The organism is Sphingobium sp. D43FB (assembly GCF_002312805.1).
In the GTDB taxonomy this organism is placed as follows: domain Bacteria; phylum Pseudomonadota; class Alphaproteobacteria; order Sphingomonadales; family Sphingomonadaceae; genus Sphingobium.
This window is the reverse complement of the sequence record NZ_NMUA01000027.1, coordinates 1-57538: the sequence shown is the minus strand read 5'-3', so window position 1 is coordinate 57538 and position 57538 is coordinate 1. Positions and strand designations below refer to the sequence as shown.

General features: G+C 62.3%; 50 protein-coding genes and 1 tRNA gene (1 of these 51 cut by a window edge). 18 read left to right on the top strand and 33 right to left on the bottom strand.

The features are described 5' to 3' along the window. Positions 1–211, top strand: the 3' portion of a protein-coding gene (locus tag SxD43FB_RS18730; RefSeq protein WP_141249543.1) for a hypothetical protein. Its footprint begins 173 nt before the window's first position; only the last 211 of its 384 coding nucleotides appear in the window; the start codon falls outside the window, past its left edge; it ends in the stop codon at positions 209–211. Between the two features lie 122 nt (positions 212–333). Here SxD43FB_RS18730 and mutL read toward each other — a convergent pair whose 3' ends face one another. Further along, positions 334–2118, bottom strand: coding sequence for a DNA mismatch repair endonuclease MutL (gene mutL / locus SxD43FB_RS18725; protein WP_096063482.1), 1785 nt, complete (start codon positions 2116–2118; stop codon positions 334–336). A 173-nt stretch (positions 2119–2291) separates the two neighbouring features. On the opposite strand from mutL, the gene SxD43FB_RS18720 reads away from it, so the two are divergent. The 6 genes from SxD43FB_RS18720 to SxD43FB_RS18695 all read left to right on the top strand — a co-directional run bounded on the left by SxD43FB_RS18720 (position 2292) and on the right by SxD43FB_RS18695 (position 8166). Beyond that, positions 2292–3338: a rod shape-determining protein gene (locus SxD43FB_RS18720; protein WP_037472083.1), complete on the top strand. Its 1047-nt coding sequence runs from the start codon at positions 2292–2294 to the stop codon at positions 3336–3338. A gap of 31 nt (positions 3339–3369) precedes the next feature. Further along, positions 3370–4287 (top strand): rod shape-determining protein MreC, encoded by a 918-nt coding sequence (mreC, locus tag SxD43FB_RS18715; protein ID WP_096063481.1) that lies wholly within the window; start codon positions 3370–3372, stop codon positions 4285–4287. Beyond that, a complete protein-coding gene (mreD, locus tag SxD43FB_RS18710; RefSeq protein ID WP_096063480.1) occupies positions 4284–4811 on the top strand; it encodes a rod shape-determining protein MreD in 528 nt (175 codons plus the stop codon). Before mreC ends, mreD begins: the two co-directional genes overlap by 4 nt. Further along, on the top strand, positions 4808–6847 hold the full coding sequence (gene mrdA / locus SxD43FB_RS18705) for a penicillin-binding protein 2 (RefSeq protein ID WP_096063489.1): 2040 nt from the start codon (positions 4808–4810) through the stop codon (positions 6845–6847). The genes mreD and mrdA overlap by 4 nt, the downstream gene beginning before the upstream one ends. Further along, on the top strand, positions 6844–7956 hold the full coding sequence (gene rodA, locus SxD43FB_RS18700) for a rod shape-determining protein RodA (RefSeq protein WP_096063479.1): 1113 nt from the start codon (positions 6844–6846) through the stop codon (positions 7954–7956). The genes mrdA and rodA overlap by 4 nt, the downstream gene beginning before the upstream one ends. A gap of 134 nt (positions 7957–8090) precedes the next feature. Then, positions 8091–8166: transfer RNA gene (locus SxD43FB_RS18695), tRNA-Lys, on the top strand. A 17-nt stretch (positions 8167–8183) separates the two neighbouring features. Here SxD43FB_RS18695 and SxD43FB_RS18690 read toward each other — a convergent pair. From SxD43FB_RS18690 to SxD43FB_RS18665, 5 genes are all read right to left on the bottom strand, one after another. Next, complete coding sequence (locus SxD43FB_RS18690) at positions 8184–9275, bottom strand: site-specific integrase (protein ID WP_096063478.1); 1092 nt, start codon at positions 9273–9275, stop codon at positions 8184–8186. Positions 9276–9652: 377 nt separating this feature from the next. Continuing rightward, a complete protein-coding gene (locus SxD43FB_RS18680) occupies positions 9653–10027 on the bottom strand; it encodes a lytic transglycosylase domain-containing protein (protein WP_343228853.1) in 375 nt (124 codons plus the stop codon). A gap of 148 nt (positions 10028–10175) precedes the next feature. Further along, complete coding sequence (gene mobF / locus SxD43FB_RS18675) at positions 10176–13109, bottom strand: MobF family relaxase (protein WP_096063477.1); 2934 nt, start codon at positions 13107–13109, stop codon at positions 10176–10178. After that, positions 13106–15100, bottom strand: a complete 1995-nt coding sequence (locus tag SxD43FB_RS18670) for a type IV secretion system DNA-binding domain-containing protein (protein ID WP_096063476.1) — start codon at positions 15098–15100, stop codon at positions 13106–13108. Before SxD43FB_RS18670 ends, mobF begins: the two co-directional genes overlap by 4 nt. Continuing rightward, positions 15097–15399, bottom strand: coding sequence for a hypothetical protein (locus tag SxD43FB_RS18665; RefSeq protein WP_096063475.1), 303 nt, complete (start codon positions 15397–15399; stop codon positions 15097–15099). The genes SxD43FB_RS18670 and SxD43FB_RS18665 overlap by 4 nt, the downstream gene beginning before the upstream one ends. Positions 15400–15873: 474 nt before the next feature. Between SxD43FB_RS18665 and SxD43FB_RS18660 the strand changes: the two genes are divergently transcribed. Beyond that, positions 15874–16236: a hypothetical protein gene (locus tag SxD43FB_RS18660; protein ID WP_096063474.1), complete on the top strand. Its 363-nt coding sequence runs from the start codon at positions 15874–15876 to the stop codon at positions 16234–16236. 81 nt (positions 16237–16317) lie between these two features. On the opposite strand, the gene SxD43FB_RS18655 is transcribed toward SxD43FB_RS18660, so the two are convergent. The 17 genes from SxD43FB_RS18655 to SxD43FB_RS18575 all read right to left on the bottom strand — a co-directional run bounded on the left by SxD43FB_RS18655 (position 16318) and on the right by SxD43FB_RS18575 (position 33016). Then, a complete protein-coding gene (locus SxD43FB_RS18655) occupies positions 16318–17295 on the bottom strand; it encodes a DUF2493 domain-containing protein (protein WP_096063473.1) in 978 nt (325 codons plus the stop codon). A gap of 339 nt (positions 17296–17634) precedes the next feature. Then, entirely contained in the window at positions 17635–17883 is a 249-nt protein-coding gene (locus SxD43FB_RS18650; RefSeq protein ID WP_255245804.1) for a hypothetical protein, read from the bottom strand. A 79-nt stretch (positions 17884–17962) separates the two neighbouring features. Next, positions 17963–18178: a DUF6117 family protein gene (locus tag SxD43FB_RS18645; protein WP_096063471.1), complete on the bottom strand. Its 216-nt coding sequence runs from the start codon at positions 18176–18178 to the stop codon at positions 17963–17965. Between the two features lie 10 nt (positions 18179–18188). Beyond that, positions 18189–19184 carry an SLOG family protein gene (locus tag SxD43FB_RS18640; protein WP_096063470.1) on the bottom strand — a complete coding sequence of 332 codons (996 nt, stop codon included), beginning with the start codon at positions 19182–19184 and terminating at the stop codon, positions 18189–18191. Between the two features lie 67 nt (positions 19185–19251). Then, positions 19252–19722, bottom strand: a complete 471-nt coding sequence (locus SxD43FB_RS18635; protein ID WP_096063469.1) for a DUF736 domain-containing protein — start codon at positions 19720–19722, stop codon at positions 19252–19254. Positions 19723–20140: 418 nt separating this feature from the next. Further along, the gene (locus tag SxD43FB_RS24890; protein ID WP_176482840.1) at positions 20141–20554 is read right to left on the bottom strand and encodes a hypothetical protein; all 414 of its coding nucleotides are present in this window, start codon (positions 20552–20554) and stop codon (positions 20141–20143) included. A 14-nt stretch (positions 20555–20568) separates the two neighbouring features. Then, positions 20569–20862 (bottom strand): type II toxin-antitoxin system RelE/ParE family toxin, encoded by a 294-nt coding sequence (locus SxD43FB_RS18630; RefSeq protein ID WP_176482839.1) that lies wholly within the window; start codon positions 20860–20862, stop codon positions 20569–20571. After that, positions 20862–21131 carry a type II toxin-antitoxin system ParD family antitoxin gene (locus SxD43FB_RS18625; protein WP_096063486.1) on the bottom strand — a complete coding sequence of 90 codons (270 nt, stop codon included), beginning with the start codon at positions 21129–21131 and terminating at the stop codon, positions 20862–20864. Before SxD43FB_RS18625 ends, SxD43FB_RS18630 begins: the two co-directional genes overlap by 1 nt. A 353-nt stretch (positions 21132–21484) precedes the next feature. Further along, positions 21485–21700, bottom strand: coding sequence for a hypothetical protein (locus SxD43FB_RS18615; protein WP_096063466.1), 216 nt, complete (start codon positions 21698–21700; stop codon positions 21485–21487). 63 nt (positions 21701–21763) lie between these two features. Further along, positions 21764–22363: a hypothetical protein gene (locus SxD43FB_RS26005; protein WP_255245803.1), complete on the bottom strand. Its 600-nt coding sequence runs from the start codon at positions 22361–22363 to the stop codon at positions 21764–21766. A gap of 71 nt (positions 22364–22434) precedes the next feature. Then, positions 22435–23625, bottom strand: a complete 1191-nt coding sequence (locus tag SxD43FB_RS18605) for a DUF932 domain-containing protein (RefSeq protein ID WP_096063465.1) — start codon at positions 23623–23625, stop codon at positions 22435–22437. An 86-nt stretch (positions 23626–23711) separates the two neighbouring features. Next, complete coding sequence (locus tag SxD43FB_RS18600; RefSeq protein WP_096063464.1) at positions 23712–24299, bottom strand: RES family NAD+ phosphorylase; 588 nt, start codon at positions 24297–24299, stop codon at positions 23712–23714. A 2-nt stretch (positions 24300–24301) separates the two neighbouring features. Beyond that, on the bottom strand, positions 24302–24883 hold the full coding sequence (locus SxD43FB_RS18595) for a hypothetical protein (RefSeq protein ID WP_096063463.1): 582 nt from the start codon (positions 24881–24883) through the stop codon (positions 24302–24304). A 105-nt stretch (positions 24884–24988) separates the two neighbouring features. Beyond that, positions 24989–25459, bottom strand: coding sequence for a hypothetical protein (locus SxD43FB_RS18590; RefSeq protein WP_141249541.1), 471 nt, complete (start codon positions 25457–25459; stop codon positions 24989–24991). A gap of 84 nt (positions 25460–25543) precedes the next feature. Further along, positions 25544–29854, bottom strand: coding sequence for a strawberry notch-like NTP hydrolase domain-containing protein (locus SxD43FB_RS18585; RefSeq protein WP_096063461.1), 4311 nt, complete (start codon positions 29852–29854; stop codon positions 25544–25546). Positions 29855–30009: 155 nt separating this feature from the next. Beyond that, entirely contained in the window at positions 30010–32082 is a 2073-nt protein-coding gene (locus tag SxD43FB_RS18580) for a ParB/Srx family N-terminal domain-containing protein (RefSeq protein ID WP_096063460.1), read from the bottom strand. Positions 32083–32116: 34 nt separating this feature from the next. Further along, positions 32117–33016, bottom strand: a complete 900-nt coding sequence (locus tag SxD43FB_RS18575; protein WP_096063459.1) for a toprim domain-containing protein — start codon at positions 33014–33016, stop codon at positions 32117–32119. Positions 33017–33238: 222 nt separating this feature from the next. Between SxD43FB_RS18575 and SxD43FB_RS25345 the strand changes: the two genes are divergently transcribed. From SxD43FB_RS25345 to SxD43FB_RS18555, 4 genes are all read left to right on the top strand, one after another. Further along, positions 33239–33379, top strand: coding sequence for a hypothetical protein (locus SxD43FB_RS25345; RefSeq protein WP_169574587.1), 141 nt, complete (start codon positions 33239–33241; stop codon positions 33377–33379). A gap of 49 nt (positions 33380–33428) precedes the next feature. Next, the gene (locus SxD43FB_RS18565; protein WP_141249540.1) at positions 33429–33824 is read left to right on the top strand and encodes a hypothetical protein; all 396 of its coding nucleotides are present in this window, start codon (positions 33429–33431) and stop codon (positions 33822–33824) included. A gap of 9 nt (positions 33825–33833) precedes the next feature. Then, entirely contained in the window at positions 33834–34088 is a 255-nt protein-coding gene (locus tag SxD43FB_RS18560) for a lasso peptide biosynthesis B2 protein (protein ID WP_096063456.1), read from the top strand. A gap of 367 nt (positions 34089–34455) precedes the next feature. After that, positions 34456–35817: an asparagine synthetase B family protein gene (locus SxD43FB_RS18555; protein WP_176482837.1), complete on the top strand. Its 1362-nt coding sequence runs from the start codon at positions 34456–34458 to the stop codon at positions 35815–35817. On the opposite strand, the gene SxD43FB_RS18550 is transcribed toward SxD43FB_RS18555, so the two are convergent. The 5 genes from SxD43FB_RS18550 to SxD43FB_RS18530 form a co-directional block, all read right to left on the bottom strand. Next, entirely contained in the window at positions 35805–37850 is a 2046-nt protein-coding gene (locus tag SxD43FB_RS18550; protein ID WP_096063454.1) for an Atxe2 family lasso peptide isopeptidase, read from the bottom strand. The two genes, SxD43FB_RS18555 and SxD43FB_RS18550, sit on opposite strands and share 13 nt — an antisense overlap. A 2-nt stretch (positions 37851–37852) precedes the next feature. Next, the gene (locus SxD43FB_RS18545) at positions 37853–40405 is read right to left on the bottom strand and encodes a TonB-dependent receptor (RefSeq protein WP_176482836.1); all 2553 of its coding nucleotides are present in this window, start codon (positions 40403–40405) and stop codon (positions 37853–37855) included. 94 nt (positions 40406–40499) lie between these two features. Then, positions 40500–41492, bottom strand: a complete 993-nt coding sequence (locus SxD43FB_RS18540; protein ID WP_176482835.1) for a FecR domain-containing protein — start codon at positions 41490–41492, stop codon at positions 40500–40502. A 44-nt stretch (positions 41493–41536) separates the two neighbouring features. Continuing rightward, positions 41537–42196, bottom strand: a complete 660-nt coding sequence (locus tag SxD43FB_RS18535) for a sigma-70 family RNA polymerase sigma factor (protein ID WP_176482834.1) — start codon at positions 42194–42196, stop codon at positions 41537–41539. A 127-nt stretch (positions 42197–42323) separates the two neighbouring features. Beyond that, positions 42324–44054 (bottom strand): ABC transporter ATP-binding protein, encoded by a 1731-nt coding sequence (locus tag SxD43FB_RS18530; RefSeq protein ID WP_176482833.1) that lies wholly within the window; start codon positions 44052–44054, stop codon positions 42324–42326. Positions 44055–44359: 305 nt separating this feature from the next. Between SxD43FB_RS18530 and SxD43FB_RS18525 the strand changes: the two genes are divergently transcribed. Beyond that, entirely contained in the window at positions 44360–44635 is a 276-nt protein-coding gene (locus SxD43FB_RS18525) for an HU family DNA-binding protein (protein WP_096063449.1), read from the top strand. A 191-nt stretch (positions 44636–44826) separates the two neighbouring features. Here the strand turns inward: SxD43FB_RS18525 and SxD43FB_RS18520 are convergent, their stop codons facing one another. Continuing rightward, entirely contained in the window at positions 44827–46278 is a 1452-nt protein-coding gene (locus SxD43FB_RS18520; protein ID WP_096063448.1) for an efflux transporter outer membrane subunit, read from the bottom strand. A gap of 92 nt (positions 46279–46370) precedes the next feature. Here SxD43FB_RS18520 and SxD43FB_RS18515 point away from each other — a divergent pair, with 92 nt between their 5' ends. From SxD43FB_RS18515 to SxD43FB_RS18500, 4 genes are all read left to right on the top strand, one after another. Continuing rightward, positions 46371–46988 (top strand): TetR/AcrR family transcriptional regulator, encoded by a 618-nt coding sequence (locus tag SxD43FB_RS18515; protein ID WP_096063447.1) that lies wholly within the window; start codon positions 46371–46373, stop codon positions 46986–46988. Between the two features lie 84 nt (positions 46989–47072). Beyond that, positions 47073–48164 carry an efflux RND transporter periplasmic adaptor subunit gene (locus tag SxD43FB_RS18510; RefSeq protein WP_096063446.1) on the top strand — a complete coding sequence of 364 codons (1092 nt, stop codon included), beginning with the start codon at positions 47073–47075 and terminating at the stop codon, positions 48162–48164. Further along, on the top strand, positions 48161–51310 hold the full coding sequence (locus tag SxD43FB_RS18505) for an efflux RND transporter permease subunit (RefSeq protein ID WP_096063445.1): 3150 nt from the start codon (positions 48161–48163) through the stop codon (positions 51308–51310). Before SxD43FB_RS18510 ends, SxD43FB_RS18505 begins: the two co-directional genes overlap by 4 nt. A gap of 335 nt (positions 51311–51645) precedes the next feature. Further along, positions 51646–51969: a hypothetical protein gene (locus SxD43FB_RS18500; RefSeq protein WP_096063444.1), complete on the top strand. Its 324-nt coding sequence runs from the start codon at positions 51646–51648 to the stop codon at positions 51967–51969. A 318-nt stretch (positions 51970–52287) separates the two neighbouring features. On the opposite strand, the gene SxD43FB_RS18495 is transcribed toward SxD43FB_RS18500, so the two are convergent. Further along, positions 52288–53172, bottom strand: coding sequence for an SMP-30/gluconolactonase/LRE family protein (locus tag SxD43FB_RS18495; RefSeq protein ID WP_176482832.1), 885 nt, complete (start codon positions 53170–53172; stop codon positions 52288–52290). A 390-nt stretch (positions 53173–53562) separates the two neighbouring features. Here SxD43FB_RS18495 and SxD43FB_RS18490 point away from each other — a divergent pair, with 390 nt between their 5' ends. Further along, on the top strand, positions 53563–54399 hold the full coding sequence (locus SxD43FB_RS18490) for an SDR family NAD(P)-dependent oxidoreductase (RefSeq protein WP_096063442.1): 837 nt from the start codon (positions 53563–53565) through the stop codon (positions 54397–54399). A 47-nt stretch (positions 54400–54446) separates the two neighbouring features. On the opposite strand, the gene SxD43FB_RS18485 is transcribed toward SxD43FB_RS18490, so the two are convergent. The 3 genes from SxD43FB_RS18485 to SxD43FB_RS18475 all read right to left on the bottom strand — a co-directional run bounded on the left by SxD43FB_RS18485 (position 54447) and on the right by SxD43FB_RS18475 (position 57339). Continuing rightward, complete coding sequence (locus tag SxD43FB_RS18485; protein WP_096063441.1) at positions 54447–55685, bottom strand: FAD-dependent oxidoreductase; 1239 nt, start codon at positions 55683–55685, stop codon at positions 54447–54449. An 80-nt stretch (positions 55686–55765) separates the two neighbouring features. Continuing rightward, positions 55766–56083: a 2Fe-2S iron-sulfur cluster-binding protein gene (locus SxD43FB_RS18480; protein ID WP_096063484.1), complete on the bottom strand. Its 318-nt coding sequence runs from the start codon at positions 56081–56083 to the stop codon at positions 55766–55768. Between the two features lie 71 nt (positions 56084–56154). Then, entirely contained in the window at positions 56155–57339 is a 1185-nt protein-coding gene (locus SxD43FB_RS18475) for a cytochrome P450 (protein ID WP_096063440.1), read from the bottom strand. Positions 57340–57538: the final 199 nt, after the last annotated feature.

The following is a 57538-nucleotide window of genomic DNA, read 5'->3' as shown; positions in this document are numbered from 1 at the left end:
CACAAATCGCCGCTCTGTGATGCAATTTGGAATTGGCGGATTGCTTATGACCGCCATCCCCGCCGCTCCATATCTGGCTTGGGCAACGGCGAAGCATCCGGCCTCTACGGCGAACGTATTGTTCGTGTTCGCCTTGTGGTCAGCGCTCGGTGCTATGACAGGGCTTTGCTACCGGGTTCTAGCCGAGCGGCACAGCGGCAGACCTTACTGAACGTCCGCTAGCAGAAATCTTATATTGGTCCCGGAGTGGCAACAAATGGTCGATAGCGGAAATGCCCAATCATGGTTGCTCAAGTTCCAAACATCAAACCCCTAAAAATGCCCTAAGCTATTCTATTTCCTTCCAAAAAGCTTCTCGATTTCAGGATGTGATAGCTTCACCCAAGTCGGTCGCCCATGGTTGCACTGGCCCGATCGCGGCGTCACTTCCATCTCTCTGAGTAGTGCGTTCATTTCCGCGACGCTCAGCACGCGGCCTGCGCGGACCGATCCGTGGCAGGCCATGGTCGCGGCGACGAGGTCGAGCCGTTCCTTCAGCGACAAGGCGCTGTCATAGGCGGCAAGGTCGTCGGCGAGGTCCGTCACCAGCCCCTGCACGTCTGACTGGCCGAGCATCGCAGGAAGCGCACGGACCAGCATGGCCGATGGCCCAAAGCGTTCCAATTCCAGCCCGAAATCGCGCAGTTCCGGCGCGCGGGCTTCCAGACGGTCGCAGGCGGGCTCTTCCAGTTCGACCACTTCGGGCAGCAACAGCGCTTGGCTGGCAACCCCCTGCCCCTCCATCGCCCGGCGCATCCGTTCCAGCGTCAGCCGTTCATGCGCGGCATGCTGATCGACGATGACGAGGCCATCCTCCGCCTCCGCTACGATATAGGTGCGCGCTACCTGCCCGCGCGCGACGCCCAGCGGGAAGCTCTGCCCTTCCGGTGCCGGAGCAGCGGCGGGGTCAGCGCGGGCCTGGGGCGGCGGAGTCAGGAAATTCGACCGGCGGTCGCCGAAAGACGACGAGGCCAAAGGATTATAGCTGACCGATACGGCGTCGAAAATCGGCATCGCGCCGATCGGCGTTGGCGAGACCGGCTCGGCACGCCAAGCGGACAGAGCGGCGGGATCGGCATTCTGGACGGCGCGAAAACCCTCCGCATCGAGCGCGCGGCGCAGGCCGGACACGATCATGCCCCGGATCATCGTAGGATCGCGGAAGCGCACCTCGGTTTTGGCGGGATGGACATTGACGTCGACGTCGAGCGGCGGCACGTCAAGAAACAGGGCGACCACGGGATGCCGGTCCCGCGCCAGCATGTCGGCATAGGCCCCGCGCAGCGCGCCGATCAACAGCCGATCCTTCACCGGACGCCCGTTGACGAACAGATATTGATGATCACCCACCCCCCGATTGTAGGTGGGGATTGAGGCGACGCCGGACAGGCGCACGCCTTCGCGTTCCAGGCTGACGATCACATGATTATCAGCCAAGGCTCGATCGGTGAGCGCAGCGACCCGCTCCTCCCGCGCTTGGCCCGCCTGCACGCCCAGCGTGCGGCGACCATCATGTTCGAGTGCGAACGCAACCGCGGGATGTGCCATTGCGAGACGGCGGACGATGTCGAGACAGGCGGCATATTCCGCCTTGGCCGAGCGCAGGAATTTGCGCCGGGCGGGCACTTTGGCGAAAAGCTGCTCGACGGTAACGCATGTGCCGGGGGGCAGTGCCGCCGGACCTTCGGCGACTAGCTGGCCATTGTCCACGGTGCGGCTCCACCCGTCCGCACCCGCAACCCGGCTGTCGATGGTCAGCCGCGCGACGCTCGCAATGGAAGGCAGCGCCTCCCCCCGGAAACCGAGAGTCGCCACATTTTCAATGGCATCATCGTCGGGCATCTTCGACGTAGCATGGCGTTCGAGCGCGAGCCCCATGTCCGCCGAATCCATGCCGCAGCCATCGTCGCTCACCTCGATCCGGTCCAGCCCCCCGCCCGACAAGCGGATGGAGAGACGAGTCGCGCCCGCGTCCAAAGCGTTTTCGACGATTTCCTTGAGCGCGCTGGCGGGTCTTTCGACCACTTCACCGGCAGCGATACGATTGACCAGATGTTCGGGCAGGCGGCGTATTGACATTGATTAGGGACTAGCCCAATCGGTCGCTTTCCGCGACCCGCGATGCCAAATATTTTGCACTGCACAGGATGACTGAACAGGGCAAAAGCCATGCGGCGCAGCGGACGAGCGGAACAGCTTTCCGACCGGTCCCCTGTCGCGTCGCGGGGACGGCGGGCGATACAGGATAAGGCATGTCGATCTTCTCGCGTCTCTTCAAATTCACCTCGCAGGATATGGCCATCGACCTCGGCACCGCCAATACGGTGGTCTATGTTCGCGGTCGCGGCATCGTGCTGAACGAACCGTCGGTGGTGGCGGTCGAGACGCTTAACGGCGTCAAGCGGGTGAAGGCCGTGGGCGTCGACGCCAAGCTGATGATGGGCAAGACCCCGGATTCGATCGAGGCCATCCGGCCGCTGCGCGACGGCGTGATCGCAGACATCGATGTCGCCGAACAGATGATCAAGCATTTCATCACCAAGGTCCATGGCGGCAAGCATAGCCCCTGGCGCGCGCCCGAAATCGTCATCTGCGTGCCGTCCGGCTCCACCAGCGTCGAGCGTCGCGCCATTCGCGATGCCGCCAGCAATGCCGGTGCGCGCCAGGTCTTTCTGATCGAGGAGCCTATGGCTGCTGCGATCGGCGCGGACATGCCCGTTACCGAGCCGATCGGCTCCATGGTCGTTGATATCGGTGGTGGCACGACCGAAGTCGCGGTGCTGTCGCTGCGCGGCCTTGCTTACACGACCAGCGTCCGCGTCGGTGGCGACAAGATGGACGAAGCGATCGTCTCCTTCGTGCGCCGTCACCATAATCTGCTGATCGGCGAAGCCACCGCCGAGCGGATCAAGAAGCAATATGGCATCGCCCAATCGCCCGCCGATGGTGTTGGTGAGACGATCCATATCAAGGGCCGCGACTTGGTGAATGGCGTGCCTAAGGAAATCAGCATCAACCAGGGTCAGATCGCTGACGCGCTCGCCGAGCCGATCAGCACGATCGTCGAAGGCGTGCGGATCGCGCTTGAAAACACCGCGCCCGAACTGGCGGCCGATATTGTCGATCAGGGCATCGTCCTCACCGGCGGCGGCGCGCTGCTCAAGGGGCTGGACGATGAATTGCGCGACGAAACCGGCCTGCCGGTGACGATCGCCGAAGATCCGCTGACCTGTGTCGCGATCGGCACTGGCCGCGCGATGGAAGATCCGATGTTCCGAGGCGTCTTGCAAACCGCCTGATTCGACGGGCTTTACCGAAAGGGACGCGTAGATGGCGCGGCCACCCAGCCTACGCCCCGGCATCAACCGAAGGGCGCAATATAGCCTGTTCTTCGGCTATGTCGTGGCCGTCGGCGGCGCTGCGGCCGCCTTGCTGCTGGTCGTGGTTGCCATATTCGATCCTACTGGCTTTGCTGGCCTGCGCACCGCGACGGCGGAACTGACCCGGCCGCTCTCCTCGGGCCTGCGCAATATGGTCAGCGGCGTCAGCTCGGTGGACGAGGTGCTGGCTTCCTATTGGCGGGCGGGATCGCAGAATGTCGCGCTGCGGCGGCAGGTGGAGGCCGATCGTAATCGCATCATCGAAGCAAAGGCGATCGCCCAGGAAAATGCCCGGCTCAAGAAGTTGCTACGCCTGGTCGATGCCGACCAGAGCAGCCTGCTGACCGCACGGCTCATCAGTTCGTCCTCCAGCAGTGCGCGTCGTTTCGCGCGGCTCAATGCCGGGCGTTGGCAAAGCGTGCGGCCTGGCATGCCAGTGCGCGCGGCGGAAGGTTTGATCGGCCGTGTCCACAGCACCACGCCCAACACCGCCGAAGTGCTGTTGCTGACTGACACCGGGAACATCGTGCCGGTCCGTCGCGCCAATGACAGCGTGCCCGCCATTTCCACCGGTGCAGGCGACGGATCGGTGGAGATCCGCGCGCTGTCGGCCGGACGCAATCCGTTCAAGCCCGGCGATCTGCTGGTCACATCCGGCATCGGTGGCATCTATCAGCCCAATATCCCGGTCGCGGTGGTCGTGCGGGTCCAGGGTGAGATCGCCTGGGGCTTCCCCCTCGCCAATCCCTCGCGCGTCGATGCGGTGGTGGTCGAACGCCCGTTCGAGGATGTCGTGACCCGCCCCGATCCTGCCGCCGAAGCACTGCCGCCGGAGGACGCCGCATCCAGCAGCACGGCCGCGCCATGATCGACCGCCATCTTCGCCATGTGTCGCGCCTGGGCAAACATCCCTCGCGTTTCCGATTGGCCGGGACGCCGGTGATAACGGTGATGATCGGGTCGCTGGCGTCCGCGCTACCGCTGATCGCGCAGTCGCCGGTCATGCCGCCCTTTGGTCTGTTGCTGCTCCTGTCCTGGCGCTTGCTGCGCCCGGAACTGTGGCGCGCCTGGATCGGCCTGCCGCTTGGCCTGTTCGACGACATGGTCAGCGGCCAGCCGATCGGGTCTGCCATGTTCCTGTGGACGGTGACGCTGCTGATGATCGATGCGGTCGAACATCGCATGGTGTGGCGCAGTTATCGGCAGGACTGGTTAATTGCGGCCATCGCCATTATCTTCTGCATCGCCACCGGTCTGTTTTTCGCGCGGATTACAGGTGGCGGCGAAGTGAGGTTGCTGTTGGTCGCGCCGCAGATGCTCTGGACGATATTATTATTCCCCTTCGTCGTCCGGCAATGCGCCCGGATCGACCGCTGGCGCGTGATGGCATGAAATTTCCCTTGCTCAAGCCCAAGAGCGTCACCGAAGCCAGCCAGACCTTCACCTTTTCGCGACGGACGATGGTGCTGGGGGCGATACAGGGTGGCATCGGCGCGATGCTGGCGGCGCGCATGGCCTGGATCAGCGTCGCGGAAAATGAAAAATATGCGATGCTGTCGGAAAGCAACCGGGTCAATCTGACGCTCATTCCGCCGCGCCGGGGCTGGATCATAGACCGCAACGGTCGCCCGCTCGCCAATAACCGCACCGACTTTCGTGTCGATCTCATCCCGCAACGGGTGGTCGATGCCGAAGGCACGATCCGCCACCTGGCCCAATTGCTTAGCCTGGAATCGGACGAGGTCGAGCGTATTCGCGAGGAACTGGACAAGTCGGCGCGTTTCCGCCCCGTCCAGGTATCCGACAAGCTGACCTATGAACAATATGCCGCGGTCAGCGTCCGCCTTCCCGACCTGCCCGGCGTCGCGCCCAGCCAGGGTTTTTCGCGCTATTATCCGGCTGGCTCCACCGTCGGTCATCTGCTCGGCTATGTCGGTCCCGCGACGGCGGAGGATTATAAGGAACGGCGCGATCCGCTGCTGATCACACCGGGATTCAAGGTCGGCAAAGACGGGCTAGAAAAGGCGTTCGACCAGCATCTGACCGGTAAGCCCGGTGCCAAGCGGGTGGAAGTGACCGCGCGTGGCAAGATCTTGCGCGAACTGACCACCCGCCCCGACATGCCGGGCAATCCGATCAAACTGACGATCGATGCAGGCTTGCAGGAATATGCGGGCCGTCGTCTCGCGACCCAAAGCGGGTCGGTGGTCGTGATCGACTGCGCCAATGGCGACGTGCTGGCGATGGCGTCGATGCCCAGTTTCGACCCCAACAGCTTTTCCGACGGCATCAGCCAGTTGGAATGGGCGATGCTGTCGCAGGACGATCATGTGCCGCTGCGCAACAAGACGTTGCAGGGCCTCTATCCCCCAGGGTCGACCGTCAAGCCGATGGTGGCGCTGGCGCTGCTGGAGGCCGGCGTTGGCCCGCAGGAGACGGTGGGGTGCGCCGGTGCCATCCGGGTGGGTAACACGCTGTTCCACTGCCACAAGCGGCGCGGCCATGGCGCGGTCAACATGCGCACCGCGATCGCCCAAAGCTGCGACATCTACTTCTACCAGATGGCCCAGCGCGTCGGCATGAACCGCATTGCCGAAATGGCGCGGCGGTGCGGCATGGGCCAGCGCTTCGACCTGCCCTTCCCCAGCCAGAGCTATGGCACCGTGCCGGACCCGGCGTGGAAGGAAAAGAAATATGATCAGAAATGGCAGGTCTATGACACGGTGAATGCCACCATTGGTCAGGGCTACATGCTTATCAACCCGCTCCAGATGGCGGTGATGGCCGCGCGACTGGCGACGGGCAAGCAGTTGATGCCCAACTTCCTTCATGGTGCCAAACGCCCTGCCCCCGCCTCCGTGGGCGCATCCGAAGAGCATCTGGCCGTGATCCGCGACGCGATGAGCGCGGTGGTCAATGGCGGCGGTACGGGCGGCGCGGCGCGGATGTCCATTCCCGACGTGCTGATCGCGGGCAAGACTGGTACGGCGCAGGTTCGCCGCATTACCATGGCCGAGCGCGCAGGCGGCGTGCGGCGCGACGCATCGCTTGCCTTCAAGCTGCGCGACCATGCCCTGTTCCAGGGCTTCGCGCCGTTCGACAATCCGCGCTATGCCGTCGCCTGCATCATCGAACATGGCGGCCATATGATCCGCAACGAGGATGCGCCGATGATCGCCAGCGACACCCTCTCCTATTTATTCGATCCCAAGAAGGCGACGGAGAAGCTGGAAACGCTGGAAAAAGGCTGGGGCGGGACGCCGACCGAACGACAGGCGCGGCAGATGGCGGCTTTCCGTCTGGCGCGCGCGATCGAACGCGGCGAAGTGCCCCCGCCGATCGCCGACAATGGCAGCAATGCGGCTGAAGCGGACAATGGTGCTACCGCATCCCCCTCGCCCGCCAGCAATGAGAGCGACGCACCATGAGCCTCGTCCCGCAGCCACTGACCCAGTTTCCCTGGCGCGTCATGGCCTTGCTGCTCGCGATCGCCACATTCGGCACGCTGGTGCTCTACAGCGCGGCGGACGGCAATATCTTCCCCTGGGCCGTCAACCAGTCTGTGCGCTTCTGCATCTTCTCGGCCATGGCGCTGGTCCTCAGCCGCATTCCGATCGAGCTATTCTCGCGCTTCGCTTTTCCCGCCTATGGCAGCGTGCTGGTCGCCTTGGTCCTGGTCGAGTTGATCGGCGGGGTCAGGGGGGGCAGCCAGCGCTGGATCAACCTTGGCTTCATGCTGCTCCAGCCGTCGGAGTTCATGAAGCCGATCATCGTGCTGGCCGTCGCGCAATTCTACGCCAGGCTGCCTGTAGGAGAAATTCGCCGCTGGAACGCGATCTGGCCCGCCCTACTATTGATCGGCCTGCCTTGGTCGCTGGTACTGATCCAGCCGGATCTCGGCACCGCCACGATGATCCTGGCAGGCGGCGTGACGGTCATGTTCCTCGCCGGACTGCCGCTACGCCTGTTCGTCGGCTCTGGGCTGGCGCTGGCCGCGATCGTCCCGATCGCCTTCAGCTTCCTGCACGACTATCAGCAAAAGCGCGTCCTGATCTTCCTGGACCCTGAAAGCGATCCTCTGGGTGCCGGCTATCATATCAGCCAGTCGAAGATCGCGATCGGTTCCGGCGGCATCTGGGGCAAGGGCTTCCTGCAGGGCTCACAAAGCCATCTCGACTATCTGCCCGAAGGCCATACCGATTTCGTTTTCGCCACCATGGCGGAAGAATGGGGGCTGGTTGGCGGTATCGTCATGATCGGCGCCTTCATGCTGCTGTTCCGCTGGGGCCTGCGCGTGGCGATGCGTACCCCCGACAAGTTCGCGCGCCTGGTCGCGGCGGGACTGACCACCACCATTTTCTTCTATGTCGCGATCAACCTGATGATGGTGATGGGCCTGGCACCGGTCGTCGGCATCCCCCTGCCCTTCATGTCCTATGGCGGGTCGTCGATGCTGACGGTCATGTTGTGCGTGGGCATCATCATGGCCATCGACCGCAGCAACCGCCGCAGCAGCGGGCATAGAAACTGGGCGTGAGGCCGGTGCGATGTCACGGCGCTGAAACTTTTTGCACCGCAACGCAATTTAGGGTTTGCGAATCCGGCCGACGCTGCTAATTGCCCGCCCACGCCAACGGACACTGGCTCTTCCAGACAGTCCGATGCCGGTGTGGACGCATAGCTCAGTTGGTAGAGCAGCTGACTCTTAATCAGCGGGTCCTTGGTTCGAGCCCAAGTGCGTCCACCATTTTTTTCAACAACTTATCATTTATTTGAGACAAGATAGAGCCGCGGACGGCTCTGACTGTGTCCATTTTTGTGTCCAGTGTCGATCACGCTTTCTCTAGGCTTTTCGATCTTCCCGGATGTGTCCGGAAAAATCAGCTGGTCAGCATAGGGTGCCAGATGCTTCACCGACATGTGGGCGTAGCGCCGCACCATCGATTCCGACTTCCAGCCCCCGAGCTCCTGAAGCACCCAGGTGGGCACGTCATTCTGCCGGAGCCAGCTGGCCCAGGTGTGCCGCAGATCGTGCCAGCGGAAATTCTCGATCCCGCAGGCCTTCAAGGCGGCGCGCCAGGCCCTGTTGTTCGCGCATCGCAGCGGATTGCCACGATAGGTAAACACATGGGTATCATGCTTACCTTGCTGCCGTCCCAAAACGCCAAGAGCGATTGCGTTGAGCGGTACACCGAGCGCTGCACCATTCTTCGTATCGCCATGCTCAATCGTCGCTATGGCCCGGTTCATATCGACCCGGTCCCAGGTCAGGTTGAGTATGTTTCCCTGGCGAAGGCCCGTCGACAAAGCGAACAGGACAACCTCGCGCTGATGAGCAGGTAGCTTATCCATGAGCGCCCTGGCCTGATCGTGGGTAAGGCATCTCACCCTGACCTTGCCGCTCTTCTCATAGGTCTTGAACGCCGGTATCTGGTCGATCCATTCCCACTCGCGCTGCGCCTTCCGGAAGATGGCGCGGATAAGCGCCACATAGAGATCCTTCGTGCGATTGCTCGATCGGGCATGGTGTCGGGTGATGATCGCGTCGATCATGTCCCTGCTCACCTGTTCCATTGTCTTGCCACGCAGGTGCTTGGTAAACCATCGGATCCGGCTCACATCGTCCCTATAGGACTTCTTGTGCGTCATTTCCTTCAGCCACCGCAAAGCCGCCTCGTCCCATGTGCGCTTCGGCTTCTGCTTCAACCTGGCAAGATCCCACAGCTGGGCCTTCAACTTGTCGTGATATTCTTGCGCCTTTTTCCTGTCTGAGGTTCCAGTAGAGCGTCTAACTGTCGTTCCGTCAGGTGCTGTGCATTTGACATAATAGGTGCTTGCACGCTTGTAGAGTGCCATGTTGCCTGCCTTTCGTCGGCACTCGACTGCATCCGTGCACGCCCAGAATATCGAGCGCGCAGGGAGGCGACAAGGTCCGCTTCCAGAAAGCGCCAGTCACGACCGAATTTCGCGCCAGGAACGACCCCGGCTTTCGCGTAACCGCGCAGCGTATTTGCGTGAATTCCCAGGAAAGCGGCGGCTTCCTGAAGGCTCAGGATGCGAGCCGGAGCGGCATCTGGGGCACCGCTGGCCGCGCCAGGGCTGTCGTGAGGATATTGCATGCACCGATGTTCCCGAATCGAACCCGGCGCGTGATGAAGCTCTTTCAAGATAACCTAATTTGCGTCGGAGAAAAGAGCTCCCTCCACTCGGCGCCCCGCAGATGCCCCTTTGCGTCACGGCACTTGCTGGATCTTTGACGCCTGCCGTGCAAAACTATTCTCGCCAAAACGTCGACGCAGATGCTCAGACACACTTAGCGCATAGCGGCGCTGCCGCCAGTCGGTCGGGCTATGATAGATGCCGACGGCCTTCCAGTAATTGCCGGTGACGGTCAGCCCGGACAAGAATATCCAGCGCGCCGCCTCGACATTGAAACAGGCATCGAATTGCAACCAGATACGAACCTGCGCATCATGGCGGCCGATCGCTTTGGCAATCCTGGGCACCCACCAGCTATTGATCTGTAGTGGTCCCAGATCATGGGTTCCATTGGTGTTTGCGACCGCGGCTCCGATCCAGCCGCCTTCCTGATCGCGCAGGGCCCACAAAGTGCGTTCAAGCCACAGAGCGCCTCGCGATGCTGATTTGATGCAAGCGCTAATCCGGACGGCTTCGTCGGGAAAGTGGGATCGTGAATGGGCGGGCGCGACGGTAGCTAAAATCGTAAACAGCAGGCCCGCAGAGTTGAGCCAGTTTCTAGTGATCGATCCCATGACGACCTCCCTGAGGCAGCTTGGCCTCGCTGCGATCCGCTTGCCGTTCGGCAGGCCCCGTGCGATCCAACAAGCTGTTAAGGTGCCGGTCCAGCGCCTCCGCCAGGCTTCTGGCGTTTGTGGCGAGCCGAACCCCAAGCCCTCTCCTGCCGCTCGCTCGCCTGTGCAGCCTCGCGCTCAGCAAGCGATCGCTATTCTGCTGTCGCTCTTGCTGTTGCGCCCGTCGCATCTCCTCGATCCGCGCCGGTTCCCGTTCAGTGAACCGGTCCGCCCTGTCGCGATCGATCCGGCCCAGTCCTTCCAGCGCAGAGGTCTTCTCGCCAGACGACCGCTCGAGTTTTTCAACGAGCCTGTCCTTGTCCTGGGTCCACAATTTGACGCCCAGCCGCGCACGGGTGATTGCCGTATAATAGTTCTGGCCGGTAACCAGCGGTGACCCGAGCGGGGCCAGAACATAGACCCGCGCATAGGTTCTGGACTGCGCCGCATAGATTGTCTCGGCATAACCATGGTCCCAACTCTTGTGCCGCGAGAGATCGATCGTTTGGGCGCGATCACCTTTGTCCCACCGAATGGTGGCCGAGCTTCCATCGAGTGCTTCGACCGTACCGCGTTGGGCGTTCTTGATGCCCAGTTCATGGGAGACAAGCCGCCATTGAATGCGATCGCCTTGGGCAAGGCTTCGCGTTTCGGAGACGAAGATGTTGACCTGTCCTCCCTTGGTGAGCCGCGGATCCCAGCGAACGATGCGACCCTGTTCATCGACGAGACGGACCTGCGGTCGGCCGCGCTCATCGCGCACGATGCCCAGCACCCGATGTTCGGTGTCGCGGGCGAGCCCGGCCTCGGCCTGATCGCGACTGAATGTGACAACCTGACCGGATGTGTAGAAGCGGGCGAGTTGCTTCTCCTGCTCGGTGAGGCCGGCAGGCGAAAGGATATTGAGCCGCGCATCCTGCGCAGCCACCACCCCCTCACGCTGCAACGTCTCCCGTACCTGCGTATTGACGATCAGCCTGGTCGCGTTGTCCAGAACGAGGATGTTGGTGCTGGCTCGGGTCTCTGGCCGCAGGCGCGTCCACTCGGCCACCAAGCCCTTTGCGAGCGATTCCGCGTCTCCGCCAGACACCACTTTGTCCAGTTGTGCGAGCGAGCCAGCATAGTCGCCCGCGCGTGCTCTTGTGACGGCATCTTTCATCCGCGCCGTTTCCTGACGCCGCGATTCGGTGAGCTGCGCCGTTGGCATGCCGAGCTGCTGCATCAGCCAGAAGGCTTTGCCCTGCTCAATGGCGCCGGTCTGCTTGTTGTCACCCAGGAGGATGAGCCGGGCGCCAGTTCTGCGGCTGATCTCCAGAACCCGCAGCGCCTGTCGGTTACCGAGCTGCCCCGCTTCGTCCAGCACCAGGACGTCGCGCCCGGACAGGCCATAGCCGCCCTCGGCAAGAAGGCTCGCAACGGTCCGGGATTTGATGCCGGCCGTGTCGCCAAGGTTCGCCGCAGCTGATGAGGTGGGCGCCAGGGCATGAAGCGTTGCCCCCGGCTCGGCAGCCCGATGCAGAGTGGCGATCAGCATCGATTTACCCGCACCCGCGACGCCATGAACGCCTGTGACCCGGTCGCGGCTCAACGCCAGGTTCACGAGCGCTCGCTCCTGCATGGGCGACAATCCGGCCGTTTCCAGCGCGCCCAGCAAGCGATCGGAAGATGCGATTGGTCGGCCATCTTCGATCGAGAGAGCGAGATGCTGCGCCAGGGCCTGCTCGAAGCGGACTGAGCGGCGCGTCGTCCGTCCGCGATTCAGGATATGATCGCCGGTCTGCTCCCGGGTCGCGAGCAATTTGCGGCGCGCCTCATGCCCCTCGAGGAGCGGGCGAACGTCGCCAAAGCGGACCTCGCCGACATGAGGCGCAAGAGCCTTTGTGATCAACCGGCCAAGCGGATTGACCGCCTCTCGACCTTCGGTCTGTCGGACACCGAACAGGGCCGCGCGTGCCGCTTCTGCAGGTGCGAGAAGGAGGATGCGTTCGCCACCCTTTTCCGCTTCCGCCCGCAGGCTGTCGAGCGCGGGGGCATGTTCGCCCAGCCGCGTTCGCCACTGGAGATGCAGCGTCTCAAGGCCGATCTTCTCCTTTGGCCCGCGTGTCGCATAGAAGGACTTTCGCCGCGCAGCCTGTCCTTCCAGACCGTGCTCACGGGCATGGGCATCGATCTGTTCGGCACGCTGCGACATGTCCACGATCAACTCTGGGCGTACACCCCGGATCTCGAACAGGCCCCGGCGGGGGTCGGCGGCGATTTCGTAGCCGAGCGTTCGCAGGCCCTGGGCGAGCTCGTTACGGTAGATCTGCCCTGCGCTCATCTGCTCGCTATACATGGCCCGCGTTTCCAGGCTCGCCATGGGAGCGTCGCACTGCCGGTTGGTCATGTTGAGGACCACCACATGGGTATGGAGATGCGGATCGAGCTCCCGGCTCGCATGTTCGGTAAAGCGCGCCCACAGGAGCCGACCGGTCGTTTCGTGCAGCACGCGGCCATCCTCTCGCCGACGAAGTTGCGCCTGCTCCTCAAGCCAGGAGAGCGCGACGCTGACCGCCTGTTCGTGGGCATCGGCGATCCGCGAATCCCCTACCGCAAGGGCCATCACCGATACCGATTTTGGCGCGCTCAGAGCGAAGTCCCAACCCGGGTGATGCTCGATCCCGCCCTCGCGGTGTCGTCCCAGTTTCTGGCCCGCAACCGCACCGCGAAGGAGACTCTCGAAGGTCTTCGGATCGACCTCGCCGGAAAGCCCAAGCTCCTCTGCGAGGGCGCCGCCCCATTGGGAGCCCTCCGTCCCGCCCTTGGTGTAATAATCGCCGATCGCATAATAGCGCGCTATGTTGCTGGCCGTGCCGGTCAAACGCGTGGGATGCATCATGCCGGCCTCGACGCGCTACGCATGCCGCCCCTGCGGCCATGCTGGGAGAGGCCAAAGCCGGAGGAACGCCCCAAAAGCTCCAGTCCCGATGTGGATGGCAGATTTTCCTGCGATGCGGCCCCTGGTGCAGATGAAGGCGGAACATTTGCGCGCAGCGGTATCTCGGCATCGAGCGGAAGTTCGGGCGACGCGACGGTCTTGCTGGAAGGTCGCAGCTTCTTCTTCGCGTCTTTGGGGACGTCCCGCGCTTGAGCCGCCAAGACTGGCGACAATCGCACGAGGGGTGCGGTCCGCTCCTCGAACGCTGGAAAGCAGGTAGGAGATCGGTTGTAACTGTCCTTGAAGCGGGCAACCGGAAGGTCGCGACCAAAGCGCAGGAAGCCGGTCAGGTTGGGAAGATTGGTCACCTCCGTGTGCATGACGAGCGGGCGGGTCACCTGCATACGCGAGAGGTTTACCCCGTCGCGCATATCGTTCACGCCGTAGGACATGCCTTCATTGGCTTCGACCTGTTCGACCTGTCCCAGATTTTCCGAGACATGCTTGGCTGTCGGCGTGTCGTTCGCCCGCAGTGCGACCCATGTCGAGCAATATCCGGTGATCGCGGCTGCATCCTGAATGCCGTAGGTCGCCTCGAGCTGCGGGTAGCTCTGAAACCCCAATATGCCGCACCCACCATATTTGCGGGCACGGGCAAGAAAGTCTGAAAGCGAAGGCAGCTTCTGAAGGGTCGGCAGTTCGTCGATCACGCAATAGAGACGCCGGGCGCGATCGGGCGCGAGGCTCATGATCGCGCTGATGGCGATGTCGAGCCAGACCGTGATCAGTGGTCGAAGCGAGGGCAACTGATCGGCTTTCACAGTGATGAACAGCCAGCTGTCGTCCTCCTCATTGGCGACCCAGTCGCGGATCGAGAAGCCGTCGAGCGTGTCATCGAGATAGGAGAAACTGCGCATGACCGACGCAAGCTCGGCGCGGATGCCGGCCGACGTCCGATCGCCCTCCGTCGATATGAAAGCGGCAGCATCGGTCCCCTCCGCAAAGGTCGCGAGGTCCTTCAAAGGAGAACGCAGGATCGTATCAAGCAACACCGAAACGAGCATCCGATTGTCGCGCGCGAGTTTCCGGAAGACAGCGACGAGCGTCCCTCTGGCAGCCTTCGCCCAGAAGGGATCGCCGGACTTGTCGGGTATGGTCGACTCGGCGATCTGATCATAATGATAGTCGCGCGGCACATCGACCCAGGGCGACCAGGTGTCGGCCCTGGCATCAAGCGGGTTCAGCAGAATGTCATGCCCGGGCCTGTAGAATTTCTCGACGAACGTTCCGGCGGCGTCATAGACGATCGCCCTGCGGCCCTGTTCGCGGATGCCCGCCAGCATCTTGACGATGATGTTGGTCTTGCCGGTCCCGGGCGCGCCGCAAATCAGAATATGTTCGGGCTCGAACGCGTCAGGAACCGGTACGCCGCCGATTGCAAAGCTACCCTTGCGGCTTCGCCAAAGCAGGCGTCGTAGCTGTCTAGGTGTCCCGAAACGGGCACCGCGTAGGAACTGGTTGGATCCAAGCCCACGCCCAGTCTTGGTAAAATAGAACCATGCCCAAAATAGCATGAGAAGGGAGAAGCAGCCGACCAGCGCCGCCCCGACAAGGAGATGATGCTCCATCGCCCGAAGCGCCTGTTTGGCGACGCCCGACTCTAGTAGCGTATCGGAGTTGGTCCAATATTCCGGCCCCTCCGGTCCCCTGAACAGGAGCGGCGCTCCACCGGGCACGTCATTTTTTAGGGTCGCCTCAACGATCTTGAACGCGACATAGCGCTGATAGTCGTTCGCCTTCTCCAGAACATACCAGAGCGTGCCGCCGACCCAGAGGATGAGACCTGCCGCCACGGTCTGAAGAAACACCTGGGTCGTCATGCGCACATTGTGGACGATGGCCTGTCCGCCCCTTGTCCAGGAGCCGAGCGTGTCGTTCCGGAAGATGCTCATGAGCGTACCTCCACAGGATCGATAAGGCCCCGCTCGAGGAGGAGTTTGCGGGCGTCAGCCGTACCGCGGGCCAGGAGGTCGGGATGACGGGCGCTCACATAGGCAGCAAGGATCGCGAACACCTGGATGTTCGTCGCATGCAGTTCGTCGAAACGGCCATGATAGCCGCCCGCGTCCATGCCTTCATAACGATCGAGAATGCCGCGAACATAGTCGGCAACGCTGGTATCGGCGGCATGTGCGCCGGTGACGAGACGCTCATAGAGCGCGTCTTTGAATCTGATGGTAACCCTTGCCATACGCCGAACTCCTGTTCGACGCCTGATCGGGGTGATGAAGCACGTCCGTAAATAGAGCTATTTCGCCCTGATCTCAAGACAATATGCGTCATCTCTATGGCAGCCAAAGGTTGCCAAGGGAGATCAGGCGCTTGGCTGCACGCCGACCTTTGTGGTCAGCCATAGCGTGCCGGTGGCACCCAGCTGTGCCACCTCTCGTCATACCGGCAATGTCCGAAAAACCGCAGAAAAGCTGGCGATTCGCGCCCGCAGCACCCGTGCGTACGGTGCATTACAAACGGCCACGAGCCGTGCGTCTTTCCTTCGCAGCGCCTTGCGCGCTGCGCAGCCGCGTCCAGGCAAGGGCGGGCTGCCCCCGGCAGGGGGCTCTTTTTCTTCGCCGGCGCCAGCCGGCCCCAAAATCGCATTGCAGATATCCTCCCGATGTGAATAGTGGAGCGCGGCGGGCAGACCTTCAGCTGAAGGATAAACATCATGCCCAAAATGACCGATCGCGAGCGGCTCGCGAAGATCGAAGCCGATCGCCGCAAACTCGACGAAGAAGCCGACACCGTGCGGCAATCCCTTCGCGCCCATTATGCCGCGCACATATCCCAGATTGCCGTCGAACAGTTGAGCGAGCGCGAGTTCAGGGACCTGCTCACGCATGCAATTCGGGTCGGCGGCGCCGCCGCTGTTACTGCCCTCAAGGCGTTGCCCATCGCAGCCGCCACAACCCAGACGTCGCCGGAACGGCGTCCCAGCGACGAGCACGGCGGAGCCGCGCGCAGGAGGCCGGCGCTTCCTTCAAGCGCCGCATCGCCGGGCGACGGGGCCGGCAGCAGGCTGGCTCCCTGAGCCCGGCGATACTCTCCCCAGGCACAAAAAAGGGCGCTGGCGGAGGGGCGAACCCTTCCACCAGCGCCACTGCCCCGTTCGTCAACCCGTCCGGCGTTGCTGGCCGGCCAGCGTGAAGAAATGCGCCGGCACCCGAGCCTCCCGCACCAACCGCGCGAGGTTCGACTGTATTCCCGATCCCTCGCACACGATCGCTTCGACCGGCTTCAACCCTAGCAGCGCTTCGTTGCGCGCGAACCCGGCCCGCTGTCCCAGCCGGTGATTGAGCGTGAACGCGATGAGCTTCACCTTCCGGCTCGCCGCCCACGCAGCGGCGATCGCGTCGCAGCCCTTGGTCTGGGCCGTCGTCGCAAGAAGCATCGAGGGAACCCGCGCCTTGATCTGGTCGAGCCGCTCCCAGAGCTGGGCGTGATCCTCCCATTGCTGGCCCCCGGAGAATATGACGACCGGACCCTGCGGTGCCAGCGCTTCGTTGCGCCTGTTGCGGCGCGCGGCCAGGAAGTCGGTGGCGGCGATCACCGAGGCGGTACGTTTGCTCGAGACCAGCGTGCCGCGTGGTGCCGACCAGGGCCGTCCGGTCTCGACCCGGAACAGATCGGCGCCATGGTCGCGCATGCAGGCGATAGCCTCGCGCGCCTCGTCGAGTCCGTGGCAGAGCGCCTGCGCCTCCTCCAGATTGGCCGTGGCAATCTCGCCGCCGTCGCTTTCGCGGATGAGCTGGCCCACCTGTCGCGCGGCCCTGTCGGCCTCGCCATCCAGCTGATCGGCGAGCCTGTGGAAGCTGTGCACCAAACCCCAGGCGAGCCGTTCGGACAGGGCTTCGAGCCGCGTGTCGCGCAGCAGATCGAACAGCGTCGTCACCATCAACTCGACCCCCAGTTGCATCGCCAGCGGGTCAGGCATGTCGGCTGTGATAGCCTCGTCGCTGCTCCCCAGCCGCACCGTGTCGGCGGTTTGGGCAAAGGCGGCGGCGAAGCGGTCTGATGCTTGCCTCGTCTCCTCGGTGAAGAACCCGGCAATATCGGCAAAGCGGGCGGCGGTGGCGGTATCGGTCGTCATGAAAACCTCCTTTTTCTGAAGAGGTTTGTCCCCCTGCACTGGCTCCGAGCGGCGGGGTCAAGGACCGCGAAGCGGCCGCTCCGCGGCGGTGGGGGCAACGATTTTCTCTGGCGGCTGCGGAGCATGGAAGGAAACGCCGACGCCCGCTCCGCCAGGGAAAATGGTGGGGCCCCGCCGTCCTTGAGGCCGACGCGGTCCCGTGCCACAATCGGACGTCTTGAGAGAGAGGAAGAGCTACCCTGCGGGGGGCTCGATGCCCCCCGCAGGGTAATGTGGAGGGCACCGCGCTCGCCCCGGGCACCTCTGGCCTTCTCTTGTTGCCCCAGAGAATGGCCGAGCTTACCAGTTGAACCTCTGCAACCCGTCCACCTCGTCAGCATCGCAGTCAAACAGGATGTAGGCACAGTCCAGCGACCGGGCGAACCGCTGAACCTCGGCAAGCTCTGGGGGTATGCGCGCAGCATCATCGCCCTCGACCACAAAGGTCGAGACGAACCATCCATGCCAGGTGGCGGCCACCGTGAGGGGTTGGAATTCGACCGGCAGGCTGGCCCAGTTCGCCAGAAGCCTTGAGGTTGCAAGGCTCACATGAGCGGTGCTGAGGACAAGATGCTTTCCCAATTCAAACGACGCTTTGCCCGGGTCTGGAGGCCTGCTCGAGGGCGGCTCAGGCGGGCGGTACATAGGCATCGTAGGGATTGCCGTCGTGAAGATGCCCGAAGGGCGTCATCACATAATCCCTCTCCTCTCGTCCGACCGCACAGATCACATAGCGCGGGACACCTGTTGCAGCGTCCCTGCATTCGAGCAGCGCCAGATCGCCCTGCTCCGCCGCGCGGAGCAGGGTCTCGAAATTGCGCCTATATCCTTCGGGAATAGCCATATCCGCCTCCTTATGCCGCGTCGCGTCGGCGCAGCTTTATGTCCGGTGCCTGGCCCTCGCGCCTGAAGGCGTGGATCGGGACACCCGCCTCGCGCAGGAGCTGGTAGAGATTGGCCTGAAGCCCCGATCCCTCGCACAGGAGCGCCTCGACGGGCGCGAGATCGACAAGCTTGCGGTTGCGCGCAAAGGCGACCTTGGAACCTGTGCCGTAGAGTCCGTAGGTTACCAGCGGAACCCGCTTTTCGGGCCGCGCTGCCCAGGCCGCGGCGATCGCGTCGGCTCCCTTGCGCTGCCCTGTCGTGACCAGCGTCATGTTCGGCACGCGTGCGTGGATTGCATCGAGCCGGTCCCAGATCTGCTGGAAATCATGCCAGAGCGCGGGCCCTGAAAAGACCACAATAGGGCCCTGGGGCATGTACCGTTCACGGGCAGCAAGCTGCCGGGCGCGCAGGAAATCGAGCGCGTCGATCTGGCTTGCGCCGCGCGCCGTGGGCTTGCTGCCACGGGACGGTGACCAGGGCCAGCCCGATAGCGCGCGATAGGTTTCCGCAGCGAAATCGCGCATCGTCTCGACTGCGGCGCGCTGCTCGGCCACCGTCTGGCATAGCAGCTGTTTCTCCTCGAGCTCGCGCGCATAGACTTCGCTTGGATCATAGGAACGGGCAAGGTCGCCCAGCTCCCGCGCAAGGCCGTCTTCGCGCCGCTCGAGCTTGCTGGCAACGAAGTGGAAGGAGTTGACGAACCCCCAGGCGATCTCGGGCGCGAGCGCTTCGAGCCGGGTGTCGCCAAGAAGATCAAACAGGCAGGCGATGACGCCCCCGCAATCGGCCTGGACCGCGAGCGGTTCGGGCATGTCGAGTTCGGCGGTCGCTTCGCCCGGCCCGGACACGGTGAGGCCAAGCGGCTCCCCGAACACGGCCTGGAACTCGGGGCTGGCGGTCATCTCTGAATATAGCTGCTTCAAATCAGCGAAGCGGTGCACGCTCTGCGCTGCGATACTGGTCATGACGATGCTCCATGGGCATGAGAAGAAAGGCCCCCGGGGAGGGCTGGGCCTCCCCGGGGACAGGCCATCAGGCGAACGGGATTTCTTGCTCGAGGGAGGTGCCCGCCCCCATCAGCCCGCCGTCATCGCCCGCGGTGCTGCCGCCAAAGCCGCCCTCGCCCCGCGGCGCATAGTCACGGCCGCTGTCCGCGCTCCGGCTCGGACCGAAGGCATCGCGCGGCTGCTTGCGCCGCCAGGCGACGCGATAGCCTTCCTCCTCATTGCCAAAGAGCGCGATCGGGAGCGGCTCGCCCAGGCTAGGATCGTCAATCGATCCCTGGAGGAACAGTTCGCCGGTCGTGTTCTTGGCGACCGCCTCCCAGAGCGCGCCGATCTGCACCCAGCGGTTGCCGACATTGAGCGCGAGTATCTCGAAGACGGGCGCCATGGCGTGGGCGCTGTCGACCTTGCGGAGACCAAGCTTGGGGAGGTCGATCGTGCGCGTGGCGATCCAGCCGATGATGCGGCCGTTGACGATCTTGAATTCACCGATGTTCATGAGACTTTCCTTCGACACTATGTCGCTCGGCCAATCCGAAACGACACCCGCCAAAGGCCCCCTCCCCTCTCCTGCGCTCAGCCTGTTCCGGACACGCCGCCGCATCGACAGGACGGTCTTGGCCTCCAGAAAATACCGCCGGTCACAAGCCAATTTGCAGGCAGTTCGAGCAGCCCTGAACGGGATGCAGTAAGGAAGATCGCCGCCAGCGCGCGGGAGTCGCCAAGGCGAAGGCATGATCCGCCCTGGCGCCTCCCATGCGCTGCGCCAACTGGCGGCCGACCTCGATGCAAGCGCCGACGCCCCCAAAGCCGTTCGCACGCGACGCTGACACACCTCTCATTTCTCGCCCGCGCCCTGCCATATGGCAGCGGATCGCAACCCGGCAGGACCGAGATCCGGTGAAGCCGGAGCTCGGTCAGAGCGCAGCGGAGATAAGAGCTGCATTGCCCACGCAGCGGGGCAGCCGCAGGCGGGCGTCGATGTCTATGGCACCGATCGGGTTGATCAAAAGCAGACGGGCGTCCATTGCAGGGGAAAGGCTTGCGAACCTCGCGCCTTGGTCATGCAGACCGAGGCGCGGGATGGATGAGATGGCAAAGCCATACAGACCGGTGCCGTAGGGATAACGAACTTCGCTATTAAAATCAGAGTCAGTCGTGCAACCGCCAATCCGTCCGGCTGCCCTCGATCGCTTCAGGCACGTCATCAGCGGCTTCAGGGATATCATGCTGGTGATACGAACGATTTGATGTGCCGATCCCGAATACTCAGGCAGCAGGAAGAATAGCGCATATAGCGAACCGTTCTCCTGCCGTTTCCGCGCCACCACATAGGAGGCATGGGCTAACCGGGCGAAAGGATCACGCCGATGTCACGCCCGCCGTGCAGGATACGCTCAATGCGGATAACCTCCTCCAGAACGCTGTAGAAGATCACATAGCTTCCGTGGGGCTTGGAGCGTAGTCCCGCACGAAGCTCGAAACGAGCCACGCCCGAATGGGGATGATCGAGCAGCCTGGCGCAGGACGCCTCGAGTTCATCAATGAATGAGATAGCCCGGGGGACATTATCGCGGGCGATGAAGCTGGCGACCTCAACAAGATCAGAATCCGCCGCAGGCGAAAACTCTAGGCGCATCAACGATCCACGACACCGGCAGCGATATCAGCAATCCGATGCCGTGCATTCGCGAAAGCCTGATTGGCCGAAATACCTGGACCGCTGGAGGTTCCGCGCTCGATCTCTGCGCGAAGCGCGTCGAGCCGCGCCTGACGCATCGCGTCCTGTTCCTCCAGCAGGCGAAGGCTATCGCGGATCACCTCGCTGGCCGAGGCATAGCGACCGGTATTTACCTGTTGCTTGATGAAGCCCTCGAAATGGGTGCCCAAGGTAAAACTGGAAGGCATGATCAAACTCCTCTGCTGAAGAGAAATATCACTTTATGATATATAGATGCAAGACTCAGCTGACCGAAAAATCACGCGGTTACCTATGCCCGTGGAAATTCGCGACGTTCTTATGCAATCAGGGCCACGATCCGCTCGTCGCGCTTGGGTGCCCGACTGGTCGTTCGAAACGGCTGCATCGGGTTGCCGGTCTGTAAGACGAGCTGACTCTCTCCAGTCTGCCTGCGTCTTTGAACGCCCACTGCGTAACAGCGGTGGAATGAGGATAGCAGTAGACGTCGTTGCGACAAATTATCAAAATCCGACATGCCCTTCTCCGGTACCCACGTTGTAAGATAGGTTTACTGGTCCGATCAGGATGGAAGGGAGGCGAGACGGGCCTGGGCCGTGTGTGCGCATGAAACAGTCTCGTCGGCGGCGCACGACAGGTCCTGTGCATCCACGTCTTTGTCAACCTCCCGCCTCATATGCGGATTCACAACCGGAAAGGCGTCGAAGTCCGGCTCGCGCATAAACCGCGCGCGATTGTCCAGCAGCGTTCGCGCCATATCGGGCGTGACAAGTTCCATGGACAATCTCCCAGGTAACCGAAAGGCGCCATAGCCTGCGGCGCCCCACTATCGCCCCCTCCCCTATACCAAGGTCGCGCCAGCACAGGCCGTGCCGAACCCGGCGCCGACCCGGCGTTCGGAGTCCGCCAGATGCCATTCGGCGAGCGCCACATAGCGCCTTCTCCTGAAGGTCGGACGCTCGTCAAACGGACGCGGGTCGCAGACAATGCACCAGCATCGATCGGCACAGTTGCGCGAAACGCAGCCGATAGCGCCGCCAGGATAAAGCATGCCGTGGACATACCAGCCGCCATGGCGCCAGCGCGAATAGGTGAAGCCGGGCACCCGGCGCATCCTGCACAAGGCCCGCGAACATCGCCGTCTTTCGCTACGCCCCGGGGCACCTGAAGCCAGCGCCCCAGGCGTACCGCCTGGATCATGATCGGGATCATCATCCGGCTCGTGCGGCCCCGCTTCCTCAACCTGCGCGACAAGGCCAAGGCCAGGAATGCGCTCATTATGATAGACGCTGTCGCGCGCCCGGGCCCGGCCTAGGCGCTCGGCCTCACAAGGGTCGGATGCCTCGATCCGGTAACGCTCCTGCGCGAAATTTATGCCGTCGGTCTCGAACCGGATCGATACGATATAGGCGCACGGATGCTGGTGCAGCTGATGGGTCATCGCCATTCTCCTGATGTTAGGGATGTCTGAGATGCGCTGGCGCTCGGACACCGGGATCGGGCATCGCTGGTTCAGTTGACTTTCTGAAGGAGTCGCTTGGCCTTGCCTTCCAGTTCGAGACGGCAATCCTGGTTGGCGCGCGTGCGGGCGAGCGCGGTGATGCCCTGCACGAAATCATAGACGCTGGCGGGCGGGTGGCCTTCTTCGTCCAGGACCTGGGCGATGATCCTTGCCGTGTCGCCCTTCGAAAACCCCTGCGTCCGCAGGAAGCTTTCGCGGTCCTCGTCCTTGCGCGCGACGATCCGGTCCCGAGCGGCGCGGATGCCCTGGATGAAATCGCCGGGCGAAGAGTCTGCGAACCGCGTGAGAGCAGGCGCTGCCTGGGCGGCGAACCGGTTCGCGGCGAATTTCGAATGACGGATGCTGATCTCCTCGAAATTCTCGACGCCCCACAGGTTGCGATTCATGCAGACCGCCCGGAGATAGAAGGTCGCAATCCCCAGCGACTTGGCGCCGACCTCGCTGTTCCAGCTGTAGAAGCCCCGAAAATAGAGATCAGGATCGCCATTGGGGAGCTTGCCCGCCTCGATCGGGTGGGTGTCGTCGACAAGGAACAGGAAGACGTCGCGGTCCGAGGCATAAAGGGTCGTCGTCTCGGCACTGATATCGACATGGGGGTTGTAAACCATGCTGCCCCAGTCGAGGACGCCGGGCACCTTCCAGCGCGTGTCGCCGATGCCGTTTCCGGCAAAGCGCATCACGGCCTCGACCAGTTCATGGTCCCAGATGCGGCCATAGTCGGGACCGGTGACGGCGCGTAGTTCCGTCCGGCCATCGCTGGTCTCGAGCAGCTTCACATGCTCACCCCTATGGGCGATGAGGCCATGCTGGAGATTGATGCCGGCAAGGGCGGCCGGCAGGTCGCGCAGATAGCCTGCCGGCGCACCGACCAAGCTGCAGAGCTGGCCGAAGGACCAGTGGGTGGGCGCAACCGGGACCGACGAGCCTGGCGAGACAAGCGCCAGACGCTCGGGGTTGTCGCTCTGCGCCTGAACGCGAATGGCGCGGCTCTCGACGATGCGCGTCGAGGCGACGTCCGCGCGGGCACGGACACGATTGTAGAGCGTCTCGAGCGAGAGGAAACGCTCGTCGTCGGGACGGTTGAACCATTCGGACGAGACGCGGCCGATATTGTGGCCGCGGCTGATATCAACCTTGAAGCCCCCGGTGGCGGGCCGGTCGAGCGAGGAAAGTGCGGTCATGGAGGTCTCCTGCTGACAGATGGGACCCGCTTCCTTGCGAGCCCAACGTCAGCACTCCCCCTTCCTCCCTGCCCCGATACCGCCTGTTAGCTCTCGAGCAGACGATAGCGGCGCGGCCGCAGGATCGCGCGCGCCCACTCTTTCTCGAGCCTGCACCCTTCCGTCTCGAGCCTGATCGCATCATCGGCGCGGTCGAACAGCGCGACGCAAAGCGCGTCGGAATCCAAGCGCGAGCGATATTGAATGCCGTCGAGCCCGCCAAAGGCATGGGCCATCACCGAGATACGCTGGGTCGCCTCATAGGGCGTTCCCGACAAGGCCGGATCGAAGTCTGCGGAGATGGTGGCAGATGTGGTCCGGAACCAGGCGAGACCTGGACCATGGACGCGTGCCAGCCGAAGTGCGCGCGTGGTCATGAACGTGGAAAAGCGCTTGCTCGCTATGACATCCCAGAGAATGTCGCGCTCGGCTGGCGTACGCAGGATCGTCTCGGCAAAGGGTCCGACAAGGCTTTTGCCGAGATAGAGCACACCATAGCGCCGGTCCGGATCGTCCCAGCGCCATTGCGCATCCTTGCGCCCATACCAGTGCGCGCCGCGGGAAAGAGCATGGACGCGGAAGAGACGCTGGCTTGCCGCGATGCGCGAAACCGGCGGCATGGTCGAGCCGGCCATCGTCAGTCCGCGCGCGCCTGCGCCGCGCGCACAAGCCGCGCGATATCGGCCTCGCTTCCGGCCAGGAGGTCGAGCGGCCGCGCATCGCCCAAGGCCTCGTCACCACAGACCAGGAACTGGAGCACCGCCCAGCCGCCAAGATCGGCGGACGCGGCGAGAATGCGCCCTATGGCTGGGCGAACCGCATTGCCGTCGAACTGGCAGGCCGGAAAGAGCTTGGATCCATTGTCATCGACCATCAGGAGCCGATGCTCGCGCGCCGCCTTGTAGACCGCCTGCACGGTCTTGTGGCCAAGGAGCCTGCGGACAGCCTCGGCATCGATCGCGCCGCCGGCCCCCTCGATCATCCGCCGCTTGAAGGCGATGGCATTGGTGATATCCTCAGCCTCATCCGGATCATTGGCTTCGACCGCCGGGATGCTCCTTGCAATATTGAAGACGAGCGAGGCGATATCGACGCTGCTTGCCGCAGCCGTCTTTGCTGCGAGCGGCATCATCTTGATGATTCGGTCGGTGCTTGCCAGAATCCGATCGCGCAGGATCTGATCGATATCGACACCCGATTTGGCAACAGCGCGGGTCATCCCGATCCTCCTCGTTGAACTTGTTTTTTTAAAACAGGCTGGATGAACAAATTCAACAATGCCCAAGCAGACGGCGGCATGGCGTCGCACATGCGGCGCAGCTTTTCAGGACTTGCACTTCAGTCGCCTGGCAGCGGCGTAATTCGCCGGATCCGCGGCCGGCATGTCCCACCCCAAGACCGATCCGGCTTCCATAGCGGCAATCTGGCCGGGTGTAGGCAAGAAGGCGGCGTTGAATTGCTCCACTGTCATATCGCCCGGCATCCGCCAGTAACCGCTCTCGCCGCGTTTGAGAATGATGGGATCGCCCGTCTCGCCGTGATAGGTAGCGCACATTACCGGCAACCGGTCGAGGAAGGCGATACGCTGCTCGGCCTCTGCAAACGCCTTGGGCCGCAGCGCGTGGAGCCAGCTCGGCCCGAACTGGTTGCGCACCATGCGCAACGCAGCGCCCAGGGGCTCATTTTCGTCGGTCCCGTTCATCCAGTGCAGGCTAAGCGCCGATTTCCAGGTCCGGCCATGGCGCTGCCGAAAGAGGAGCAGCGCGCGCCACTGCTCGATGCTGGGGTCGTTCATACAGCTCTCCTGCGACTGGCGTTGAGGCCTTAGCCTGCATGGTTGGGCAACGATCAAAGCGGGCAGCCCGCAAAGATTGGGCGGTCAGGCCGCCGCGCTGGCTGGCCCTTCGTCCAGCGCTGCCTGGATGCTGCCCAGCAGCTCTGCAGCGCGGTTCGCTGGCACGAACAGACGGGTGCGATATTGAATGATCTCGGTAAAGCAACCGAGCGCCTTGAGCGCGGAGAGTTGCGCCGCGGGATAGTCCTTGATCTCAAGGCGGACCGCATCATTCACATGCACCCGCGCCAGACGCGCGCCCGAGAGCCAGGGGATGGGAACACCATGCACCCCTCGCGCACCCGCGATCAGTTCGCCAGGCGACAAAGCGAGGGCCATGTCGATGCCAAAGGCCGAGGCCAGCTTGGCAAGGCCCGCTGGCGAGATGATGCGGCCCAGAACCGACTTGCCTTCAGCATCCGCGATCCGCCAGACCCGTAGATCATCGTCGGGCAGCCGGTTCCAGACCGGGAGAAGAAGACCGGTAGCGATATTGATTGATTCGACGTCGATGCGGCTGCCCAGTTCTGCGACTTCAACGGCCCAGGCGGCTGCAAACTCACTCCGCCCGACCGGTTCCCATGCGGTCTCGGCAAGCCGGTCGTCGCGCACGCGTTCGGCACCCCCGGGTCGCACCAGCTCCCAGACGCATATCTCCTCGCCCTCATTGTCGAGGATCGACCAAGATGGGACCCGCAGCGACACCCGCCCGGACCGCGCATTGCGAAGATACGCCACACGCTGCGACGTCTCCCAGCGTGCCTGGACATCGGCCAGCACGGTCGGCCGGCGCCGACGATGGAGTTCGAGGCGGGAAAGCCAGGTCTCAGCCCCGGTACCAGGATCGCGGCGCAGGAGCAGCTGCTCGACCGCCACGATCTTCTCGACGATGATGGTCTCGACGCCGACATCGAGGGTGCCGCGCTCGCGCGCCGCATCGATGCGCGCCTGGATGAGCGCCATATATTCCTCGAAGATGGCGTTCTGGGTCCCGATCCGCAGCGCCAGCAGGCGGTTGAGCCAGCGCTGGATCGGCGGGGGGGCGTCAAGCAGGCCGCCACCCTCGTCGGACAGCAGCTTCAATCCCGTCATTTCAACGAAGCGCTCCAGGGTCGTGCTCTTGAGCTTGCCGCGATACAGCAGCGAATACCATTGCAAGAGCGCGTCGCGCGCATAGTCGCTTTCCAGATTATCCATCGGATCGAAAAGGTTCTGCCCCCCGGTCTGCCGCTGTCCGCGCGTGAGCGCCCCCAGACTGTCGAGCCGCCGAGCGATCGTGCTGATGAAGCGCCGCTCGCCCCTGCAGTCGGTCGTCACTGGCCGGAAGATGGGTGCCGTCACCTGGTTGGTCCGGTTCGTGCGTCCAAGTCCCTGGATCGCAGCAGCCGCGCGCCAGCCTGGCTCAAGCAGATAATGGACCCGCCGCTTATGCGCCGAGCCGCTGCTGCGCTCGGCATGATAGCTTCGACCCGTCCCGCCCGCATCGGAGAAGATGAGGCCAGGCTTGAGGCCTGCCATGAAGGCATTGGTTTCAGCGATATTGCTGGCTGGCGTGCGGCGCTCGAGCCTTTGTCGGCCCTTCCCATCGCGCAGGATCCGGCGGGACCGGCCGGTGACCTCGGCGATCTGGTCGGGACCGAAATGCGCGATAAGGGCATCGAGCGCGCCGGGAATGGCGGGCATGGCGCACAACTGCTCGACAAGATCGTCGCGGGCGCGCAGCGCCTTGGGGGAATGAACCGCATTGCCGACCGCATCCGTCATCGGCTCGGAGCGGGCCTCACCGCCTGGATCCTTGAATATCTTCATCTGCCGGGTCGGAAAGGCGGCCTGCACATAGTGAATCATGAGCTCGCGCGGGCTGAGCTCGATATCGAGATGGGCGCGCTCCTGCGCCGACAGGCTGGCCAGATGCCGGTCGAGCATTGCCTGGGCGGTGGTCACCAGCTGCATCACGGCCTGTCGGCCGCTTGCCATATCAGTCTCGACCGCTTTGATTAGCGTCGGCAGCTTCATCGCGATGAGGAGTTGGGCGAAGAAGCGCTGTTTGGCGCTTTCAAAGCGTGACAGCGCAGCGCCCTTGGCCTGCGCGTTCAGAGACTTGCCAGTCATGCGGTCGGTGATCGCGGTGGCCTTGAGCGCCTCATCGAGATTGCGATGGATGAGCGCCCAGGCGTGCGCATAGGCGTCATAGATCTCGATCTGATCGCTCGTCAGGCGATGCTCGAGCGGATCATATTCGACGCCCTCGAAGGTCAGCGCACGCGCTGTGTAGAAGCCCATGGCTTTGAGATCGCGCGCGACGATCTCCATCGCCGCGATCCCGCCGTCGCTGATCGCGGCCATGAATGCCTCGCGCGTCGCGAACGCGGCATTGCCCCAGAGGCCAAGCCGTGCGGCGTAGCAGAGATTGGCCGGATCGGTGGCGCCGGTCGCGCTGTTGTAGAGGATCCGCGCGCGCGGCTGGAGGTTCTGGAGGCGCACGCCGGCAAGCCCCTGTTCGGAGCCCTTCTGCCCCCCGAATATCGTCTGCGTCCCCGCCGCGTTCGCCATCTCATGGGCCTCGTCGAAGGCGATGACGCCTTCGAACTCGGTTCCCAGCCAAGCGAGGATCTGCTGGAGCCGCGACTGACGATCGTCGCGCTGCGATCGCAGCGTCGCATAGGTGAGAAAGAGGATGCCGCTCTCCATTTTAAGACGGCCGCTGATCGGCGTGGCATCAAGCGGCTGGATGTCGATCGCGAGGCCGCCAAGCGCGGTCCAGTCGCGCCGCGCATCTTCAAGGAGGCTCGCACTCTTCGAGATCCAGACCGCGCGCCGCCGCCCCCTGCACCATTGGTCCATGATACAGGCTGCAATCTGGCGTCCCTTGCCGACGCCGGTCCCGTCGCCGACCATGAAGCCCGCGCGGTAGGTCGTGCCCTCGGCATGGGCGTGCAGCAGCGTACCGGCTTCATTGGGCGCAAAGCGCCCGGGCAGATCGCGCTCGAAGGCCTGGCCTGCATAGATGACGGTCTCGAGCTGCGCGTCCGACAGTGTCCTTACCGCGCGCGGCGGAAGCATCGGCCGGTAGCTTGGAACGGGCGGCAGGATCGACGACATCGCCATCGACTCGACAAGGCGATCGGGATGCGGCGCAGCGCCAGGAATGCGCATGCGCTTCATCTGCCAGGGGACATAGATGCCGATCGGTTCCTGCGCCGCGGGTGCCTCTTCGATGATGTCGTAGGATAGAAGCTCAGGCTCGCCGCCGTCATCGCCCGCTGCCGTGGGTGCGATCGGCCGCGTGGCACTGAGCCCTGCAAAAACCCCGCCCGAGCGACTCGGCAGAGCTGGCACGCCGGGCCGCGGCAATGGCGGCGATACCGTCACTCCAGGACCACTCAGTCGCGAAGGGATTGTCGCGAGTAGCGCCTCGGCCTCATGAAGCTTGTCTACATGGTGCCGCTCGGGACTGCCGTCCCAACCCTTGTCGAAGAGCATGATCCGCACCGAAATCGAGGTTCCGTGGGCCGCAAAGGTCTGGCCTTCGATCGAGCATTCCCATCTGGGCGGCACGCGCTCTGCAACACTTCCATAGCCTTTGGCGCCCGACCCGTCCCTTGCAAAGCCGGGCGGCATGATCGCGACGCAGCGTCCACCGGGCGCTAGGCAATCGAGGGCCGCATGGAGATGACGCGCGCCGGCATGGGGGTCTCGGCCCCGGCTTTGCGACCGCGCGAAGGGCGGGTTGATGAGGATGAGGTTCGGACGCTCGCCTTGGCCAAGCAGCGCATCGATATACTCGCCGTCGTGCTGCGTGACGGGCTGCCCAAAGGCGAGCGAAAGCAGGGCTGCGCGGCGCGGGTCCCGCTCGTTGAGGAGCATCCGTGCACCGCAAGCCTTGGCATGGACCGCGAGCATGCCCGTTCCGGCCGAGGGTTCAAGCACAAGATCGATGGGCTCGATCCCTGCGGCGCAGGCGACGAGCCAGGCGAGGCCAAGCGGGGTCGAGAATTGCTGGAGGTCGATCTGTCGCTCGGACCGATAGCGCTGGGTCGGAAGCTGATGGCCAAGCGCCGCACGAGCGGCGAACGCGCTTGCCGGGTCGTCCCACGCGATAAGGCGGCTCCCCACGTCGAGCACGCGCAGGACCTGCGCCATCTCGAGCGCATCATAGGCGTCGCGCATCGACCAGTCGCCGCAGGCGTCCGAACCGCCGACATGCGCACGCATCAGGCTGGATAGGGCCTTGCGGCTGATCGCACCGCCTTGGCCGAGCCGCTCGGCGAGGATTCGGGCGGCCGCAAAAAGCGCCGGGGCCATGGGATCGGAACAAGGCCCGTCAATGGGCGCAGCGGATAGAGGCAGGGTCATGATCTTCTCCGAAATGGGGACAGAGGACGCAGGCGCCCTCGCCTGACGCTCTCCCCCCTTCCTCCCGGCGATGGGTTGAGCGGACGTCACCGCTGCTGAGGGCTAAGAAAAGCCGGGGACCGCGACGGCGCGCGGTCCCTGGTTCGTCTCGATGCTCAGGCCGCCTGCGGTATTGCTGGCGAAGCGGCGTCATCGCCCGATTGCGCCGCCGCTTCAGGCTCACGGGCACGCTCGTCATCGAACCCACCTATCAGTGCATCGTCGCTGGGCGGCCCCGCGTCGGGTCCGAACCGCATCTCGTCTGGAAGCCAGGACAAGGCACGCGCCTTGACGTCGGCGTCCGCGATGACGTCTCCTGCGAAGAGCTTCTCGGCCGAGACGGCGAGATCGAACTTGCGCGAGCTGGCATAGCGGCTCTTGAGGGCAAGGCCGCCGATTAACTCGAATAGGCCAAGGATCATCGGCTTGGTCAGCCGATCGAAGAAGTTGCGCGCGGTCGGCCGCCACCAGCGCACCGCGTCGATACCAAGCTTGGCACCCAGATGGGTGAGGAAGCTGCTGCCCCTGTGGCCGTCGGGAACCGCATTGATCGTGCGGGCGACCGCCCAGCCGAGCCAGGCGGCGCGCGCCGCATCATCGAGCGCGCAGAAGGCGTCGTAGCGCGCCTCGATCGTGTCATGATCATGCCATGCCAGTTCGAGCCCCTGCTCGAATTGCGTCCAGCCCCTGGCGGCTGCGGTGTCGCTTTCATAGCCATGAACCCGCGCCGTCGCGGCCCGGGCGGAAAGCTCGCTTGGCATGCCCGTTAAGCCGGTACCTAGCGCCTTGTCGACCATGATGAAGATGGCGAGATCGAGCGCGAATTGGGGATCGTTGGCGACGTGCAGCGCAAGCAGTTCGGTCTTCATCATCGCAAGCTCATCGCGAAGCCGTCCGCTATAGGCGATGGCCCCATCGGCCTCGCCTTCCTCGTCCGCCGCGCCGCGCCCGCCAGCGTCATCCTCACCGGCCTCGTCCGTCATATCGTCATCATCGAGACCGCCGTCTTCGGCGGACAGGTCCTCGAGCGCATAGAAACTGTCGTGTAGCCGGGGCTTACCGTCCGCATCGATCATCACAAAGGCGATGGCACCGCCCTTTTGGGCAGGCGTCAGGGCGGCCTCCTGCGGCATCATGGCGTCGAGCTCGGCATGGAGCGCCTCGATGCGCTCGACTTGCTCTGGCGAATAGTCATCAGCGCCTTGCGCTGCTTCCTCAATCGTCGCCAGTTCGGCCTCGATCTCGACCTGTCGCTCGGCGGCATCGGGGCTGAGCGGACCGGGCTCGGGTTCGATCGCACGCGGCAATTGATAGGTCATGCTGTAGGGGATCATGGTCGCTGGAACGACGCGCACCTCGGCAAAGCCTTCGCGCGCCCGGATCGCCTGCGCGGCTGTCTCAAGCGCCTCTTGCGCTAGTCTCTCGACGATCTCGCCGTCGCGCCAGATCTCGCTGCCGGCGTCGGTGAACAGATCCTCCTCGATCCGTCCGCCGGCCGCGATATAGGCGTCGCGCCCGACCAGCATCGCCTTGGGATCGGCACCGCAGAATGAACCTGTGGCGAGTAGCCGACGAATCTCGTTTGGATTGTTGCGATGATAGCTCGCCTGCACCTGCTCGAAGACCCGGGCCTGCCGTTCCTTGTCCGCCGTGCTCCCATAGGCCTTGGCGACGTCGATCGTGATCTCGAGCGCGCGCAGGGCGGCAAAGACGGGATCGGCCAGATTGGCGAGCCGCAGGCGCCCAAGCACGAAGGTTTCGGTCTTACCAAAGCGCTTTGCGACCTCGGCGGGCGACTTCTTCTCGCGCTCGATGATCATCCGGAAGGCGCAGCACTCGTCCGCCGGATTCATCGGCAGCTGGTAGAAATTTTCAGCAAGGCTCATCTCGATCGCGTCCCTCGCATTTTTCGCGATAAGGACGGGGACCATGAAGTCGGGATGGAGCGCGCCCTCGTCGATATTGGCGCGGGTGGCCTCGAGTCGGCGGCCGCCGCCATAGATCTCGACCTGCCCCTTGCGCGCGCCGCGGCTCACACGCACGCCGATCAGATTTTCCAGCAGGAAGCCGCTGGCGGCGATATTGGCTTTGAGCTCGGCATCGGCCGAGGGGTCGCTGTGCGTGCGCACATTGTCGGGCGATTTGAAGCAGTCGCGCGCGAGCACATAAGCGATGGAGGGTGTCGTCATCCTGTTTCTCCGTGAACGCGCAGCCGCCTGCCTGTCAGACCGCTATCCGCGCCCGGCTCACTTTCTCCCTCCCCCCTTCCCGCAGCACGTCGTTCCAATCGTTATGGCCGCGCCAGGGCCATAGGGTCTCGACTGCGAAGCCCTGGGAAAGATAGGTTGCACGGGCCAGGCGTTCGGCTCTCTGGCCTGCAGCATCATAGTCGGGGAGAAGCAGTATCTCCTCCACCGCCGGGGGCACGCGAATCTGATGAAGCCGCTCTGCGCCAAGGACGGCCCAAACGGGGAGCCCAAGAAGGATCGACGCGGACTGGGCGCTCTCTATACCCTCGGCAAGTCCGAGGCGCGGCCCTGCTTCGCACAGGCGGACAGCGCCGCAGAGGGGACGGCCCAGGGTCCGTTTTGGTCGGCTGAGATCATGTGCGAGCGCGCGGCCATCGCGCTCCAGGAAGAGCCGTTGCACCGCAACGATCCTCTCTTGCGCCTCGATCCCCGCCAGGAGCGCTGGCCGAAACTGAACATCCCTGCCGCGGCCCAATGGCGTTCGTGGATGCCAGCGCAGCGCCTGCGAGCAGGCATCGATGCCCCGCGCGCGCAGATAGATGTCGCCCGGCGTGTCGGCGAGTCCGTGGCCGCAGTTCCAGAGCGACCGGGCAAGCTCGCCCGTCCTTGGCGCGATCGCGCGCGCCATGTCAAAGGCCGCGGACCTTCCCACGGGCACGCGCAAGTCAAGGCGCCTGATCGCCCGCAGGACATCGAGCGTGTCGCATCCTGCAAAGCATTTGAACAGGAGGCTGCTGTGGCCGACACGGACCGAGAGGCTTGGGATCCTGTCGTCATGCGCGGGGCAGTGACACATCGCGCCGTGCGTCTGCCACTTGCCGCCAAGCCGATGGACGAGCCTCGCCGCGGCGAGGCCAAGAGAACTGATAGTCATGGGAAAGCGCCTGCAAAAATCTATATGCAAGCCGCTCACCCTTCCCCTCAAACGGCTTCCATCAAATATCAGCTATGTTCCAAAAACTACTGATACCACATGATATTTGCGAAATATTCGCGGAACATTGTCCGACTTTCGGATCATCTCCATTTTATCAAAATCGCTTCTGGCGCGATGCTCTGGAAACCGCGATTCGGCGGTACAACCAAGGAGCATGACATGACGAAGAAGGATCAGGACAGCCACCAGCTCATCGACCTCGGCGCGGCGACGATCGTGACCAAGGGCCTCAACAATAATGGACCGCAGGACGATCCCTCGTCCCAGCGCATTTTCCAGATGGGCCTCAACGCCGAGTGATCGGCACCGGACGCGCGCCCGCGCGCGTCCGGCTCAGGGGAGCCTCTCCATGTCCATGCAATTGCGCCCCGGTCTGGTTCACGCCATCTGCCAGGACGACATCATCCTTCTCGACCTCCTACAGGACCGCTATTTTGCTGTCCCACGGGTCTTGCATGGAAGCTTCCTGCGTGTCGTGGCGGCTGGGGAGCAGGATGCCGCTGATCTGGCCGCACTTGCCGACCTGCTCGGCCCTGCTGGCCTGCAGCCGGGTTCGCCTCAAGCCGATTCCAGGACCGACAGGCTCCAGGCGGTGGAGGGCAAACTCCCATGCCAACAACAGTCAGCCGGGGGGGCGCTTTTTGCGCGCGCCCTTTTTCTGCGCGCCTATGCCATTGCCTGGCTCCGCATCGCGCCTCTCGATCGGGTGATCGGCCGCCTGGAAGCAAGAAAACGGAACCTCTAAAAATCGCGCATTGATCAGGTCAAAGCGGGACTGGTGGCGCAGGCATTCGCACGCACCGGCCCCTTTTTCCCGACCGACGATCGCTGCCTCTCGATTTCGATCGCCATCATGATGGCCATGCTCGACCGGGGCATTCCTGCAACGCTGGTCATTGGCGTGCGAACGGCCCCTTTCTCGGCCCATTGCTGGGTCCAGCTCGACGCGCTGCTGGTCAATGACGATCTCGAGACTGCGCGCAGCTTCTCGCCGATCCTGGCGGTCTGATATGGGCGGCCGTTATATCTGCTTCATCGACATGCCGACGGACCGAGAATCTGTCGGAACGATCCCCCACAATCCGCCCTCCGGCTTCCGTCCTATTGTGGAAGCACGAGGGCTTTCCGTGCATGCCGAGAGATCTATCGATATCTCAAGGCCAGCGGCAGGGGACTATGTCGTCCTGGGCCTTTGTTTCCCAAGGGAGATGGCACAAGCGCATGAACGCAAGGCGAAAGACCCGGCCAAAGCTCTTCTAGGCCGACACTGGGGAGCTTTTCTCGCCATTCGCGCCACCGAGCCCGGGCAGGTCAGCCTTGTTCGCGATCCATCCGGGCAACTGCCCTGTTACTATCGGCGATATCAAGGTGGCTGGATGGTGGCGTCGGATATCGAGCTGCTGCGCCTCTATGATCGACGTCCCCTGGACATCGACTGGACAGAGGTCGGCGATGAACTGCTTTTTATCAACCATTTCTCTAGCCAGACAGGGTTGACTGGCGTTTACGAACTGCTCGCAGGCGAAGAAATGATCGTCACAGCGCAGGGGCTCGTGACAAAGGCGGCCTGGAGTCCCTGGGATCACGCGATGTCACCGGTGGAGACGGTGGATGAAGCGGTCGACCGTCTCGAGAGTGCTTTCACCCTTGTGCATAGGACGCTTGCAGCCAAATATCCGCGCCCACTCATCACGGTCTCAGGCGGCCTCGATTCCTCCATCGTCGCTACGCAGATAGCGCAGTTCACAAAGGACGCCCGACTCCTCACATTCTACACCGACGGCGATCCGTTCGGCGATGAACGTGCCTTTGCCACCATAGTCGCCAGGGCCTGCAACGCATCGTTGACGGAGATTCCCTATCGGGCACCTGATTTCCAGACCAGTTGCCGGTCTGACATGTTTCTGCCGCGGCCGACCTATCGGACGATCGCTGGCCTGATCAACGCAAGGCTGCTCGATCACGGCTATCTTGGTGGCCATGGCACCGTGCTGGGCGGATTTGGCGGAGACAATAGTTTTTGCGGCATGGCGCCGCCCTATGCGCTGGGCGATCTGCTTCAGGCCGGTACCTCTATAGCGGGCAGTTGGAAGATGCTGGGCGACCTGAAACGGATCACATCGGCCTCCTATATGGATCTTGTACGCTATGTCGCAAGAACGCTGCGCGAGCGATTTCAACCGGCGAAAACCTATGCCTGGCCGCGCGAGCCGATCTTTCTTACGCGCCAGGTCGCGGAGCGGACCGCTCCTCGGAAGCTTCATCCCTGGCTCGATACGCCTTCCCGTGCGCTCCGCGGTTCAACCGCCCATATCGCCGTGATCATAAGGGCGCATAATTATTTGGAGCGCTTTCCACGATCAGCATCGACGGTCGGCCTGTCTCCCCTCCTCATGGCGCCGATCGTGGAGGCGTGCCTGAGCATCCCCAGCTGGATGTGGTGTGACGGCGGCATCGACAGATCGATCGCCCGCCAGGCCGCGTCCACACTCCCGCGCGAGATCGCAGAACGACGGAGCAAAGGGTCGCCGCTCCAGATGCATGCCCGCTATTTCGAGACCTACCGCCACGACCTGAAGGCGTTCCTCATCGAGGGTATGCTCGTGCAAAACCAGATTGTCGATGCGAATGCCGTAACACGCTATTGCGACCGCGAACCTCCCGTTCGCGATCTGGATTATCTGCGCCTTTTGGAGCTTGTCGATGCCGAAATCTGGTGCCGCTATCAGCGCGGATAGCTCGCCTGTTGCGGCTGCACCATCGGAGCAAGCGAGCGCGGCAGCGGACCTTTGCCGTCTGCAAGCAGATGATATTCGAACCAGTCGATATTGCGGGCATAGGCAGCCCTGCGATGCGCGGGTTGCCAGAATATATGATATTCGTCCGGAAACACATAGAGGCTGAGCGGCTTGCCCTCCTGCCGGAATGCGGCCTCGACCTCGAGTGAATGCATATATTCGCGGTCGGCCGACTGGATCAGGATCGGCGTGTCGACATGGGCAGCATTGGCCGCAAGGGAATATTCCCGAACGCGCTCGCTGTTGCGGTCCTTATAGGCGGGAAAGCCTGCCGCCGTGGCGACTTTCGCAAGATAGGGGCCAATTGAGGCGTTTACCATTAAAGGATCGCTGCAGCAGCCGGCCATGGCGACTGCGCGAAAGACATTATGATGGATGAGCAGATAGGTCGCCTTGTCGACGCCGTCGCTAAAGCCGGTAAGACCGATGCGGTTCGGATCAACGACACCCTCCTTCTCCAGCATCGCAATTGCGGCCAGGATCGAGGAGGCGCCGCTCTTCTTGTCCGCCCATCCGTCAAAGCCTCGGCGATCGGCCTCGGCTTGAGTCTCCACTGGCTTCAAATAGCCAAAAAACGCAGGGCGCGTGTAGACGAGCACGGCAAACCCTCTGGCGGCCAAAGGGAATATGGGGAATAGGTCGCCCGTGCCTCCGCGCAGAAAGCCGCGCGACTGATAGCCCACGACGACGAGCGGCAAGCCAGCCGCCTTGGTCACGCCCGGTGGAAGGACAAGATCGCCAAAGCTTTCGAGGCCGATATCGTTTTTCCAGTGGAGACGACGAACCTCGCCCAGCGCGATCGCCCGCCACTCGGGATTTGGGTCGAGCAGCTCTCGCTCGGCGCCCGTGTCATAGTCGATAGCCATCAACCGACGCGGAACCGTCGAGCTTTCTACAGCGCAAACCAGACCTTCCGCGGAGGGCCGACAGCCATCCACGCGATCAGATGTCAGGAGCAGGCGGCGCCTCTTGTTCGTGGTGAGGTCCCAACTTACAATCTCGGTCAGGCTGTCGGCAGGTCCGGTTTCGCTGGAAAACAACAGTCTGCGCTCATCGCGCCACCAGAGCTGGCGCGCCTTGGCGCAAGCGGCGTCACGGCATTCAACTCGTTCGCCACCCTTCCTGGACGCCGTGATAAATTTCGGCCCGTTGATAAGACCCGTGGTCCGAAAAGCGATGCGCGCCTCGAAGCCTGACGCATTGATCGCGCTTCCTGGTCCGACGCTTCCCGCAGTGGCAGCATCGGCCGCCCTTATGGCCCCTGAAGATAGCGCTACGGCAAAGCGCCTGGTCGCCGTTGGCCTGGGGAAAGGCGAGAAGCGCCATTCGGGCATCCAACGCTCGTCAAAGCGATAGCCGTCCTTTCCTTCTTCAATCACAGCCTGAGCGGCGGATGGGTCATCCGGCCGCGTGGCATATTCGATCTCCTTGCCGTCCTTGCTCCAGGAAAAATCCCGAACGTCCACCGGCGAGTGCGTCACCTGCAGAGGCTCTCCACCGGCCACTGCCACCCGCATGATCTGAACGATGCCATCGCGCCGCTCGGTATAGGCCAGCCATTTTCCATCAGGTGACCAGCGCGGTATGACGGCAGCTAGGACCCCGCCTGAAAAATCGGGAATTTTGGGAAGATCGTAACGATTAAGCGCAACGCCGCCTCCTATGAGGATGGGCGCACTAACCTCCCCGGACCGGATATCGAGGATCACAATGCCCTGGCAAAAGTCATTCCGTCCTGCGTCTGCGCGTCGTAGAGTCAGAGCGATCTTCCTTCCATCGGGCGAGACGGTGAAGGGCGCTTCGACATCCGCCTGTCCGCCGATATCGCGCAGTTCCACTAGGACATCGATATCGGAAGGTCGCGTCGAGCCTGCAGCCGAACGCCAGTGCAGACGTTCTGTGCATCGATCTGCCTGCGGCGGCGGTGCCGCTTGGGACAGGGCGAGCGCGGCGACAGCCATAAGAGCCAGCATCGTCAGAAGCTCTTGGTGAGCGAGAGGCTCATGTAGCGGCCGATGGTAGAGTAGTTGGTGCTGTCGACTGGCATATAGTTGCCCGAGTTCCGGATGATATCAGGCTTGGCATTGAGGATGTTGAGAGCGCTCACCTGCACATCGACGCCACCTGCGACATCAACATGATATTTGACCGACAGATCGACGCTGGCCATGCCCTTGAGTTCGACGGTGTCAACGCGCCGATTATCGTTCACGCCTCCGATATAGTTGATCACGGCATTCACGAGCAGGCTGTCGCGCGACCAGCCCACACCGCCGCGCAGCTTGAAATGGGGAGGATTGAAAATGGTGCCTGCAAGGTCGATCTTCGGCATCCCCGCGATGAGGATGCGGCTGGAGCGCAGATAAGTTGCGTTGCTAAAGAGGGAGAGCGTTCCCAGGCTTCCGGCATCGAAGCGATAGCTCAAGCTAAGATCGACGCCTGAAATCTGGTCCTTCGCTACATTCTGCGAACGACCATCGATAGTGGCGTAGACGCTTGCAGGGTCGAACGGAGCACCGGATCCGGTCTGATTTTCAAGGCCCAGCGGTGCCATGGCGATCGTCGCGGCTATGTCTTGGGGCGTGGGTGAGAATTGGACGAGGTTTCCAAACACCGGATCGATCAGCACGCGGTTCAGCGACGAGATCGGGTCGACGATTCTATTCCGGTAGTTGACCCTGAAATAGCTGAGCGAGAGATCGAGACCAGGTATCCGACTTGGATGGAAGACGAGGCTCGCGGAAAGGCTGTCCGCCTTTTCGGGTTTCAGTTCGCTATTGCCGCCATAGACGGCCAATATCGTCTGACCCGCTGGAGCGCCCGGCCGCTCGCCGTAGAGGTTTCCGGGAAACAGATAGACGGTAACGGGATTGAGCCGCTGATAGAGGGTCGGCGACTTGAAAGAGCGGCCCCAGCTCAGTTTGAAGTCGACATCCGCATTGGGTGACGAGACGAAACCCAGCTTTGGCGTCGCGAGCCTTCCGATGCCGGGATAGTCCTCATAACGAACGGCCGCTGAAAGAGAGGTGCGATAGAAGCCAGGGATCTCCTGGTCTGGCGAAGACAGTGGGATGCTGAGTTCGGCATAGCCGAATATATTCTCCTGATGTGCATCAATCGGATTGCTCGCCGCACGCGAGATGAAGGCGTCCCGCCGATAGCCGCCTCCAAAAGCGAGGCGGATGTCGCCGCCAGGAATGGCGACCAGTGGCCCATCGCCCGCGATTTCGCTTCCGATCGTCTCATTTTCCAGTACCGCGCTGCTGAAATAGCTGGGGAAAATGTGCGAGAGGCTCCTGAGATGACTACGCCCATAGATGCCGACTAACGAAAATTGCCAATCGCTCATGCGAAGCGTCGCTGAGGGCGCGACACTCAAATTCCAGCTAGACGTCGAAAAGACGATCCCCGACACCTCGACCGGCGCGTTATTGGTGTAGGGGCTGGCGCGCACGGCGTCCCGGTGTGCATAGAGGGCATCAAGCGCGAGGACCAGATTTTCGCCAACATCCTGATGGCCACTGCCGACGACGGCGTAGCTTTCGATCCTGGGATACAGGGTGAGATGTTCGTTCACGCCGGAAGCGAAGCTGCGGTCCCCCGCCAGAATCTCCGTGTTGCGGTCATAATTGCCCGTCAGCAGCACGCCGCCGGATCGCCAGCGCGTGCCGGCGGCGACATTGTAATTCTGGGTGGAATAGCCTCCGTCCGTCGCCGCACCCAGCACGGCGTTGGCCGTTACGCCGCGAAGATCCTTTTTGAGCACGATGTTCGCAACGCCGCCGATCGCATCGGAACCATAGAGCGCGGACGCACCATCAGGCATGATTTCGACCCGTTCTACCGCCGCGAAAGGGATGCTGGAGAAATCCACCGACTGATTGCTGAGATTATAGGCGAGCCGGTGACCGTTGAGCAGCGTCAATGTGGAGCCGGGTCCAAGCCCGCGCAGGTTGAGCGCGGTTGAGGAATCCGTGTTTCTGCTTCCCGATGCCTCGGCGCCGTTGCCGACCCCTGGGCTTTGACCACCGGTGAAATTCTGCGGGATTGCGGCTGCGAGACCGCGCATGTCTGTGATCCCCTGGTCTCGCGCCTGTGCGGTCTCATAGCTGTAGACCTGCGAAGCTGATGCCACGCCCCTTATGCGCGATCCTGTCACGACAATGGCTTCGCCCCTTTGCTCGGCTCCCTGTCCCCCGGCAGCCCCGGAGGGAAGGCGAATGTAAATGGCGTCGGAACCCATTTCGACCTTAAAACCCGTCCCCATCAGGGCACGAGCCAATGCCTGCGGTGCTGTGAGACGCCCCTCAATCCCAGGCGCGGAGAGGCCAGCCATCGCATCTCCTGGGAAAATGATCTGCCTTCCTGTCAGTGTCCCGATCGCCAGCAATGTCTTGGTAAGCGGCTGCGCTGGCAAATCGATCATGACAGGGGCGCTGACCTCGTCGCGCGCGGATGCCTTTGGAAGGGTATGAGCGACCGCGATGGCAAGCAGGCTGCTTGCCACCCAATGACGGGCGTTATGCATGGAATGTCCCCCAGTTGTGGCAGGCCCGGTGTTGGCGGGCTCTGACGGGGACATTGTGAAAGTCCGGCCCTACCCTAAACCGGACGAAAGATTTTTATGTCGGGGACAAACGGATCGTCCCGCCCTCTTCGAGCAGCTGCAGGGATAAGGCGTGCGAAATGACGGCCGCGAGCCGACGGGTGTCGTTGAGGCGCACCGTGCCGTAGAAACGCCGCTGGCCAAGCGCGGGATCGGCGAGGATGATCTTCACCACGCCATAGCGGTTGGCATGGCCCAACACCTGCGCCAGCGGCACGCCGTCAAAAGACATGAGCCCGCTTGGCCAGTTGGTGGCCGCAAGCTCGTCACTCGCCATCTTCGCAATAGCCGTTCGCCCATCCGGGCCGTAGCTAGCGCGATAGCCTTTGGCGACCCGGGTAGCATTAGAGGGTCTCAAAGCCGACCATTTGCCTGCGGTCCGAAGCTCAGCCGTGCCCCGCAAGAATGACATGTCAACCTCCTGATAGCGCGACAAGCCAATGTCGACCAAGGAGCCAAGCGTGGTGATCGTCCCCGCGCCAGCTGCGACCACGAACGGTCTGGAAGCTGTTGCAACGGCCAGGCGGATACGGCCGCGCTCGAGGCGCAGCCGCCTGTTCGAGCGCCCCGGCTCGAAGGTGACCAGGCTGTCCGTGTCAAGCGTCACCATCGACCCGTCATCGAGCCGGATCGTTCGAATCTCGCCCAGCGCTGTCTGCAGTTGCCCTGGCGCGCCAAGCGCACGTCTTGCCAGTCGGTCTGGAGCTGCCTCCCGCTTTCCCTCAAAGTAGAAAACACCAATGCCCATGAAGATGGCGAGTGCCGCCGTCAGAGCAGGCCCCTTCCATCGGGACGCGTGAAATGCATGCCTGGGTTCCTGCGTTTGGTCAGCGGTCCGGTCAAGATCGACCCCGCGCAGCTTCTCGCCAAAACCATGGAGTTCGCTCACCTCGCTATAGACCTGCCGGTGGACGCCCCCGAGGGAGAGCCAGGCTTCGAACGCGGCCCTGTGCTCGTCGGCATCCTTGCTTTGCATGCGCAGACACCAGCTGATCGCCTCTTCAAGCAATGGGTTGGGTGCCGGATCTCCCGGCTGCTCTGTAGACTGTTCGCTCATGACCCGTAAAATGCCTGATGGAGCCGCGCCAGGGCGCGACCCATATGATATTCAACCGACTTGATCGAGAGGTTCACCCGGTCGGCAATTTCGCCGTAGGTCAATCCGTCCACCCTGTGGAGGAGGAATATCTCGCGGGTTTGGGGGCCAAGCGTATCAAGCACGGCTACATAACGACTGGTCGCGTCATCGGCCTCCAGAGCCCATTCCTGTTCGGGGGGAACGGCCACGCCTAGCGCCTCGTCCAGATCTGCTTGCACCAGTTGTCCTGGCCGGGCGCCGCGGCGGAAACGCTCGAACACGAGATTGCGTGTGACCCGTTGCAGATAGGCTTCCGGCCGCTCAAGCAGGATCTGCGGGCGCGCGGCAGCCAGACTGACGAAGGCCTCCTGTACAAGGTCGTGGACATCTTCGGTCCGCCCGATCCGACTTCGAACGAAACGCGCAAGACCAGGCGCCTCGGACCGGAAAAGCCGCTCGAGAATGCGTCTGCGTGTTTGCTGCGCTCCCTCGGCGCTGGCCTTCCCGCCATCACTGCGTGGCATATGGTGAACTGTCAGGCGCGCGGCAGACTGCGCGGCGATGCTGTGAAAACGACATACGAAAATAGGCCCGGACACAAATGTGGAATCCGGGATGTGCCGGTTCCATTGCATTGATCGGTGCCGTGCCTGGAGACGAAGCCGTCTCGCGGAGCAAGCGGGCCGTCCGATGGACAGCCATGGTGCATGGCCTAATTCTTTGCCTTTTCGCATTCCCCTGTCAATCATCCCCGAAGAGAGTTCAGGCGCCTTTGGCTCGATGCCAGAAATTCCGATAATCGGCTCGCTGCGCCAAGGCCTCATCTGTTCCTGCACATCGTAGCGCGCCATCAACGAGGAAGAGAACGTGGTCGGCCATGCGGGCAATATGTCGACGATGGGTCACAAAAATGATCGTGCTTTGGGCACGCTTGCGCCGCAATGTCTCGATCGCAGCAGTCTCGCTCTGCGGATCGAGCGCTGAGGTCGCCTCGTCGAGGATGAGCACCGGCACCGCTGCGCTCGCCAGCCGCGCGAGTTCGAGCTTTTGGATCTGGCCACCAGACAGTCCGTGACCGCCCTCTCCGACCGGCATGTCGAGTTCGGGTATACGGTCATCGGGGTAGAAGCACAGTGCCTGTAGCCGTCGCTGCAGGCACTGTGCTTCTGATGCTGCCGGAGGATAGAGGCCATTTTCGCCAAGCGAACGCGCAAACAGCCCAACATGCTGCGGGACATAGAGGATATGCCGGTGCCGGTGCTCGCGCGGCACATCTGCAAGGATGATGCCGTTGACATCCACACTGCCTGCCAAAGGATCCAGCAATCCAGCGATGAGACGAGCAAGAGTCGATTTGCCCGAACCGTTAGCGCCAACCAGGACAGTAAGGCTTCCAGCTTCGATAGTGGCGCTTACATCACGAACAACGTGCCTGATACCGTCAAAAGCAAAGCTAATGCCGCCGAGCTGGACCCGCGCGGGACCATCGGGCAGTGGGCCTGGACATGAAGGCGATCGCGCATGATCATCGATCAAGGCCAATGTTTCGCGGATCTGCGCGACGGCCCGTCCCGCCTGCCTCAGCAGGAAGCCAAAGCCGCCAAGCGGCAGGACAAGGCGTAACACATAAGCCTGCAACAAAATGAGGTCCCCTACTGTCAGCCGGAAAGCCAGCACGTCACGGACTGCGAGACCAAGAAGAAGGACGAGGCCCAGCGTCACTGCGCTGCATTGCACGGCCGCCATCGAGACAAGGGACCGGGTACCGCGGCCAGCCTCCTTTGCTCGCTCGCCGGCGACCAGGGCTGCGCGCGCAAGCTCGGCGTCCATATTGCCATTGAATATGACGCGCGGAGCATTGCGCAGAAGATCGGCGACACATGCCGTCAGGCTTGCAGACCGCTCATTCGCTGTCACAGCCTGATGCTGGTAGCGCTCGGCCCCCACCATGGTGATGAAGCAATAGCCTGCGAGTAGGAGGCCGATCAGTACCGCATAGATCCAGGGAACGACCGCCAGGATCACGCAGAAGGCCACCGCCATCTGAACCATGAGGGGAACGGCCTGCCATAACAGGCCGTCGATCAAGAGATGGAGGCTGAACGGCAGTCGTTCGATCTGCCCGAGCATCCTCCCCCCCGTGGCGTCAGGGTGCCTCGCCATGATGGGAAGGCGAGAGGCAAGAAGCTGCAGCGCCAGGTCGCCGGCAATCGCCTCGACGATGCGGGTCGTGCTGTGATGACGCAAAGCAGCGACCAAGCCGGCGGCAGCGGCCGCAAGTGCAAAGAGGATCACGGCGACAACCAGCGGCGCTGACAGTGGCAATGGCTGGGAGAGGCGATCGACGAGATGCTTGAGCAGTAGAGGTCCAGCAACCAGGAGCAGAATACCGATCCCCTCCCCTGCCATTCCGATAAACACTGCGTCACGGACGCCCAAGCGCTTGTCGACCATCATTCGCGTGAGGCGAAACATGAGGGCCAGCGCGGACATTGCTTCCTCCGTGAGATATACAGCCTCCCGGCAAAGGGTCGCTTGGCCTGCCTCACGGATCGCAGCCTCTGGCGCGCGAAGCCATCGGAACAAGTCCGAAAATCGGACAAAGCCACGCATTCGTTCCGCACGATCATCTTCCGACCCGGGATTGCGGACGGATCATGCTCGGTGAAACATATTTCCGTCGACGCTCGGCAGCGCGAAAGCTTGTTTGTCGTAAATTCTCCCTTCGCTCTCCCTCTCGACAGAAGCCGACGGATTGGGCATTCAAGCCCCTCCTTATCACAGCTGGACTATGACCTATGACCGTGACCGATATCATCGCTTCGATCGCTACCGATGAAGGGCTTGCCAAGTCCGATGTGAAGAAGGTCATCGACGGGCTGTTCGCAAAAATTGCGGATGCGGCCGGTAAGGATGCGGAGGTCTCGGTTCCAGGCTTTGGCAAGTTCAAGGTCAAGCACAGTGCTGCGCGCGATGGCCGCAACCCAGCAACCGGCGAAACGATCAGTATTGCTGCGTCGAAGAAGCTCGGCTTCACGCCAGCCAAGGCACTCAAAGAGAAGCTGAACGGTTGATCCGCTATGGGCCCTTCATTTCTTGAGAGAAGGGCCTAACTATTGACTTGCGCTGACAAGTGACCCGGGGAGGCCAGTAATTTCCACTGAGAAGTGACCCATGTTTGATCACGTCCCTGGCTTTGGCGAGCGGGGGACCATGATATATTGCAACAGTGCATCCCCCAGTATCGCATCATCTTACCAGTCTTTCAGTTCGTCGCCGGAACCGCATCCCAGCCGCCACCCAGCGCGCGGAACGAGGCGACCGCGCCGCGACTGGCTGCAGCGCGAGCCTGGATCGCGCCATCTCGCGTTTCGAGGAGCCGTCGGTCGGCATCGAGAACTTCGATCAAGCTGACCGCCCCACCCTTGTAAGCAGCAAGAGAGGAGGTCCGCGCGCGCGTCAATGCTATTTCACCTTGTGACAAAGCTGCCGCCCGCGCCTCCTGCTGGACCAAGGTCGAGAAGGCATCCTCGACATCCTGCGACGCACGCAGGACGGTCAGGCGATACGCAGCCAGCGCCTCGGCATTACGGCCCTTGGCGGCCCTGATCTCCGCATCGACACGACCAAAATCGAACAGGCGCCAGCGCATGCCCAACACGCCGTTGGCTTGCGTCGCATTGCCAGTGAACAGACCACCTGCCGCCGTCGTCGCCGTGCCAAGCAGACCGCTTAGCGAGATTTTGGGATAATATTCAGAGACGGCGACTCCGATGCGTGCGTTGGAAGCGGCAAGCGTCCGTTCCGCCGCAATGATATCGGGCCGACGCCGCAAAAGCGCTGCCGGCCCACCTGCTGTCGAAACAGCAGGGGGCAGCGGTATCGGGGAGAGCGTCGCCAGTTCAGATCGCGTTGTGCCGGGCTGAACGCCCATCAGCACATCGAGAGCATTCATCGCCATGTCGAGTTCGTTCTGTAAAGCCGGGATCGAGGCGCGCACCTGCGCCAGCGCGCCTTCGGCCTGGCGAACCTGTAGCTCGGCCGCGACGCCTTTGCGATATTGAAGGGTGATCAGATCGACGAGTTTCTGCTGGGTGTCGGTTTGCGCGCGCGCCACGTCGAGGCGCGCCTGCAAGGTCCGGATGGCGATATAGGTATCCGCAGTCTGCGCAGCCACTGCAAGGCGTGCGGCGACTGCTGCCGCCGCCGATGCCTGCCAATCCGCGCGGGCCGCGTCGCGAGCGGCGTCACGGCCACCGAACAGGTCAATTTCCCAACTGGCGCCAAGATTAAGCTCATAGGTTTCGGTTGAACGCTCGAATTGCGGGAATGCGCTGCCAATCTGTCCGATCGGAGTTTCCAGCGACTGATAGGTTTCGCCACCCTGACCGCTCATCTGCCCGGATGGCAGGAGCGCGGCGTTGGCATTCTTCAGCGCGGCGCGCGCCTGAACGACGCGCGCGCTCGCCCGCTGCAGATCCAGATTCTGGGCGAGCGCGCGCTCGACGAGACTGGTCAGCAGCGGGTCTTCGAACGCCCGCCACCAATTGACCAGGTCCGCCATCTGCGTTGCCGCAGTTCGCGTATCGACGGCGGGAGCGCCGACAAAAGCAGTCGGCGCCGAGGAAACCGGCGCGACGTAGCGAGGCCCGACAGCACAGCCGCCCAGAAGCGCGGCCGTAGCTGACAACAGGAATGCGGATCGACGGTGTCGCATGTTCAAGCCTCGAGAGATTGAGTTCAATATATGACTAATGTTCCTTATGGTCACTATTTGTCAATGCTGGCTGGAGCGTTTAAGGAGCGAGCATGATGAAACCATCCACTCCAACGGCCTCGACCCGCGGGCCGGCCGAACACAGCGTACGTTACAAGATCGTCGAAGCCGCGAATGAATGTTTTGCGCGCTACGGCTATGGCAAAACCGCGGTCTCTGACCTGGCGCGCGAGATCGGCTTCTCGAAAGCCTATATCTATCGCTTCTTTGAATCGAAACAGGCGATCGGCGAAGCCATCTGTAGCGCCCGCCTCGTGCAAATCCTCGGCGAGGCGCGTGCCGCCATCGATGAAGGCGGCAGCGCGACCGACCGGCTCCGTCGTATGTTCAAAAGCGTTACTGCGCTCAGCGTCGCCCTGTTTTTCGATGATCGAAAGATCTTTGAGATTGCGGCGCTATCGGCGAAGGAGCGCTGGTCATCGACGCAAGTCTATGCCGATGCCCTCAAAGCGATGCTGGAGGAGATCATCCGGGATGGCCGCGAAAATGGGGAGTTCGAACGCAAGACACCGATTGACGAAATCTGCCGATCGATATTCTACGCGATGACCCCCTTTATCGATCCACTGCATCTCGAGCGGAATCTGGACCTGCTTCCCGACGCACAAAGCGAGGTTATGGGCCTCATCCTGCGTAGCCTGGCACCCTAAACCCGGCCAGATCAGATTATGTGACCTATTGACAATATCGTCACTAGACACTTATCGATCCTCCATACTTCGGAGGAATTGTGCGTGTCCCATCGCTATCGTCATTTTGCCCTTGGCCTGCCCATCCTGCTTTCGATCGCACTGGCCGGGTGCGACCGCACCCAATCCGATCCACGGACCCAGCCACCACTCGTCAGGGTAACCACCTCAAGCCTGGCCAATGCCGCGACACGCGAGTTTACCGGCATCGTTGCGGCACGCGTGCAGAGCGATCTGGGCTTTCGGGTCGGCGGAAAGGTGATCGAGCGTCTGGTTGACGCCGGACAGGTCGTTCGCCGCGGACAGCCGCTGATGCGGATCGACCTTGCCGACCTCGCGCTCGCGAGCCGCGCGTCACAAGGCACCGTCGAAGCCGCCCGCGCGCGCGCATTGCAGACTGCAGCCGATGAGAGGCGTTACCGCGATCTGGTGGGCGCGGGCGCCGTATCGGCCTCGGCTTACGACCAGGCCAAGGCAGCTGCCGATTCGGCGCGCGCTCAGCTCACCGCAGCACAGGCGCAGGCCAATGTGGCGCGTAACGAAACCAACTATGGTGTCCTGCTCGCCGATGCCGACGGCACAGTCGTCGAGACGCTGGCAGAACCTGGACAGGTGGTTGCGGCCGGACAGACCGTGATACGATTAGCACGGTCAGGACCGCGCGAAGCCCTGGTGCAATTGCCCGAGACCCTGCGGCCCTCACTGAACTCTGCCGCCCGGGCCCGCACCTATGACGGTGCGACCGGCAGCGCCACCCTGCGCCAGCTCGCTGACTCCGCCAATCCAGCCTCGCGCACGTTCGAAGCCCGCTATGTCCTTGCAGGCGCGGTCGCTCGAGCGCCGCTCGGATCCACCGTCACTGTAACCCTTGCTACGCCAAGCGAAGAGGTTGCGACCCAAGTGCCGCTTGGCGCACTGCACGACACCGGGCGAGGTCCAGGCGTCTGGATTGTCAGCGGGGATACCAAGCCAACGGTCGCGTGGCGGCCGGTTCGCGTCTCTGCTCTTGGTGAAGAGACTGCCAATGTGACATCGGGACTTAAGTCTGGCGACCGCTTCGTCGCGATGGGCGCCCATATGTTGCATCAGGGTCAGCAGGTTAGAATCGCTGCGCAAGCCGCAGGTGCAGCCCGATGAGCGGGCAGCACGATCTGCCCGGAAATGAGCCCGGTAAGCCGAGCCGGTTCAATCTATCCGCGCTGGCTGTCCGCGAGCGATCGGTCACATTGTTCTTCCTGATCGCGATCATTCTGGCGGGCACCGTGGCGTTCCTGAAGTTGGGACGCGCGGAAGATCCAGGCTTCACCATCAAGGTGATGACAGTCGTCACCGCCTGGCCCGGGGCGACCGCTCAGGAGATGCAGGATCAGGTCGCCGAGCCACTGGAAAAGCGTTTGCAAGAACTGCCCTGGTACGACCGCAGCGAAACCTTCACACGGCCCGGCCTGGCCTTCACCACACTGACCTTGCGAGACACGACGCCCCCCAAAGACGTGCCGGACCAGTTTTACCAAGCGCGCAAGAAGATGTCGGACGAAGCGCCCAATCTGCCGCGCGGTGCGGTCGGGCCATTCGTGAACGACGAATATGGCGACGTCACCTTCGCCCTTTATGCCCTCAAGGCCAGGGGCGAGCCGCAGCGGTTGCTCGCACGGGAAGCCGAAACCCTGCGCCAGCGCCTGCTGCATGTTCCTGGCGTCAACAAAATCAATATCGTGGGCGAGCGCCCTGAGCGCATCTATGTCGAATTCGCCCAGGAGCGGCTGGCGACGCTTGGCGTCTCGCCACGCGACATATTCGCTGCGCTGGCGGCGCAGAATATGATCACGCCGGCGGGGTCGATCGAGACCAAGGCACAGCAGGTCGTCGTGCGTCTCGATGGTGCGTTCGATGATCTGTCCAAAATACGCGACCTGCCTATCGTTGCGAATGGTGCCACCCTGCGCCTGTCCGAAATCGCCAGGGTCGAGCGTGGTTACGAAGACCCCGCCGCCTTCCTGATCCGCAGCCAGGGCGAGCCTGCATTGCTGCTTGGCGTCGTCATGCGCGAGGGATGGAACGGCCTTGACCTGGGCAAATCGCTGAAGGCGGAAATTGAGAAGATCACAGACGAACTACCCCTCGGCATGAGCCTGACCCCGGTCACCGATCAGTCGGTCAATATCTCCGAGGCGGTCAACCAGTTCATGCACACTTTCCTGGAAGCGCTGGCGATCGTGATGATCGTCAGTCTTGTGAGCCTAGGCTGGCGGGTCGGCATCGTCGTGGCGGCGGCGGTGCCGCTGACGCTCGCTATCGTGCTCGTCATCATGTGGGCCACCGGCCGCGTTCTTGACCGGATCACGCTCGGCGCACTGATCCTCGCGCTCGGCCTGCTGGTTGATGATGCGATCATCGCGATCGAAATGATGGTCGTGAAGATGGAGGAGGGCTACGACCGCATCCGCGCGTCCGCCTACGCCTGGAGCCATACCGCCTCGCCCATGCTGGCCGGAACGCTGGTGACGGTGATCGGGTTGATGCCGGTCGGGTTCGCGCAATCAACCGCCGGCGAATATGCCGGCAACATCTTCTGGGTCGTCGGCTTCGCCCTGATCGCCTCCTGGTTCGTCGCGGTGATCTTCACGCCATATATGGGCGTGAAGATGCTGCCGCACATCAAGCCGGTGGAAGGTGGACATGCCGCAATCTACCAAACGCCGCGCTATGAGAAAGTGCGCAGCGTCATCGCCTGGGCAGTGCGGCGCAAGAAACTTGTCGCGCTCGCGACACTCGGCGCGTTCCTGATTGCAGGTGTCGGCATGCCGTTCGTCAACAAGCAATTCTTCCCCGCGTCCGATCGTCCCGAAGTGTTGGTCGAGGTGCAGATGGCCAAGGGAACAGCGATCGCCCGCACCAGCGAGGCCGCAAAGCAAGTCGAGGCCTGGCTGCGTAAACAGCCCGAAGCTAGAATCGTGACCGCTTATGTCGGCCAGGGCGCCCCGCGCTTCTTCATGTCGCTGTCGCCCGAACTGCCCGATCCGTCCTTTGCAAAGATCATCGTCCTCACCGCTGACGAGGAAGCGCGCGATGCCCTGAAAGTTCGGCTGCGCCAGGCTGCGGCCGACGGCCTCGCTCCCCAGGCACGGGTGCGCGCGACCCAGCTTGTTTTTGGTCCCTATTCGCCCTTCCCGGTCGCTTTCCGGGTCAGCGGCCCTGATGTGGCAACGGTCCGCACCATCGCGGCCAAAGCGCAGAAGATCATGCAGGACGACCCTATGATGCGGACCGTGAACACCGATTGGGGCGACCGTGCGCCCGCCCTGCACTTCGTCCTCGACCAGGATCGGCTGCGCGCGCTCGGCCTGACATCCAGTGACGTTGCGCAGCAGCTTCAGTTCCTGCTGACCGGCGCTACCGTCAGCCAGGCGCGTGAGGATATCCGCACCGTCGATGTCATCGCGCGCTCAAGCGGCAACGACCGGCTCGATCCGGCGCGGATCGGCGACTATATGCTGACAGGCGCTAATGGCGAGCGCGTGCCGGTGAGCCAGATTGGCACAATGGAAGTTCGAATGGAGGACCCGATCCTTCAGCGTCGCGATCGGTTGCCGACGATCACCGTTCGTGGCGACATCGCTGACGGACTGCAACCGCCCGACGTCTCGACCGCGATGCTCAAAAAGCTTCACCCCATCATCAAGGATCTGCCATCGGGCTATCATATCGACATGGCTGGTTCGATCGAGGAAGCCGAGAAAGCCAATTCGGCACTCGCGCCGATCTTCCCGATCATGATCGTTCTAATGATGATCGTCATCATCCTCCAGGTGCGCAGCCTGTCGGCCATGGCGATCGTCCTGCTGACCGCACCTCTGGGGCTGATCGGCGTCGTTCCTACGTTGCTGATCAGCGGCCAACCGTTCGGCTTCAACGCCATTTTGGGCCTGATCGCCCTCGCCGGCATCCTGATGCGCAATACGCTCATCCTGATCGGCCAGATCCACGACCATGAGAAGGAAGGGATGGATCCCTACCACGCCGTGGTTGAGGCGACTGTGCAACGTTCCCGACCGGTAATTCTGACCGCGCTGGCGGCGGTGCTCGCATTTGTGCCCCTCATCAGTTCAGTCTTTTGGGGATCGATGGCGGTGACGCTGATCGGCGGGACGCTTGGCGGCACAATCCTGACCTTGGTGTTCCTGCCCGCCCTTTATGCGCTTTGGTTCAACATCAAGCCGCCCGCCGGAGACGAAGAGCCATCAACTCCTCCGCACCCTAGTCCTGTCCCGGTTACGGCCTAACCTCCACCGAAGATACGGGAGAGAAACGACGTCTGTGCCGGAGAGCGTGGCCCTGCAACCGAGCCCCTCCAAGGACTCAGGGTCGCCCAGATGGACCACTTGCCTGAATCATGCGTCTCTCAATTGCGGCCGACATCGGACGACGGGCAGTCGCGTGCTGGGGCTGACCTGCAGGCACTGTCTACATTCGTCCTACTCAGCCAGAACCCTGCGGTAGAAGTGTCTACCAGGGTAGCCGATGCGATCTTATCCGACCGCGTCAGTCCCCACCGTCTAATACCGCTCAAGTCGGGCGGATGAATTTATCGCCCAGTTTTGTTAGGAGGAGGACGCACATGTTCATGATCGTTTTGGCAACCCTGCTAGGCAGCCAGCCAACCGCAATGCAAGCTTGCCTAAGCGCAGGACAGTTTTCGTTCGCCCAGAACGCCATGAGCGATCCTCAGCCGGCCGCGATTCGCGCAATCACTAGTCAATCGGCGACCGCGTCGCGCCCTATCGCGTCATCCCCGCAAGACCGCAGCCTTACCGATCCGCAGGCCGAGATCATCAACCGGATAACAGGCCGCAATTTGCAACATCCCTCGGTATCGCAGCAGCCAGATAAAAGCGTTGACCTGCAGTCCAGGATTGTTCGCTCGATAAGAGGCCGAGACTGAAGTTTTCAGACTGCCGAGATTTCGCACGGCACAAACTTGCCGGTGTTCTTTTGGAGCCGCCAGGCGACTATCCCCCCGCCGGTCGCTTCATCGCTCCGCATCCACATGGAAGAGCAAGTCATCGAAGCCTCGGACGTGGAACGGCACCGAAGCTGACTCCCGGCTCACATGACGCAACCATCTTAAAATGCTTGGAAAAGAAGGACAGTTATAGGGTCCCATTCGGCGCTTATCAGGACCCAGGTTCCCACCTTTCCTCGTTGCAATACAATGATATCAATGTGATTGAAGGGGGCCTGCTTCGGTACGATCCATAGCTTAGTGAGTAGATTTCGTCACCAGGGCCACTTTCCACACCTCACCTTTGGCGGCCTCTGTGATATAGAGTGCACGATCATGGAAAGCGATGTTTGTGACGAGTGGGCCAGCTTCTTCCGGGAGCGCGATAGCACCGATCTGCGTGCCGGCCCGGTCAAAGACCAGAACTTCTTTGGCTCCCAAGTTAGCTACAAAAAGCCTGCCGTCCGGATCGATCTTCATACCGTCAGGCCCGATCCCGCCTTGTGTTGCAGAAAAGACATAAGCGAGCTGATTTGGGCCTTTTGCGCCAATCGCTGGCAAGGACAAGATGCGCTTTGCCGCAAAGTCCGCCAACAGCACTGTCTCGCCGTCGCCCGACACGGCAACACCGTTTGGAAATGAAAATTTGTCGCTAATGAGATGGACGCGGCCTTCCGGGCCCCGATAGAAAAGTCGCCCCTCGGCGCGTAAGGCCGACGACATGCCCGGAATCGTAAAATAGAGGCCGCCACGGTTATCTGCCGCAAGGTCGTTCAGACCTGTGAGCTTTTCGCCACCAAAGTTCAAATCAAGGGCAGACAGAGTGCCAGATCGCGGATCAAAAGAAAGCAGCCCGTTCAGGTCGGCAATCAGAATGTTTCCATCCTTGGTAACCAACGAACCATTGGGATGGCTACCAGTCTTGGTCCGTTCCTCGCACTGGTCGGCCGCAATCTGCAGTATCCGCCCACCTGTTACGTCCACCACCCACAGGCTGCCTTGCGAATCGAAGGAAGGACCTTCAAGAAAGCCGCCGCAGGTCGCGATTTTGACCGCTCTACACGCTCCGCACACTGAAGAAATGCTGCTCCCCGCCCACGCCTGCGCCGAAATGAGAAGGGAGAGTAATCCGGCCGTGGCCATTCTAGATATGCGCATTTAAATCCATCTCCTCAAAGACTCGTACGAGCGTGTCATGCGCTGTCGCAATGTCGGATGATTATGACCATTTGAGCAGGATCTTTCATGCGACCTGATCGGCGGCACGCTGATACTTGCCTGCCAACGCGATTGCGCAGGGCCACTTCAAAGACTCCCGACAATAGTAGGTTGGAGACCTTCTTCTGGATTGCTCTCCCTGCAAACAATCCACTTATTTTCCGGGCAATTGCGACAAGCTCAATCGAGCAGCAGACGAGCCGCCGGTTTACCCTGGGTCAATCCAGTCGCTGAATAGTCGTTCGACTTTCGAGTCCCTAGGCAGCAGGCTTTCACGCAGACGACGGATCGCGCTTCTAAAAAGGGAGGTCACTTATGAAAGACCTTGATAGCAGGATTGCGGTCGTCACCGGCGGCGCATCAGGCGTGGGCAGAGGCATTGCCGAGCGACTGCAGTCAGCCGGCGCGCGGGTGATCATCGCTGATGTTGACCGCCTTGCAATCGATGCGACTTGCGCGCAGCTCGGCGTCGAGGGCATCGCGACGGACGTTAGTCAATTCGATCAGGTTCAGGCCCTCGCCGACCAAGTCATGGACCGGCATGGTGCGGTACATATTCTCTGCAACAACGCAGGGGTCGGCCCCGTTGGGATGATCGCGGATCTCACCATCAACGACTGGCGCTGGATGCTCGACATCAATCTTTGGGGCGTCATCCACGGCGTCCACGCCTTCCTCCCATATATGAAGCGCAATACGGATGGGGGGCATATCATCAACACCTCGTCCCAGGCCGGACTTCTCTCAGGGCCAGGTTTCGGCCCCTATTGCGTCTCCAAATATGGCGTCGTCGCGCTGACGGAGGTGCTCGCTCAGGAACTCGAGCTTGAAGGAAGCGCTCTCAAGGCTAGCGTGCTGCTGCCCGGACCGACCCAAACCGCGATCGCGACAGGCTCGCGCCATCGTCAGGACGCCGACGCAGCGGGCCTGAAGGACATCGATTTGAATGATCTCAACTTGTTCGATGGTCCAACCCCCTGGAAGTCTCCCAAAGAGATCGGCCAGATCGTGCTGGATGGCATCGCAAGCGGCGAGCTTTACCTTTTCACCCACCCCCAGCTGTCGCAGCCGATCTTCAATCGGTTCGACAAAATTCGTAGCGCCTCCGATCGGGCATTGCCCGCAATGACCAACGACAATGGTCCAACCTGAAGCGCATGAAAGCCGGGGCATCGCCCGCATGGCCCGGCAAATTTCGTTCAGGCAACAGCTGCGGCGGCAAGTTCCTTCAGCGGCGTGGAGGCATCGGCAAGTCTTTCGGCCGAAATGACGAGCGCCCCTTGTACCAGCGCCTTGCCCTGCACATAATCGCGGGCGACGTTCACGCAGTCCAGCGCAATGACACGCCCTCCACGAAGGTAGATCAGCGAAAAGGCCCGCGACGCTGGTTCGCCTCGCAACACGGTCTGGTCATAGCCGGTCGACAGACCAACAGTTTGTAGCTTGAGGTCAAATTGGGTGGACCAGAACCAGGGGACGGCATCATATGGCTCGCTGTCGCCGGTGAGGTATTTCGCCACGGTCGCGGCTTGGTCATTGGCGTTCTGAACCGATTCAAGGCGGATCGTGGCGCCCTGCGCGTACCGGTTGGCATGCGCAGCACAATCGCCGACAGCGAAAATATCCGAGACGCTGGTTCGGCACAATTCATCGACCAGAATGCCGTTGCTGTTCGCTACGCCTGCTGCCGCAAGAGCCTCGGTCGCCGGGATAATCCCGATTCCCACGATCACCATGTCTGCAGAGAGCAACTCACCGGTCGCCAAACGAACGCCGCTGATGCGACCGCCCTCGCCTTCCAGGCACTCGACCTGCGTCGAGAGGCGGACATGCACGCCGCGGTTCCCATGCTCGGCCTCGTAGAAGCGCGACAGCGGCTCGCCTGCAACGCGTGCGAGAACACGATCCAACGCCTCGACGAGAGTGACCTCCTTCCCCAACTTCCGCAGCACGGCCGCAGACTCGAGACCGATATATCCTCCGCCGACGACGACCACCTTGCGCACGTCAGACAATTCTGCCTTCATTAGATCGACATCGGCGCGGGTGCGGACATAATGGACGCCCGAAAGGTGATGGCCCGGGCAGGTGAGCTTGCGCGGCGATCCGCCTGTCGCCCAGACCAGCGAGCCGTATTCGATGAAAGAACCGTTACTCAGCGCCACTCGGTGCTGGTCGGGAAGAACATATTCTACCCGGTGACCAAGGAGCATCTCGATACTACGTTCTCGCCAGAATGTCGCCGGCCGGATGAGAATACGCTCGAAGCTCTTGTCGCCGGAGAAATAGTCCTTCGAAAGCGGCGGCCGCTCATAGGGCGGATCGGGCTCATCGCCGACAATCGCGATGGTGCCCTCGAACTTTCGTTGGCACAGAGCCACAGCTAGCTGGGCGCCGGCATGCCCGGCTCCCACAATGAGAATGTCAAATCGGATCATATGCCCCCCTGCTTCATTCGGACGCCAATGGTCCCCGAGAGACAGGATTGCCTATTGCCGCCCCAGTCCCTGATGACCGGTCAATCCTCCGGCGCGATCTGCACACGCAGGCCGGCCAGAGCGTCGGAGTAGATGAGCTGGCAGGCGAGACGCGATCGGTCGTTCCGATGATCGGAGCTGTCCAGAAGGTCATTCTCGTCGGCGGTGACTTCGGAGAGGGCGTCGAACGGCCCTTCCTCGACGTAGATATGACAGGTGGCGCAGGAACAGCAGCCGCCGCAAAGAGCCAGAAGTTCATCAAGGCCAGCGTCCCGGATGACTTCCATGACGCTGATGCCGACCTGTGCCTCAAGCTTATGCTCTTCACCCTCGCGAGTGGTGACGATAATCGAGTTCAAAAATATACTCCTGTGAAAATGGTAGATTTGGCTCCACCGTTGCCGAGCGGCGCAGGTGAAGCCAGTCAATATCAGACCAGAGATACGCGCAGATGCTCGACCTCGGTTACGAGCGGCCCCTCAACCTTGCGCCAATCCCCCTTGAGATGGATATCGGGGAAACGTTCCGCGATGATCTTCATCGTCTCGGTAATCTCGAGCCGCGCGAGCGTAGCGCCCAGGCAGCTGTAATGGCTCGACCCGAACATGAGCGCGCGCGAAGCGGGACGGCCCATCCTGAAATTGTCCGGATCCTCGAACTTGGTTTCGTCGCGACCACCTGATCGGGTCGAAATCCAGACCCAGCTGTCCGCCGGAACGGTGAAGCCATTCACCTCGATGTCCTTCGACGCGTGACGCGCAATGACGCCGAAGCGCGGACAAAGCCGATAGGTTTCTTCCGCAGCTTGCGGAGCGGCAGTCGGCTTGGCCAGCACCTGCTCCCAGCGGCTATGGTCCTCCAGCAATGTGCCGAAGGTCAGGCCGAGTTGGTGAAGTGTATTGTCCATGCTGGCAATGAGGAGCGACATGGCGACGGTTTTGACCTCATCATGGGAGATGAGACCCTCCAGTTCGCACCGGATGAGTTCGGAGGTAAAATCGTCGCCCAGATGCGCGCGCTTTTCATCGATATGTTTTTCGAGGAATTCCAGGCCCTCCCAATAGGCGGCCTCGGACTCGGGAAGGCGGTCCTTGTCGAGCGTGAGAAGTGGCGGATTGATGGACTCGGTCACGCGGCCAATCCATGGTGCCATTTCACGCGGCGCCGAAATCAGGTCGCAATAAAGCTGCGTGGGCAGACGCCATGCGATCTGGGACATGAAGTCGACGTCTGTAGGATCATCGATGTCGTCCAAAATCCCGTTGATGATGGCGCGAACGTCCCCCTGTAGCTTCGCAACCTGCTGAGGCTTGAGCAGTCGCATGTAAGGCTGACGCATCTTGGTGCGCTGATCACCTTCGTTGCAGACGATCTGCTTGTTCCATTCCTCGCGATAGGGGCCCGAGGTGAGGCCGACAGCATCAAGGACTACGCCGAAACCGCCGCCAATGTCGAACTCCTTGCTGCTCATGATCTCCCAACCCTGATCATGAGTGAGCACCTCGAAACCGCGCGGGCTCTTGCCCACCCAGCTCTCCTGACGAGCGGCGGCATATTCCTCCCGGCTCGCGAGCGGCGAAACTTCGGGAATATCCATCAGTTGAGCTGTAGACATTGTTCAATCCACTCCAGAAAAGTTTTAATTTTCACCCGCTGGGCTTAAAAGGTCATCCACTCGTGTCCCGGTCGGAACGTGTCAACGATTGTGAGACAGCCGGGTCGGGAGATTAAGCTATCGTCTTTCGGTCCCTGGCCGGTGGGTTGATCCAGACTGCGGTTGGTTTTTGTGGCGGTCGTGGTGGTCGATTGACGAA

Excerpts from the sequence above, each read along its gene's own strand:
- mrdA (WP_096063489.1), top strand. The coding sequence starts at position 4,808 with ATGAAATTTCCCTTGCTCAAGCCCAAGAGCGTCACCGAAGCCAGCCAG.
- SxD43FB_RS18500 (WP_096063444.1), top strand. The coding sequence starts at position 51,646 with ATGTTCATGATCGTTTTGGCAACCCTGCTAGGCAGCCAGCCAACCGCA.
- SxD43FB_RS18530 (WP_176482833.1), bottom strand. The coding sequence starts at position 44,054 with ATGTCCGCGCTGGCCCTCATGTTTCGCCTCACGCGAATGATGGTCGAC.
- SxD43FB_RS18590 (WP_141249541.1), bottom strand. The coding sequence starts at position 25,459 with ATGAACGACCCCAGCATCGAGCAGTGGCGCGCGCTGCTCCTCTTTCGG.
- SxD43FB_RS18635 (WP_096063469.1), bottom strand. The coding sequence starts at position 19,722 with ATGAACATCGGTGAATTCAAGATCGTCAACGGCCGCATCATCGGCTGG.
- mreC (WP_096063481.1), top strand. The coding sequence starts at position 3,370 with ATGGCGCGGCCACCCAGCCTACGCCCCGGCATCAACCGAAGGGCGCAA.
- SxD43FB_RS18665 (WP_096063475.1), bottom strand. The coding sequence starts at position 15,399 with ATGGCAAGGGTTACCATCAGATTCAAAGACGCGCTCTATGAGCGTCTC.
- rodA (WP_096063479.1), top strand. The coding sequence starts at position 6,844 with ATGAGCCTCGTCCCGCAGCCACTGACCCAGTTTCCCTGGCGCGTCATG.
- SxD43FB_RS18535 (WP_176482834.1), bottom strand. The coding sequence starts at position 42,196 with ATGCAATGGAACCGGCACATCCCGGATTCCACATTTGTGTCCGGGCCT.
- mobF (WP_096063477.1), bottom strand. The coding sequence starts at position 13,109 with ATGATGCATCCCACGCGTTTGACCGGCACGGCCAGCAACATAGCGCGC.
- SxD43FB_RS18505 (WP_096063445.1), top strand. The coding sequence starts at position 48,161 with ATGAGCGGGCAGCACGATCTGCCCGGAAATGAGCCCGGTAAGCCGAGC.
- SxD43FB_RS18720 (WP_037472083.1), top strand. The coding sequence starts at position 2,292 with ATGTCGATCTTCTCGCGTCTCTTCAAATTCACCTCGCAGGATATGGCC.
- SxD43FB_RS18485 (WP_096063441.1), bottom strand. The coding sequence starts at position 55,685 with ATGATCCGATTTGACATTCTCATTGTGGGAGCCGGGCATGCCGGCGCC.
- SxD43FB_RS26005 (WP_255245803.1), bottom strand. The coding sequence starts at position 22,363 with ATGACCCATCAGCTGCACCAGCATCCGTGCGCCTATATCGTATCGATC.
- SxD43FB_RS18585 (WP_096063461.1), bottom strand. The coding sequence starts at position 29,854 with ATGACCCTGCCTCTATCCGCTGCGCCCATTGACGGGCCTTGTTCCGAT.
- SxD43FB_RS18575 (WP_096063459.1), bottom strand. The coding sequence starts at position 33,016 with ATGACTATCAGTTCTCTTGGCCTCGCCGCGGCGAGGCTCGTCCATCGG.
- SxD43FB_RS18605 (WP_096063465.1), bottom strand. The coding sequence starts at position 23,625 with ATGACCGCACTTTCCTCGCTCGACCGGCCCGCCACCGGGGGCTTCAAG.
- SxD43FB_RS18475 (WP_096063440.1), bottom strand. The coding sequence starts at position 57,339 with ATGTCTACAGCTCAACTGATGGATATTCCCGAAGTTTCGCCGCTCGCG.
- SxD43FB_RS18555 (WP_176482837.1), top strand. The coding sequence starts at position 34,456 with ATGGTGGCGTCGGATATCGAGCTGCTGCGCCTCTATGATCGACGTCCC.
- SxD43FB_RS18520 (WP_096063448.1), bottom strand. The coding sequence starts at position 46,278 with ATGCGACACCGTCGATCCGCATTCCTGTTGTCAGCTACGGCCGCGCTT.
- SxD43FB_RS18630 (WP_176482839.1), bottom strand. The coding sequence starts at position 20,862 with ATGCGCCTAGAGTTTTCGCCTGCGGCGGATTCTGATCTTGTTGAGGTC.
- SxD43FB_RS18515 (WP_096063447.1), top strand. The coding sequence starts at position 46,371 with ATGATGAAACCATCCACTCCAACGGCCTCGACCCGCGGGCCGGCCGAA.
- SxD43FB_RS18490 (WP_096063442.1), top strand. The coding sequence starts at position 53,563 with ATGAAAGACCTTGATAGCAGGATTGCGGTCGTCACCGGCGGCGCATCA.
- SxD43FB_RS18550 (WP_096063454.1), bottom strand. The coding sequence starts at position 37,850 with ATGCTGGCTCTTATGGCTGTCGCCGCGCTCGCCCTGTCCCAAGCGGCA.
- mreD (WP_096063480.1), top strand. The coding sequence starts at position 4,284 with ATGATCGACCGCCATCTTCGCCATGTGTCGCGCCTGGGCAAACATCCC.
- SxD43FB_RS18525 (WP_096063449.1), top strand. The coding sequence starts at position 44,360 with ATGACCGTGACCGATATCATCGCTTCGATCGCTACCGATGAAGGGCTT.
- SxD43FB_RS25345 (WP_169574587.1), top strand. The coding sequence starts at position 33,239 with ATGACGAAGAAGGATCAGGACAGCCACCAGCTCATCGACCTCGGCGCG.
- SxD43FB_RS18655 (WP_096063473.1), bottom strand. The coding sequence starts at position 17,295 with ATGACGACCGATACCGCCACCGCCGCCCGCTTTGCCGATATTGCCGGG.
- SxD43FB_RS18615 (WP_096063466.1), bottom strand. The coding sequence starts at position 21,700 with ATGGAACTTGTCACGCCCGATATGGCGCGAACGCTGCTGGACAATCGC.
- SxD43FB_RS18580 (WP_096063460.1), bottom strand. The coding sequence starts at position 32,082 with ATGACGACACCCTCCATCGCTTATGTGCTCGCGCGCGACTGCTTCAAA.
- SxD43FB_RS18565 (WP_141249540.1), top strand. The coding sequence starts at position 33,429 with ATGTCCATGCAATTGCGCCCCGGTCTGGTTCACGCCATCTGCCAGGAC.
- SxD43FB_RS18660 (WP_096063474.1), top strand. The coding sequence starts at position 15,874 with ATGCCCAAAATGACCGATCGCGAGCGGCTCGCGAAGATCGAAGCCGAT.
- SxD43FB_RS18625 (WP_096063486.1), bottom strand. The coding sequence starts at position 21,131 with ATGCCTTCCAGTTTTACCTTGGGCACCCATTTCGAGGGCTTCATCAAG.
- mutL (WP_096063482.1), bottom strand. The coding sequence starts at position 2,118 with ATGTCAATACGCCGCCTGCCCGAACATCTGGTCAATCGTATCGCTGCC.
- SxD43FB_RS18690 (WP_096063478.1), bottom strand. The coding sequence starts at position 9,275 with ATGGCACTCTACAAGCGTGCAAGCACCTATTATGTCAAATGCACAGCA.
- SxD43FB_RS18645 (WP_096063471.1), bottom strand. The coding sequence starts at position 18,178 with ATGGCTATTCCCGAAGGATATAGGCGCAATTTCGAGACCCTGCTCCGC.
- SxD43FB_RS18600 (WP_096063464.1), bottom strand. The coding sequence starts at position 24,299 with ATGGCCGGCTCGACCATGCCGCCGGTTTCGCGCATCGCGGCAAGCCAG.
- SxD43FB_RS18545 (WP_176482836.1), bottom strand. The coding sequence starts at position 40,405 with ATGCATAACGCCCGTCATTGGGTGGCAAGCAGCCTGCTTGCCATCGCG.
- SxD43FB_RS18595 (WP_096063463.1), bottom strand. The coding sequence starts at position 24,883 with ATGACCCGCGCTGTTGCCAAATCGGGTGTCGATATCGATCAGATCCTG.
- SxD43FB_RS18640 (WP_096063470.1), bottom strand. The coding sequence starts at position 19,184 with ATGACCAGTATCGCAGCGCAGAGCGTGCACCGCTTCGCTGATTTGAAG.
- SxD43FB_RS18670 (WP_096063476.1), bottom strand. The coding sequence starts at position 15,100 with ATGAGCATCTTCCGGAACGACACGCTCGGCTCCTGGACAAGGGGCGGA.
- SxD43FB_RS18495 (WP_176482832.1), bottom strand. The coding sequence starts at position 53,172 with ATGGCCACGGCCGGATTACTCTCCCTTCTCATTTCGGCGCAGGCGTGG.